Annotated in this window: 48 protein-coding genes, 1 pseudogene and 1 riboswitch; of the genes and pseudogenes, 36 read left to right on the forward strand and 13 right to left on the reverse strand. The window is 29.8% G+C overall.

Features of this window, described 5'->3' with window-relative positions; all coding sequences use genetic code 11:
* Positions 1-394: 394 nt before the first annotated feature.
* The 4 genes from LQK79_RS11595 (at position 395) to LQK79_RS11610 (ending at position 6,144) form a co-directional block, all read left to right on the forward strand.
* Entirely contained in the window at positions 395-1,321 is a 927-nt protein-coding gene (locus LQK79_RS11595; RefSeq protein ID WP_053242115.1) for a carbohydrate ABC transporter permease, read from the forward strand.
* Positions 1,321-2,268, forward strand: a complete 948-nt coding sequence (locus LQK79_RS11600) for a sugar ABC transporter permease (protein ID WP_231016668.1) — start codon at positions 1,321-1,323, stop codon at positions 2,266-2,268. The genes LQK79_RS11595 and LQK79_RS11600 overlap by 1 nt, the downstream gene beginning before the upstream one ends.
* Positions 2,269-2,446: 178 nt before the next feature.
* Positions 2,447-4,180, forward strand: a complete 1,734-nt coding sequence (locus LQK79_RS11605; RefSeq protein ID WP_231016669.1) for a glycoside hydrolase family 13 protein — start codon at positions 2,447-2,449, stop codon at positions 4,178-4,180.
* 11 nt (positions 4,181-4,191) lie between these two features.
* Positions 4,192-6,144: an amylo-alpha-1,6-glucosidase gene (locus tag LQK79_RS11610; protein ID WP_231016670.1), complete on the forward strand. Its 1,953-nt coding sequence runs from the start codon at positions 4,192-4,194 to the stop codon at positions 6,142-6,144.
* A 135-nt stretch (positions 6,145-6,279) separates the two neighbouring features.
* Here LQK79_RS11610 and LQK79_RS11615 read toward each other — a convergent pair whose 3' ends face one another.
* The 4 genes from LQK79_RS11615 to LQK79_RS11630 all read right to left on the reverse strand — a co-directional run bounded on the left by LQK79_RS11615 (position 6,280) and on the right by LQK79_RS11630 (position 13,166).
* Positions 6,280-7,806, reverse strand: coding sequence for an alpha-amylase family glycosyl hydrolase (locus LQK79_RS11615; protein WP_231016671.1), 1,527 nt, complete (start codon positions 7,804-7,806; stop codon positions 6,280-6,282).
* 210 nt (positions 7,807-8,016) lie between these two features.
* Positions 8,017-9,633 (reverse strand): alpha-glucan family phosphorylase, encoded by a 1,617-nt coding sequence (gene glgP / locus LQK79_RS11620; protein WP_231016672.1) that lies wholly within the window; start codon positions 9,631-9,633, stop codon positions 8,017-8,019.
* A gap of 28 nt (positions 9,634-9,661) precedes the next feature.
* Positions 9,662-11,962, reverse strand: coding sequence for a family 65 glycosyl hydrolase domain-containing protein (locus LQK79_RS11625; RefSeq protein ID WP_231016673.1), 2,301 nt, complete (start codon positions 11,960-11,962; stop codon positions 9,662-9,664).
* Between the two features lie 445 nt (positions 11,963-12,407).
* Positions 12,408-13,166, reverse strand: coding sequence for a cell wall hydrolase (locus LQK79_RS11630; protein WP_053242119.1), 759 nt, complete (start codon positions 13,164-13,166; stop codon positions 12,408-12,410).
* 4 nt (positions 13,167-13,170) lie between these two features.
* A riboswitch (cyclic di-AMP (ydaO/yuaA leader) is annotated at positions 13,171-13,368 on the reverse strand.
* Between the two features lie 210 nt (positions 13,369-13,578).
* Between LQK79_RS11630 and LQK79_RS11635 the strand changes: the two genes are divergently transcribed.
* Both LQK79_RS11635 and LQK79_RS11640 read left to right on the forward strand, forming a co-directional pair.
* Positions 13,579-14,745, forward strand: a complete 1,167-nt coding sequence (locus tag LQK79_RS11635) for an alanyl-tRNA editing protein (protein ID WP_231016674.1) — start codon at positions 13,579-13,581, stop codon at positions 14,743-14,745.
* 73 nt (positions 14,746-14,818) lie between these two features.
* Positions 14,819-15,232, forward strand: a complete 414-nt coding sequence (locus LQK79_RS11640) for a secondary thiamine-phosphate synthase enzyme YjbQ (protein WP_053242120.1) — start codon at positions 14,819-14,821, stop codon at positions 15,230-15,232.
* Positions 15,233-15,559: 327 nt separating this feature from the next.
* On the opposite strand, the gene LQK79_RS11645 is transcribed toward LQK79_RS11640, so the two are convergent.
* Positions 15,560-16,333 carry a tRNA threonylcarbamoyladenosine dehydratase gene (locus tag LQK79_RS11645; protein WP_053242121.1) on the reverse strand — a complete coding sequence of 258 codons (774 nt, stop codon included), beginning with the start codon at positions 16,331-16,333 and terminating at the stop codon, positions 15,560-15,562.
* 219 nt (positions 16,334-16,552) lie between these two features.
* Between LQK79_RS11645 and LQK79_RS11650 the strand changes: the two genes are divergently transcribed.
* The 3 genes and pseudogenes from LQK79_RS11650 to LQK79_RS11660 all read left to right on the forward strand — a co-directional run.
* Positions 16,553-16,750: a hypothetical protein gene (locus LQK79_RS11650; RefSeq protein ID WP_053242122.1), complete on the forward strand. Its 198-nt coding sequence runs from the start codon at positions 16,553-16,555 to the stop codon at positions 16,748-16,750.
* 162 nt (positions 16,751-16,912) lie between these two features.
* Positions 16,913-18,202: an MFS transporter gene (locus LQK79_RS11655; RefSeq protein ID WP_231016675.1), complete on the forward strand. Its 1,290-nt coding sequence runs from the start codon at positions 16,913-16,915 to the stop codon at positions 18,200-18,202.
* A 157-nt stretch (positions 18,203-18,359) separates the two neighbouring features.
* A pseudogene (locus LQK79_RS11660) lies at positions 18,360-18,467 on the forward strand (transposase); the annotation flags it as partial.
* A 170-nt stretch (positions 18,468-18,637) separates the two neighbouring features.
* Here LQK79_RS11660 and LQK79_RS11665 read toward each other — a convergent pair.
* Positions 18,638-18,994: a hypothetical protein gene (locus LQK79_RS11665; RefSeq protein WP_053242125.1), complete on the reverse strand. Its 357-nt coding sequence runs from the start codon at positions 18,992-18,994 to the stop codon at positions 18,638-18,640.
* 188 nt (positions 18,995-19,182) lie between these two features.
* A complete protein-coding gene (locus tag LQK79_RS11670; protein ID WP_231016676.1) occupies positions 19,183-19,527 on the reverse strand; it encodes a phenylpyruvate tautomerase MIF-related protein in 345 nt (114 codons plus the stop codon).
* Between the two features lie 171 nt (positions 19,528-19,698).
* On the opposite strand from LQK79_RS11670, the gene LQK79_RS11675 reads away from it, so the two are divergent.
* From LQK79_RS11675 to LQK79_RS11750, 16 genes are all read left to right on the forward strand, one after another.
* The gene (locus LQK79_RS11675; RefSeq protein ID WP_231016677.1) at positions 19,699-20,913 is read left to right on the forward strand and encodes an ATP phosphoribosyltransferase regulatory subunit; all 1,215 of its coding nucleotides are present in this window, start codon (positions 19,699-19,701) and stop codon (positions 20,911-20,913) included.
* A complete protein-coding gene (hisG, locus tag LQK79_RS11680; RefSeq protein WP_231016678.1) occupies positions 20,903-21,535 on the forward strand; it encodes an ATP phosphoribosyltransferase in 633 nt (210 codons plus the stop codon). Before LQK79_RS11675 ends, hisG begins: the two co-directional genes overlap by 11 nt.
* A 16-nt stretch (positions 21,536-21,551) precedes the next feature.
* On the forward strand, positions 21,552-22,847 hold the full coding sequence (gene hisD / locus LQK79_RS11685) for a histidinol dehydrogenase (protein ID WP_053242126.1): 1,296 nt from the start codon (positions 21,552-21,554) through the stop codon (positions 22,845-22,847).
* A gap of 13 nt (positions 22,848-22,860) precedes the next feature.
* Positions 22,861-23,445 (forward strand): imidazoleglycerol-phosphate dehydratase HisB, encoded by a 585-nt coding sequence (hisB, locus tag LQK79_RS11690; RefSeq protein WP_053242127.1) that lies wholly within the window; start codon positions 22,861-22,863, stop codon positions 23,443-23,445.
* 15 nt (positions 23,446-23,460) lie between these two features.
* A complete protein-coding gene (gene hisH, locus LQK79_RS11695) occupies positions 23,461-24,072 on the forward strand; it encodes an imidazole glycerol phosphate synthase subunit HisH (RefSeq protein ID WP_053242128.1) in 612 nt (203 codons plus the stop codon).
* On the forward strand, positions 24,069-24,785 hold the full coding sequence (gene hisA, locus LQK79_RS11700) for a 1-(5-phosphoribosyl)-5-[(5-phosphoribosylamino)methylideneamino]imidazole-4-carboxamide isomerase (RefSeq protein WP_231016679.1): 717 nt from the start codon (positions 24,069-24,071) through the stop codon (positions 24,783-24,785). The genes hisH and hisA overlap by 4 nt, the downstream gene beginning before the upstream one ends.
* 11 nt (positions 24,786-24,796) lie before the next feature.
* Positions 24,797-25,558 (forward strand): imidazole glycerol phosphate synthase subunit HisF, encoded by a 762-nt coding sequence (hisF, locus tag LQK79_RS11705; protein WP_231016680.1) that lies wholly within the window; start codon positions 24,797-24,799, stop codon positions 25,556-25,558.
* Positions 25,559-25,588: 30 nt separating this feature from the next.
* Complete coding sequence (gene hisI / locus LQK79_RS11710) at positions 25,589-25,933, forward strand: phosphoribosyl-AMP cyclohydrolase (protein WP_053242130.1); 345 nt, start codon at positions 25,589-25,591, stop codon at positions 25,931-25,933.
* Complete coding sequence (gene hisE, locus LQK79_RS11715; protein ID WP_053242131.1) at positions 25,930-26,262, forward strand: phosphoribosyl-ATP diphosphatase; 333 nt, start codon at positions 25,930-25,932, stop codon at positions 26,260-26,262. The genes hisI and hisE overlap by 4 nt, the downstream gene beginning before the upstream one ends.
* Before the next feature lie 62 nt (positions 26,263-26,324).
* Positions 26,325-27,230: an AEC family transporter gene (locus LQK79_RS11720; RefSeq protein WP_231016681.1), complete on the forward strand. Its 906-nt coding sequence runs from the start codon at positions 26,325-26,327 to the stop codon at positions 27,228-27,230.
* Positions 27,231-27,441: 211 nt separating this feature from the next.
* Complete coding sequence (tkt, locus tag LQK79_RS11725) at positions 27,442-29,427, forward strand: transketolase (RefSeq protein ID WP_231016682.1); 1,986 nt, start codon at positions 27,442-27,444, stop codon at positions 29,425-29,427.
* A gap of 181 nt (positions 29,428-29,608) precedes the next feature.
* Complete coding sequence (locus tag LQK79_RS11730) at positions 29,609-29,944, forward strand: single-stranded DNA-binding protein (RefSeq protein WP_053242134.1); 336 nt, start codon at positions 29,609-29,611, stop codon at positions 29,942-29,944.
* A 300-nt stretch (positions 29,945-30,244) separates the two neighbouring features.
* Positions 30,245-30,889, forward strand: a complete 645-nt coding sequence (gene trhA / locus LQK79_RS11735) for a PAQR family membrane homeostasis protein TrhA (protein WP_231016683.1) — start codon at positions 30,245-30,247, stop codon at positions 30,887-30,889.
* A 134-nt stretch (positions 30,890-31,023) separates the two neighbouring features.
* The gene (locus LQK79_RS11740; protein ID WP_231016684.1) at positions 31,024-31,872 is read left to right on the forward strand and encodes a DegV family protein; all 849 of its coding nucleotides are present in this window, start codon (positions 31,024-31,026) and stop codon (positions 31,870-31,872) included.
* A gap of 19 nt (positions 31,873-31,891) precedes the next feature.
* On the forward strand, positions 31,892-32,326 hold the full coding sequence (locus LQK79_RS11745) for a PadR family transcriptional regulator (RefSeq protein ID WP_053242136.1): 435 nt from the start codon (positions 31,892-31,894) through the stop codon (positions 32,324-32,326).
* A gap of 50 nt (positions 32,327-32,376) precedes the next feature.
* On the forward strand, positions 32,377-32,928 hold the full coding sequence (locus LQK79_RS11750; RefSeq protein WP_231016685.1) for a manganese efflux pump MntP: 552 nt from the start codon (positions 32,377-32,379) through the stop codon (positions 32,926-32,928).
* 203 nt (positions 32,929-33,131) lie between these two features.
* Here LQK79_RS11750 and LQK79_RS11755 read toward each other — a convergent pair whose 3' ends face one another.
* Complete coding sequence (locus tag LQK79_RS11755; RefSeq protein ID WP_231016686.1) at positions 33,132-35,225, reverse strand: methyl-accepting chemotaxis protein; 2,094 nt, start codon at positions 35,223-35,225, stop codon at positions 33,132-33,134.
* A 251-nt stretch (positions 35,226-35,476) separates the two neighbouring features.
* Here LQK79_RS11755 and LQK79_RS11760 point away from each other — a divergent pair, with 251 nt between their 5' ends.
* Positions 35,477-35,902, forward strand: a complete 426-nt coding sequence (locus tag LQK79_RS11760) for a Fur family transcriptional regulator (protein WP_053242729.1) — start codon at positions 35,477-35,479, stop codon at positions 35,900-35,902.
* Between the two features lie 8 nt (positions 35,903-35,910).
* Here LQK79_RS11760 and LQK79_RS11765 read toward each other — a convergent pair whose 3' ends face one another.
* The gene (locus tag LQK79_RS11765) at positions 35,911-36,261 is read right to left on the reverse strand and encodes a hypothetical protein (RefSeq protein ID WP_053242728.1); all 351 of its coding nucleotides are present in this window, start codon (positions 36,259-36,261) and stop codon (positions 35,911-35,913) included.
* Positions 36,262-36,355: 94 nt separating this feature from the next.
* Between LQK79_RS11765 and LQK79_RS11770 the strand changes: the two genes are divergently transcribed.
* Both LQK79_RS11770 and LQK79_RS11775 read left to right on the forward strand, forming a co-directional pair.
* Entirely contained in the window at positions 36,356-36,754 is a 399-nt protein-coding gene (locus tag LQK79_RS11770) for a DUF6762 family protein (protein WP_053242727.1), read from the forward strand.
* 18 nt (positions 36,755-36,772) lie between these two features.
* A complete protein-coding gene (locus LQK79_RS11775; protein WP_231016687.1) occupies positions 36,773-37,750 on the forward strand; it encodes a rhomboid family intramembrane serine protease in 978 nt (325 codons plus the stop codon).
* A gap of 41 nt (positions 37,751-37,791) precedes the next feature.
* Here LQK79_RS11775 and LQK79_RS11780 read toward each other — a convergent pair whose 3' ends face one another.
* On the reverse strand, positions 37,792-39,528 hold the full coding sequence (locus LQK79_RS11780) for an ATP-dependent metallopeptidase FtsH/Yme1/Tma family protein (RefSeq protein WP_231016688.1): 1,737 nt from the start codon (positions 39,526-39,528) through the stop codon (positions 37,792-37,794).
* Positions 39,529-39,699: 171 nt separating this feature from the next.
* On the opposite strand from LQK79_RS11780, the gene LQK79_RS11785 reads away from it, so the two are divergent.
* The 6 genes from LQK79_RS11785 to LQK79_RS11810 all read left to right on the forward strand — a co-directional run bounded on the left by LQK79_RS11785 (position 39,700) and on the right by LQK79_RS11810 (position 47,321).
* Positions 39,700-40,641 (forward strand): YkvA family protein, encoded by a 942-nt coding sequence (locus LQK79_RS11785; protein WP_231016689.1) that lies wholly within the window; start codon positions 39,700-39,702, stop codon positions 40,639-40,641.
* A gap of 68 nt (positions 40,642-40,709) precedes the next feature.
* Complete coding sequence (locus tag LQK79_RS11790; RefSeq protein ID WP_157055774.1) at positions 40,710-40,880, forward strand: YtxH domain-containing protein; 171 nt, start codon at positions 40,710-40,712, stop codon at positions 40,878-40,880.
* Positions 40,881-41,122: 242 nt separating this feature from the next.
* Complete coding sequence (locus LQK79_RS11795) at positions 41,123-42,427, forward strand: helix-turn-helix domain-containing protein (RefSeq protein ID WP_053242725.1); 1,305 nt, start codon at positions 41,123-41,125, stop codon at positions 42,425-42,427.
* A gap of 22 nt (positions 42,428-42,449) precedes the next feature.
* Positions 42,450-43,706, forward strand: coding sequence for a helix-turn-helix domain-containing protein (locus LQK79_RS11800; RefSeq protein ID WP_053242724.1), 1,257 nt, complete (start codon positions 42,450-42,452; stop codon positions 43,704-43,706).
* Positions 43,707-43,826: 120 nt separating this feature from the next.
* The gene (gene clpB / locus LQK79_RS11805; protein ID WP_231016690.1) at positions 43,827-46,424 is read left to right on the forward strand and encodes an ATP-dependent chaperone ClpB; all 2,598 of its coding nucleotides are present in this window, start codon (positions 43,827-43,829) and stop codon (positions 46,422-46,424) included.
* A 105-nt stretch (positions 46,425-46,529) separates the two neighbouring features.
* The gene (locus LQK79_RS11810) at positions 46,530-47,321 is read left to right on the forward strand and encodes a polysaccharide deacetylase family protein (RefSeq protein WP_407928531.1); all 792 of its coding nucleotides are present in this window, start codon (positions 46,530-46,532) and stop codon (positions 47,319-47,321) included.
* Between the two features lie 121 nt (positions 47,322-47,442).
* Here LQK79_RS11810 and LQK79_RS11815 read toward each other — a convergent pair whose 3' ends face one another.
* The 3 genes from LQK79_RS11815 to LQK79_RS11825 form a co-directional block, all read right to left on the reverse strand.
* Entirely contained in the window at positions 47,443-48,165 is a 723-nt protein-coding gene (locus LQK79_RS11815; RefSeq protein ID WP_231016692.1) for a type 1 glutamine amidotransferase, read from the reverse strand.
* 11 nt (positions 48,166-48,176) lie between these two features.
* Positions 48,177-49,532 (reverse strand): Mur ligase family protein, encoded by a 1,356-nt coding sequence (locus tag LQK79_RS11820; RefSeq protein ID WP_231016693.1) that lies wholly within the window; start codon positions 49,530-49,532, stop codon positions 48,177-48,179.
* Positions 49,533-49,623: 91 nt separating this feature from the next.
* Positions 49,624-50,613 carry a YitT family protein gene (locus tag LQK79_RS11825; RefSeq protein ID WP_331000673.1) on the reverse strand — a complete coding sequence of 330 codons (990 nt, stop codon included), beginning with the start codon at positions 50,611-50,613 and terminating at the stop codon, positions 49,624-49,626.
* A 229-nt stretch (positions 50,614-50,842) separates the two neighbouring features.
* Here LQK79_RS11825 and LQK79_RS11830 point away from each other — a divergent pair, with 229 nt between their 5' ends.
* Positions 50,843-51,751, forward strand: coding sequence for an undecaprenyl-diphosphate phosphatase (locus LQK79_RS11830; RefSeq protein WP_053242722.1), 909 nt, complete (start codon positions 50,843-50,845; stop codon positions 51,749-51,751).
* Between the two features lie 359 nt (positions 51,752-52,110).
* Positions 52,111-52,557, forward strand: a complete 447-nt coding sequence (locus LQK79_RS11835) for a hypothetical protein (RefSeq protein ID WP_053242721.1) — start codon at positions 52,111-52,113, stop codon at positions 52,555-52,557.
* Positions 52,558-53,019 lie beyond the last annotated feature (462 nt).

Below are 53,019 nucleotides of genomic sequence, written 5' to 3' on the forward strand. Positions count from 1 at the left end.
CGTAAGCCCATTATCCTTCTAGAATTAGATATCGGAACTTTTTATAATACGCGGGGTTTGGGCGTAAGCCCATTATCCTTCTAGAATTAGATATCGGAACTTTTTATAATACGCGGGGTTTGGGCGTAAGCCCATTATCTTTCTAGAACATAAAAAGAGCATTTTATCAGCAACACGGAGAAATTAAGAATTATGACTAATTAGAACGTGGAATTTGAATAAAATGTTTAAACATACTTTAAGTAGTGCTAGAAAAATAATGAGATTTATCTCAAGCCTCGCATATGTTCATATACTTCTAGAATAAGATATCATGTACTTCTATAATACAAGAGACTGGACATGCCCATTATTCTTATTTTAGTATAATTTCTTTAAAATGGAGGTTATGAAAATGAAACCTAAAGGTTTAACTCACGATAAAATAAAGCCTTATTTATATGTGGCACCTGCAATTATATCTATGATATTTCTTACTTTTATACCTATTATATATACAATTGTATTATCATTTACAAATAAAAGTTTAAACCATATGGATAACTGGAGCTTTGTTGGAATTTCAAATTATATAAGCGTTCTTACTGGAGATTTAAAACCTATTTTTTTACCAGTATTTGCATGGACACTTATATTTGCAGGAGGTACTTGCTTAATAAGTTATTTTTTGGGATTAATCGCTGCAATTGCATTAAGTAACAAGAACATGAAGGAAAGAGGATTCTATAAAGCAATTTTGGTATTGCCTTGGGCCCTTCCAGGTACTATAGCAGTACTTTCCTGGCAGGGAATTTTAAATCAAGATTATGGTGCAATAAATAAACTTTTAAAAAGTCTTCATATTATAAACACTGGAATACCATGGCTTTCAAATTCTACACTTGCTAAAATATCCATAATAATGGTAAGTGTGTGGTTAACTGTTCCTTATATGATGAATACCTGTCTTGGTGCATTAACAGCAATTCCGGATGTTTACTATGAGGCAGCTGAAATGGATGGTGCTTCAAAGTTTGTAAGATTTATTAAAATAACTTTGCCATCTTTAGCATCATCATCTTTTCCACTTATTATATCTTCATTTGCAATGAATTTTAATAACTTTACAAATATATACATGCTTACTAAAGGTCTTCCAGCAAGACCAGATACGGGATTTGCTGGTACTACAGATATACTTGCCAGTGCATCCTATAAGATGACAATGAATCTTTATAGATATGATTTATCTGCTGCGTTGGCTGTTTTGATATTTATAGTAATAGGTACTATAAGTTTCTTCCAGATGAAATTAAGTGGACAATTTAAGGAGGTTGATTAATGATGAAGAGTAATTCAAGCCAAAGCGAACTTGTTTATAAGAATAATGTAAATGTTCGTGAACAAAACAATGTTAAACAGAGTAAACTTAGCTATAAACATCATTTGACTCCCTCTGAAAAAAGAGATTTGTGGATAAATAGGATTGTAATTTGGGCTTTCATCTTATGTGCCTTATATCCTATATTATTTATAATTGGAGCTTCAATTTCAAAGGGAGATGCATTTTTTAGTGATTCAATTTTTCCAAAGCAAATTACATTTGATAACTACAAGGCACTTTTTGATGGTTCATTAGGTGATGACATGAATTTTGGAAGAAGCATTATTAATAGTTTGAAACTATGTACAGTTGTATGTGTTGCTCAAATGTTTATGACTGCTACTTCTGCATATGCATTTTCTAGAATGAAATTTAAGGGTAGAAAATATGGACTTATGAGTTTACTTATTGTACAAATGTTTCCTATGATAATGACTGTATCAGCAGTATATGTAATGTTGATTACAATAAATGGTATTGACAAAATATGGGTAGTTGCACTGTTTTTAGCAGGTGGTAGTGCCTTTAATATATGGCTTATGAAAGGTTTCATTGACGGCCTACCAAAAGAACTTGATGAAGCTGCTATGGTTGATGGAGCCACACATTGGCAAGTATTTACTAAGATAATACTTCCATTATCAAAACCTATGTTCGCAGTTATACTTCTTTTGGTATTTATAGGTGCTTATAGTGAGTTTGCAATTTCAAGTTCAGGACTTTCGGATTCTGCTAACTGGACAGTTGCAATTACACTACAACATTTTATAGATAATGCATTTAATAAGCATTGGACTCAATTTGCAGCTGCAGCTGTTGTTGGTTCTGTACCTCAAGTAATATTATTTTTGTGTTTGCAAAGATTCCTTGAAAGTGGACTTACAGCAGGAGCTGTTAAAGGCTAATGGTTTAATATTCGGAGTCAAATAATAATGTGACGTAACCAATTCACAATGTATGATGCACAATTGAGGTGAAAAATTAGCATTAATTACGCATTGTAAAATGTGCATTGTGAATTGAATTGTGTTGCATTATTTTTATATCTAATTAATTTTTTACATGCGATAAGGAGGATAACAAATGAATAAGTATGCAATATTTCACGTAGTAGAACCACCATATGTATATGGTGTAGATGATGACAATTTAATAGTAAGAGTTAGAACAGCGAAAAATGATATCAATAAGTGTGAGGTATATTACAAGAGCAGATATGACTGGGAAAAAGAATATGATGTAAAAAAAATGAAGTTAAGCGAAACAACGGAACTTTTTGATTTTTACGAAACTACTATATATCTTCAAGATAAAAGATACAGATACATGTTTAAATTAACTGATAAAACAGGTAATAGTGTATATTTAAATGAAAAAGGACTTTGTTCAGAATTAAAAGATCCAATTGAACAGTGGGGATTCCAATTTCCTTTTTTAAATTCTGCTGATGTTTATAAAGGAGTAAAATGGGCAGAGAATTCAATAGTTTACCAGATAATGCCGGATAGATTCTGCAATGGAGATAAAAGCAATGATCCAAAGAATGTACTTAAATGGGGAGAGAAACCTACAGTAAGTTCAATGTTCGGTGGAGATCTTAAAGGAATTATAGATAAATTAGACTATTTAGAGGATTTAGGAATTAATCTTATTTATCTTACACCTGTATTTTTATCTTCAACAAATCATAAGTATAATACCAAAGATTATTACAAAATTGACGATACTTTTGGAGACGTAGATAAGGCTAAGGAATTAGTGCAAAAATGTCATGAAAGAAATATAAAAATTATTTTTGATGCTGTATTTAACCATTGTGGGCACGACTTCTTTGCGTTTCAGGATGTTATAAAAAATGGAGAAAGATCAAAGTATAAGGATTGGTTTTTTATAAACGAATACCCTGTAAATATTAAAAAGGTAAATTATATTACTTTTGCAAATGAAATTTTTGCTATGCCTAAGCTTAATACTGAAAATGAAGAAGTAAAAAAATACTTACTTGAAGTTGCTGAGTATTGGATTAAAGAAGTTAATATAGATGGCTGGAGACTGGATGTATGTGATGAAGTTGATCACAGCTTTTGGAGAGAATTTAGAAAAACAGTAAAAAAGGCAAATCCAGATGCAATTATTGTTGGAGAAATACAGCATGAAGCATGTTCATGGCTAAAGGGAGAACAACTTGATAGTATAATGAATTATCCTTTTAAGAACTTAAGTGTGGATTTTTTTGCTAAGAGAAAGATAACAGCAGAAGATTTTGATAATCAGCTTGCTTCAAGTAGAGTTATGTATATGAAAAAGATCAATCTGCTTTTGTTTAATTTAATAGGAAGCCATGATACTCCAAGATTCTTATATGAGGCTAATGAAAAAATTGAAAGAATGCTTTTAGCTGTCGTATTTCAGTTTACCTATGTTGGCATGCCTTATATTTATTATGGAGATGAGGTTGGAATTACCGGAGAACAAGATCCTGATTGTAGAAGATGCATGGTTTGGGATGAAGATAAGCAAAACAATGAACTTTTAGACTTGCATAAAAAGCTTATTAAAATTCGTAAGGAAGAGAAAACTCTAGTATATGGAGAATATATGAGTTTGTATAAATATGACAATGTTTTGGCATTTAAGAGAGTATTAGAAGGCGAAGAGATAATTGTAATTCTTAATAATAGTGATGAATTTCATAAGGTGAACTTGAAAATAGGCAATCTAAAATGCCATAATTTAATTTCAAGAGAAGAGATCTCAATAAATGATTGCATTGATGTTAAGCCTAATGAATATTTAATACTCAAGGTTGTAAAATAGGAGATTATAACATGAGATTTGGAAAAAATGAGTTAAAAAATTTTGATACATCTATATCAAAAGAATATCTTATTACAAATGGAATAGGTGGATATTCAAGCAGTACTATATGTGGAGCGAATATAAGAAAATACAGTGCCCTTCTTGTAGCATCAATAAATCCACCAGTAGATAGAAGAGTTTTATTATCAAAGCTTGATGAAACAGTATTTTTAGGTGACAAAAAATATATTATATACTCAAATGAAAAAATTGATGGTACTATAGAAGATGGCTATATAAACCAAGTTAGTTTTGAAAATAAATATTTTCCAGTGCAAAATTTTGTTGTAGATGGTGTTTTTATAAGCAAAAAAATCACTATGAAATATGGTGAAAATACTACAATTATAAATTACTCTATTATAAATAATGATAAACCATTTACAATGAAGGTGGAGGCGCTGGTAAATAACAGAGATCATCATGAAAATACTAAAGCTTATGCGCTTAAGTGTATGCAAAATACGGATGAGCATGGTGTAATCATTTCATTTGATATAAATGATTTAAAACTTAATCTAAAGTCCGATAAAGCAGTTTATGTAAAACATGAAAAATGGTATGAAAATATGTTTTACATAAATGAAAAGGAAAGAGGACTTTTAGATTACGATAATCACTTTATTCCAGGATATTTTGAATTTAAGCTTAAGCCTTATGAAAAGGGAGAGTTTAGTATTATCGCGTCAACAGAGAGCATAGAAGTTGTTGATGGAAAATATTATTTTGAGTTAGAAGAAAAGAGAAAAAAATGCATTTTATCTAAGCTAAAGGTTAGGGATGAACTAAGTGAAACCTTGGCACTAGCAGCAGATCAATTTTTAGTAAAAAGAAAGTCTACAGGTAAAGCTACAATAATAGCAGGATATCCATGGTTTACAGACTGGGGAAGAGATACAATGATAGCTTTTACCGGGCTTACACTTTGCACTGGCAGGTTTAAAGAAGCTAGAGAAATTCTAATGACTTTTGCAATGTATGTAAAGGATGGATTGGTTCCTAATATGTTTCCAGATACCAATGCTGAGCCAATATATAATACAATAGATGCTTCTTTATGGTATTTTAATGCCGTGTATAAGTATATAGAATATACTGGTGACTATGAATTTATAAAAAACAATATCTTTAGTGTTTTAACTAATATAATAGAAGAACACGTAGAAGGTACAAGGTATGGCATAAAAATGGATAAAGAGGATGGTCTCTTAAGTGGTGGAAGCGAAGATACTCAATTAACGTGGATGGATGTTAAAATAAATGATTTTGCAGTGACTCCAAGGTATGGAAAAGCTGTAGAAATAAATGCCCTTTGGTATAATGCAGTTTGTATTTACAAGGAACTTTGCAAAAAATTCAATATTTCATGCGAATTTTACGGTAAACTTCAGAAACAAATAGAATGCAGCTTTATAAAGAAATTTTGGAACCACAAGAAAAACTATTTTTATGATTACATTTGTAAAGACTATAATAATGATCAAATAAGACCTAATGGCATAATTGCTCTTAGTCTTCCATATACAGCTGTGGATGAGGAAAAGGCGAAAAGAGCTGTATCAACTGCTTTAGGAAGGTTATATACTCCGTATGGTTTAAGAAGTCTTGAAGAGGAAGATAAACAGTATATTGGCATATATTCTGGAGATGTTTTAAAGCGAGATACTTCATATCATCAAGGAATTGTATGGGGATGGCTTATGGGACCACTTATTTCTTCCGTAAAAAAATGGTATGAAGATGAGGCACTTTGTATGAAGCTAATAGAACCATTTTATGATCATTTAAGGAATAGATGTATTGGAAGCATTTCAGAAATTTTTGACGGAGATTCTCCATATGAACCTAAGGCGTGTTATGCACAGGCATGGAGTGTTGGAGAAGTGCTTAGGGTTTATCTAGAATGCATTCTTAAAGAATAGATATTCCTATATATAAAAATGAGGCTGTTGTACTAAATATAAATATTGATAAGCAAAATAAGTGAAGGGTTTTAACGAGCAGAGTAAGTTAAAGCCCTTTAATATTAGTTTTTCGCCTTCTTTTTAGGCAGAAAATTAGTTATTGCTTTGCAATTTTTTTAATATAACAATGGTTACTACAAAAATAATTATAATTGATGCCGCTGCAGCTGTGCATAGATATATTAAATTGCTTTTTAAGGTTAGTACAGATGACTGCATTGGCTTTATAGTGAAAGATACTTTTCCTTTAGAAATTTTATAGCTTTTTTCTGAAAGTAAATCTTTTAGAGAATCAAGAAAGTTGTAATCATCCTTAGGTAAATCAAAAGATATTTCTTGAGGTTTATCAGATGTATTAAAAGCAGCTATTACGATATTATTATTGTATTTTCTTAAATAACATATGGTATTATCAGAAGAGGATAAAACTTCAATATTTCCTTTAGTTAAGGCTGGATTGGCTTTTCTTATTGAAGTAAGCTTTTTTACGTATTTAGTAATTGAAGATTTAGAGTTCCAATCCATCATTCTTCTGTTATCTGGGTCATTACCGCCGTCCATTCCAATTTCGGTACCATAGTACATTACTGGAATACCAGTATAGGTCATCATAAAGGTAATAGCACCTTCTAATCTCTCATTTTTTAGGTCTGTAACGTCATTTATAAATCTTGGAACATCATGATTGTCTACAAAAGTTCCCATTAAATTTCTATTCGTATATATATCATCTTGATCTATGGAATTGGCTAAATCAGAGGCTGGTTTAAGACCTTTGAAAACGGAATTTATAGTGTAGTAGGCTGGAAAATTAACAAAACCATCTATTCCTGTTTCCTCATAACTTTGAATATATGCTGAACTGCCATTATTTACTTCCCCTATAAAATAAAAGTTAGGGTAATCCTTTTTTATTGACGATGTAAAGTCCTTCCAAAAACTTTTTGGCACATGTCTTACAGTATCTAGCCTGTAACCATCTATATTGGTTTCTTTAATCCACCACTTTGCCATATTTATTAGATAGTTTTTTACTTCTAGATTGTTTTGGTCTAAATCTGGAAGCCCTGAAAGCCAGCCATTTTCAACATTATCTTGGTTATTAAAATCGCTTATTGGTGTATTTTCATGAAACCAGGAAGCTTTTTTAGGATCTTTTACAAATGGATGATTAACACCTGTGTGGTTTACGACTATATCAAAAATAACCTTTAGACCTTTTTGGTGAGCTTTATTTACCAGTTCTTTTAGCTTTGCCATTGAGCCAAAATGCTCATTTGTCTTATAAAAATCAGTAGCCCAGTATCCATGGTAACCATCGGTATCATTTTTAACTACTGGCGTAATCCAAATAGTAGTAAAACCTAAATTTTTTATGTAGTCTAGTTTGTTTATTATTCCTTGAAAATCCCCACCATGGTATTTTGAAGGATTTGATGTGTCAACTTCGTAGTTATTGCTCTTATCTCCATCGCAAAACCTGTCAGTCATTATAAAATAGATCATATCGTCGCTTGTGATCTTTGTGGACTTGTTTGCAGCATTGACCTTATTATTCAATGAAAAAGATAGAATGGAAGTAATCAAAATTATAAAAACTAGCTTTAGTTTATTACCCATTAATATTCCTCCTTACATAGTTAAAACAAAAGTAACTATTTACGATCAAGAGAAGTAACAGTGTTAAAGGGACAATTTAAATAAAATTAAATAAATCTTAGCCTTTTTAGATTTTAGCTAAGATTTATTTATTAAAAGTACCTTTATTTTTTCTAGAAGGATAATGAGCTATTGCTCAAACCCCGTTTATATTTGTATTTAGAAATACTATTATTTCTCATACATCTTTGAATAGTATTCGTCAAGCATTCTCTTAACAGAAAAATAATCTTTAGTAGATAAAATACTATTTTTCATCATTTCAATCCATTTATTTCTGTCTGAATAAAAAGTAGGAATTACTTTATTAGTTAGCACATCATACAATGCCTTTGAATCATGCTCGTCGATGAACTTTATATCTTCAGATTCAACGCCGTCACCAAATTGCCATCCATTAATACCGTCTTTGCAAGCTTCAGGCCACCAGCCATCTAGAATACTTACATTGAGAACACCATTCATAGCAGCTTTCATACCAGATGTACCACTAGCTTCTAGAGGTCTTCTTGGATTATTAAGCCATATATCAGAACCGTGAGTAAGCATTCTTCCAATTGTCATATCGTAATTTTGTAAGAATACAACTGAATTTGGATATTTCTTTGAGAATTTAACCAAATTTTCAACAATTTCCTTACCTACATCATCAAGTGGATGTGCTTTACCTGAAAATACTATTTGAATTTTTCCTTCTTTAAGCAGTGGATCAACTATATCGCTATTTGTAAATAATAAATCACTTCTCTTGTATGGAGCAGCACGTCTTGAAAAACCTATTAAGAGGGCATCTTTATCAAGTTTAACTCCATTTCTTTCATAGACAAAGTCTATTAGGGCCTCTTTATTTTTCATATGTTCATTCCATAAAGCTTCTTTATCGTCATTTTTAGCAGCAGAAATCATGTTTTCATCTACCCAAGTTGGAAGATGAATAGCATTTGTAATTCCTATTATTTCAGATCTTCCATCAACATCTTTCCACATTTTGTTTGCAGTTTCTTTGTGAAGCTGAGCAACTGCATTTGAAATTTTTGAAAGTCTAAGGGCTCCTACAGTCATGTTAAAAGGAGAACCTCCAAGAGACACTAGCTGTTCAATGGTTAAGCCGTTATTTGCTCCCATATACATTAATCTATCAATGGTATGTGATTCATTTCCCTGAACTATAGGAGTATGAGTTGTAAATACAATTTCATTTTTTGATTTTTCTACAGCAGCATCAAAGGATAAGCCTGAATCCATTTTTTCTTTAATTAACTCAAATCCGGCAAAAAGTGCATGACCTTCATTGAAATGGTACACATCGACATCTATCCCTAAAGCTCTCAAAGCTCTTATACCACCTATACCAAGAACCATTTCTTGAGCTATTCTTTCTTCTCCAAACCAACCATAAAGTTGTCCTGTTATCCAAGTATCTTCATTTTCAGGAAGGTCAGTATCGAGCAGATAAAGAGGAGCTGTACCAAATTTGTCAAGTAGCCATACTTTGCAGACTACATTTCTTTGACGAATTTTAACATTAACCTTTACGCCAGTATCTTTTAGAAAATCATATTTGTAATTTTTATAGGAATCATAGGCTTTATCATCTTTATCTATATATTGGTCACTATAGCCTTGCTTCCATTTTAATCCTATACCTACCATAGGATAATTATAATCTTTTGCGCCTTTAATATAATCTCCAGCTAATATTCCAAGTCCACCTGCATAGGTTCTCATAGAAGTATCTACTGCATATTCCATACAAAAATAAGCTACTTTTGGTAAATTATTATTCATAATAAACTACACAACCTTTCTTAAATAATTATAGATTAATAGTTAGAGTTTCATTTTCATTTAATGTAATATCTTTATCATTTATGATTAAAGAAAATTTTGTCCCTACCTGGTGTTCAATAGTTAAAATTGAGGTAGAAACAGAGACTTTTATAAGACTCTCTCTGAAAACTATTTTAAATGAATATTTATTCCATGCCTTTGGTATAAAAGGCTTTAAACTTAATTTGCCATTTTTAATTCTAAGTCCACCAAAACCATGTACTATAGACATCCATGTACCAGCCATACTTGTGATATGAAGGCCATCATCAGTATCATTATTGTAATTATCAAGATCTAATCTTGCAGTTCTAAGATATAATTCATATGCTTTATCTTCATAACCTATTTCAGCTGCAATGATGGAGTGAATACATGGAGATAAAGATGATTCATGAACAGTTCGTGGTTCATAAAAATCAAAATTATGCTTTTTTACAGAATAATCAAATTCATCATTTAAAAAGTACAATCCTTGTAAAACATCAGCTTGTTTTATAAAGCATGATCTTAAAATTCTGTCCCAAGACCAATGCTGGTTCAATGGTAAATTTTTAGGATCAAGATTTTTTACGAGTATTTGTTCTTTATCAAGATATCCGTCCTGTTGAAGAAATACATCAAGTTCTTTACTATAAGGAAAGTACATTTTGTTTGTTATATCTTTCCACAAATTTATTTCTTCTTCATTTAGGTTAAGTTTCTTTTTTAAATCTTCATACTTATTTGAAAATTTTTCTTTTACAATATTTATTGCTTCCATTGTGTATCTAATATTCCATGAAGCCATAGTGTTGGTGTACCAATTGTTATTAACGTTGTTTTCATATTCATTTGGACCTGTTACGCCAAGTATCATATATTTATCTTTAAATTTATTATAATTAGCTCTCGAAGCCCAGAAGCGGCTTGTCTCAACTAAAACATCTAAGCCATATTCTGAAAGATAAGCCTCATCGCCTGTATATCTTACATAATTATATATTGCAAATGAAATTGCAGCATTCCTGTGAATTTCTTCGAAGGTTATTTCCCATTCATTATGGCATTCTTCACCATTCATTGTTACCATTGGATATAGAGCACCTTTTAATCCTAACTTTGCAGCATTTTCTTTTGCTTTTTCTAGTTGATTATAGCGGTATATTAGTAAGTTCTTTGCTATGTATTCTTCGCGTGTGCTAAGATAAAATGGAATACAATACGCTTCAGTATCCCAATACGTGCTTCCACCATATTTTTCTCCTGTAAATCCTTTTGGTCCTATGTTGAGCCTTGAATCATCGCCTGTGTAGGTTTGATTAAGCTGAAAAATATTAAATCTTATGGCTTGCTGTGCAGAAGGATCACCTTCAATTATTATATCACTGTTATTCCAAATTTTTACCCATTTGCAAGAACTTTCATTTAAAAGCTTTTCAAAGCCTATGTGTTTTGCTTCACTTATAATTGAATAAGCCTTGTCTACAAGTTCTTCTTTTTTGTAATATCTATTAGTTACAACACTGATATACTTAAAAAGTGTAACGGTGCTTTGTCTTTTTGCTTTGACTAATAAATTATTACCTACATATTTTTCGTGGTTCTGCAGCTCAGAAATTAGTTTGACAGGAGTATCATCAATATACACACTATAATTCATAGCTGTCGTAACTACAAAATCTAGCTTTTTCGTTTTTAGAGAAAGGTGAGAAGAAATATTATCTACGCTTCTATCAACTTCATCCCAAAATTTTTCATCATAGTTTGAGTCTTCGTTTTGAACATCTCCATTTAAATATGGATTAAAGATTATCTCACAATCATTATCTAGCGGTGTTATGCTGTAGGATATGGCTGCGAGTTCTGTTTTTACCATACTAAGAAATCTTTTTACTTCAACTTTGTATTTGTAGTTTGAATTATCTTCTACTATAAAGCTCCTTGTTAAATAGCCTTCTTTCATGTTAAGAATACGTTTAAATTCAGAAACCTTTAGTTTTGATAAATCCAAATTTGTTTCATTAAGTTTAACTTTAATTCCAATAAAATCTGTAGCATTTATTACTTTAGCAAAGTATTCAGGATAACCGTTTTTCCACCAGCCGACTCTTGTTTTGTCAGGATAATATATTCCAGCAATATATGTTCCTTTTAGAGAATCGCCGCTAAAATCTTCTTCAAAATTCCCGCGAAGCCCCATTTTACCATTACCTATGCTCATTATGCTTTCATATATTTTATTGTTGCCAAGGTGTAAGCCATCTTCGATTATATTCCACTCATCTACTTTTACGTAATTACCCATTTATTCACCTTCTTTGAAATAGTTATTTAAATTATAATTAATGCAAGCGGTTGCACTTATACTATATCATTATTTTGCAATTACTTCAAGAGAAATATTACTAATAAATTTTATTTTAATGAAAGTATGTATAAAATAAAATTCCAGAGGGCTTTTATCCTCTGGAATTAGCTGTGTTAAACGTTTATTTTTAAGACTATAAATTGTGCAATTATATTTGTAAACTAGAAAAAAACATCTATAGTGAAACTAGCTTAACTACAAACTATATATACACCATAATCCCTTGAAAATTGGTATTTTGGTACATATATAGTTTGAGTTTTACAGTAGTTTCACTAAAGGGTTACCGTACCGAAACTTAAGTTATGCATGTTTCAAAACGCCATGTTCTGGGCATTATGAGACATGTATAACTTAATAGTTGAGTCGATAACCATATATATTAGAATGCAAATATTAAATTCCCTGAGATTAAGGATACTGGTTTTGATCTAAGCCATGTATTTGTTGCAGTATTATCATAGAAGTATAAAGCTCCATTTGTTGGATCAGCGCCTCTAAGAGCTTCTTTTGCGGCATTTAGTGAATCTGTAGTTGCAGACTTGTTTATCATTCCATTTGCAACTGGAGTAAATTGATAGTATCCATATTGAGTATCATAGATAACTTTTGTAATAGTATTTGGGAAGGTGCCACTTTTAACTCTATTGACTATTACTGCTCCTACTGCTTTCATTGCAGTATAGCTTTCACCACCGGCTTCTGCATTTATAAGTCTTGCAAGCAAATCAACTTCGGAACTTGTACATGAGATTACATAAGGTGATACTGAAACTTGTGAACTACTTCTAGCAGGAATAGCTAAGGCTTGTCCAACATAAATGTAATCTGACCATATATTATTTGCCCATCTAAGATTATTTAAGGTTACACCAAATTTATGTGCTATAAGGTATAGAGAATCTCCACTTTTAACTGTATAAACGGTATCCGGAACCTTGATAGTTTGTCCAGGATATATTGTGCTGCTAGCTAAATTATTAGAACCAATTAGGTAATTTGTGTTTGTACTGTAGCTTCTGCTTATGGTGTAAAGAGAATCTCCACTTTTAACACTGTAAGTTGCAGCATGTACATTGCTTGAATTTGCTCCGGCTATGGCTATAAAAGCACCAATAGCTAAAAATTTTAATTTATTCATAAGTATCCTCCTTCTATTTTGCCTCCGAGGTTAGCTTGCGGGTTCGGGTTGAAGGCACCCTACCTTTAGGAACATATAGTTAAATAATAAGAAAACTTTTGAAATTTTCTTATTGACTATTAGTTTATTGTATATTGTTCTAAAGGATTCACCCAAATGTGATCCCCCGTACTTCGTTTAGAAGATTCGGCAAGTATAGTTGACATTCTAACATATACTTTGTGGTAAAACTATGGAGTATTTATGGTAAATAAGTAAATACATTTTTAAAACAACAAAAATATAGATTAATTTCATTTGATTTTATATACTTATTTTCCTATTAATTCAAGTAAAATTTTCTTTTTCTTGCACAGTAGAAATAAATACTCTAAAATGGTATTAATAAAGAAAATGTTTTGGAGATGATTTTATGACTGAAAAAATGTTTTATGATGATCCTTACGTGTGTGAGGGAGAAGGAAGGATATTAGACATAATAGAAAAAAATAATAAGTATGAAGTTGTTTTGGATAAAACACCTTTTTACCCTGAAGGTGGTGGTCAACCTTGTGATTTAGGTACTATAAATGGAATGCCAGTTGAATATGTTCGCGAAAAGGATGATGTAATTTATCATGTTATGAATACAAAACCTGATGGCGAAATAGCAAAATGTAAGGTCGATTTTCTTAGGAGAAGAGATAATATACAACAGCATACAGGAGAACATCTTTTATCTGCAGCATTTTTTAAATTGTATAAGGGAGTTAACTGTGGCTTTCATATGGGCGAAGATTACATAACAATTGATATAGACATGGAAGAAGTAAATGAATCTATGGTTCAAAAGGTTGAAGAAGAAGTAAATAATTATATTTATATGAATGTACCTACAAAAACTTATTTTATGAGCAAGGATGAGGCGAAAAAACTTCCTCTTAGAAAAGCTATAAAAGCAGAGGGTAGGATAAGAATAGTTCAGCTTGGTGATGTTGATTACAGTGCATGTTGTGGAACACATGTTGTTAGAACAGGTGAAGTAGGAATAGTAAAAGTATTAAAAACAGAAAAGTATAAAGGAATGACAAGAGTTTATTTCAAATGTGGAGAAAGAGCGCTTAAACACGTTATGAAGGAACACGACATAATAAGTAAGCTTCAAAAGTTATTTTCGACAGAGGAAGATAAACTAGTAGATAGAGTGAATTCTCAAAATGAAGAGATCATGAACCTTAGAAAAGAAGTTTCTGAGTATAAAAAAAATGAAGCTAAAATAGAATCAGAAAAGCTTTTAAAATCTTCACATTCAAAACTTATATCGGCACATTATGAAGATAGGGATTTTGATTTTATAGAGAGTATATATGATTGTTTAAAGGATGAAGAAGCAGTTGTCATATTGACATCAGGTAAAGACAACAGAATTATTTTTGCACAAAATGCTATTGATAGTGTACAGTGTGGAAAAATATTCAAAGAAAATATAAAAGGATTTAATGGTAGAGGTGGTGGAAGTCCTAAGAGGGCACAAGCAGCTTTTTCAAATAAAGAAGATTTAAGTAGGTTCGTAGAATTCTTAAAGGAAAAGGCAATATAGGAGAAATAGTGCTTTGAAACATTAAAAAGATAAATCATAAATCTAAGGGTTATTGAATATGGAGGTATGTTGTATGAATAATTTATTTGAGTATTCATTAAAAACTTATAAAAATGAAGAGTTTTTAGACATAACTGACTTGGTTAGAAAATCGTTAAAGGAAAGTAAAGTACAAAATGGCACTTTGACTGTATTTTGTCCACATACTACGGCGGGAATTACTATAAATGAAAATACAGATCCAGATGTTGCTAGTGATATAATACAAACTTTGAATAAGGTTTTTCCAATAGATTGGAATTATAAGCATGCAGAAGGAAATTCGCATGCACATATAAAGTCATCACTTATGGGAGCAAGTTGCACAGTAATTGTTGAAGATGGAAAGCTTAAACTTGGAATATGGCAAGGAATATATTTTACAGAGTTTGATGGACCAAGAAATAGAAATGTATACGTGAAAATAGTCCCTGATAATCAAAACTAAAATTCCGTAGGTACGGAGGAATTTTTTCCTTTAACTACCGTGGAAGCGAAGTAATAATGCTGAAGGAACGATTTAAAAAATTCTAATAAATCTTAGTAAAAAAATCATAAAATACTTAGATAATTCAATCTATCTGAACGTTTAGTGAGTATAAACATACGCGGGGTTTGGGCTCTGCCCATTATCATTCTAGAACTCAAAGCAACCACTTTTTTTAAATAACCACTTAGATTTATAGAATTTATTATTGAAAGTGCTTTTATCTTATTCTAGAAAGATAATGGGCTTACGCCCAAACCCCGCATATGTGTATGTGACAAAGCATTGTTATTTCACTTTGTTATCATTGTATCCTATTATGTCTTTTATAACTTCTCCTCCAATTATCATTCCTGCAACAGGAGGAACAAAGGATATACTTGCCGGGATTTGACGCTTTGCAGTGCATTTTCTTGAACCGTTTGTGCATACACAGCCTTCTTTACAAGTTATGACTTCACCTATCTTAGGCTTTTTAGGCATTTCTTCAGAATAAAGCACCTTAAGAGATTCTACACCTCTCTTTTTTAGTTCATGGCGCATTACTTTAGCAAGTGGGCAAATTTTAGTTTTGTATATATCTGAAATTTTAAATTGAGTAGGATCTAATTTATTGCCTGTTCCCATACAGCTTATTATGTTTATATTATGTTCTTTGCACCACAATATAACTGAAATTTTTGATGAAACAGTATCTATAGCATCTATTACATAATCAGTATCTTCAGGTATTATTTCATGTATATTTTCTTCAGTTATAAATGTTTGATATGTATTCACTTCACAATGAGGATTTATGCTTAAAATTCTCTCTTTCATTACTTCAACTTTAGGTTTAGCTATAGTTTTAAAAGTTGCATGAATTTGCCTGTTAAGATTAGTTAAACAAACAGTATCATCATCTACAAGAATTAAAGTACCAATGCCTGATCTCGTAAGGGCTTCAACAGCATAGCTTCCAACTCCACCTATACCTAAAATTACAACCTTGCTTTTGTATAATTTTTCTAGATTATCTTTTCCAATTAATAATTCTGTTCTTGATAATGAATGTTGACGCATTTATTTATAGCTCCTTATATTAAAAATTATAGATATAGAATAACATTAAAAATAAATAACTTCAACCAAAAGTGTATTTGTATATTTTTTATTATTTGTTCTTAAGATAACTGGTTCAGTAGCTAAGTTTGCATTAGTTCTTGCAATTACAGTTATTGCGCAGATAATATTAGATCCAATTTGTCGAGTTTTTGCAGATTGGTTTGATGGAAAAAAATAATGATTTTATTAGATATTTTAAATGGACTTATAGTTCTAGCTATAGGAATTGTTTATAAAATAAATGGCATACTTCCAATGTCTTATATTTATTTTTCAGCTGTAGTATTATCAGTAATTTCTTTATTATATAGTTTTACCGGTTCTGAAGTGTTTCTAGGTATTATAGAAGAAGACAGGCTTTTAAGAGCAAATTGAATTAGCTTTTTTATTTCAGCATTATTTAATATAATTATTGATAAAAAGTAAGGAGTAATAGTATTTTGTAATACAATTCAATTATTTACATATTAATACTTTTATGATAATATATATTATAAAGTAAAAAAATATATATACAATGGAAATTGGGTGTCAATTATGAAAACTAATGTTATGAAAAATAGGGATTTTTTGTTGCTTCTTTCTTGTAAATTTGTTTCCTTAACTGGAGATGAAATACAAAGTTTTGCTCTATCACTGTATGTACTTCAGGTGACTGGTTCAGCTGCTAAATTTGCTTCAGTAATGGCTGTGGCTGTAATTCCAAGATTGATAATTGGACCCATATGTGGAGTTTTTGCAGACTGGTTTAATCGAAAGAAAATAATGATTATACTTGACGTAATTAATGGAATTGTGGTTAGTTCTTTGGTATTAATTTATAAAATTAATGGTTATCTAGGAATGATATATATATATACAGCAGTAATAATATTAGCTGTATTAAAAATGTTTTATAATTCAGCGGCATCTGCAGTGGTGCCAACAATTGTAGGAAAAGAAAGTCTTTTAAGAGCTAATTCTGTAAATTCTACTGTTTCTTTTATTCCAGAAATTATTGGACCTCTTATTTCTGGAATAGTAGTTGGTTTTTTTGGAATCGTATATATAATTCTATTTAATTCCATAAGTTTCTTTTTGTCAGCAGTGATAGAGGTATTTATTGAAATACCTAAAAATGATAGAAAAGATAGAAAATTTAACTTTTATCAATTCAGAAAGGATTTTATCGATGGTATTAGATATATTAAAGAAAGGGCAATACTTATGAAAATAACAATTTGCTGCTTTGCTATGAATTTAGCACTTAATCCTGTTCTTTACATTGGAATAAGATATATAGGAAAAAATGTGTTTAAAATATCAGATGCATCCATTGGGTCTATACAAGCTGTATTTACGGCTGGAGCCGTTATAGGTTCAATTATTCCTGGATTAATTAAAAGAAAGATAGAACCAAGTAAATCTTTTGCTGTTTCGACTAATTTAGGTGGAATATTAGTAATATTTGTAAGCTTCATTTTGGTATTGTATTATAATGGTGTAATTACAAACTTAATGTTTATGATAACTGCAATTACAATTCTTATTACTGTTATGGTAATATTTATAATAATGTCAAATGTGTTTTCCGCAACTGTTTTCCAAGCTGAAGCACCAAATGAGATGCTTGGAAGAATTGGAGCGGTAGTCTCAACGGCATGCGATGCAGCAATTCCAATAGGTCAGGTTGTTATAGGAATTTTATATGATTATACAAAATCATATGTACCAATGTTTTTGTGTGGAGTTATTATGTTGTCGTCGGGTTTATATTTTGTAATTAGCCAGAAATTTGATCATGCCAAGATGTGTAAAATGCAAAATAACAATAGTAATGCTATATAGCATCACTATTATTATTTTATGATTTTTCTTTTAACAGGTTGAGAGTGCGATAGCACCTCAACTAAAAGCCACCCGCTATGCAGGTTAGATTAAACGCTTAAGCAAAAAGAGATGTTATATGGCTCAAAGTTTAGCACATACTAAGTGGATGCGCAAGTATCACATACATTTATTAGTATTAATATCACCTAAAGAAAGTATATCGTCATTTATGGGATATTTAAAAGATAAAAGTGTAATCATGATATTTGATGGACATTTAAATTTTGATTGATTTTTAAAAAGGGAATGGGAGTAAATACCCAAACCCCAGATTATGGATAGAGCTAATATTTAGTTTAGATATCACATGGGCTGCCGCCCAAACCCCAGATTATGGATAGAGCTAATATTTAGTTTAGATATCACATGGGCTGCCGCCCAAACCCCAGAGGATTACTTCCATTCGAGTTGGCGGCGTTGGAGTTCTCGGTTGGCTTGTTTTTCCTTAATGTTTTTTAGGTCATCTTTGCTCATATGATCCTTGTTGTGTTCGATATATCCTCTTGTGGACCTGTAGGCCTCTTCTAATTGTTCCTTTTGCTCATGAGGGCTTGTGGTGTCTCCCATTATTTTAACTTCAAGAGTGTTAATTTCATCTTCTCTTCTTTTTTGTTTTTCTTCAGCAGTTTTTATAGATTCTGGTGATGAATACTTAGCACCTTGTTCAAAATGTCTTTCTGTTCTAGTATGTTTTTCTACTACATTTTCAAGTTGTTTAAGTCTATTTTTGGTTTCACATTTATCATCCATTTCTATTCCTCCTTTAGTGGGAAACGCTGAGTACTTTAATATGGTTTATTTATGTTCATTGAAGTACTCGCAAAATTAAATTTTATATATCTTTTATAGTTTGTACATAAATAGAAAATATATTAGAGAAATATAAGTGTTAAATGGATAATATTTTTATTGGAAATATTTACTTTAAATTAAATAATTTAAAAAAGTGATCCATTCCATCCCCAGGTATCAATCTCCTCAATAGTTACATATATTGAATCCTTAGGTATCCCAAGTTCCTTTTCAAATAAAGAGCAAATTTGTGATGTTAAATTATTTTTACAAGCTTTTTCAGCATTTCCAAATATTTTAACCTCAACAAAAGCAGCTTTTTCTTTTTTCTCACCTTTAAAATATAAAGTGTAATTATCTTCAAAGCCAACCATGAGCCAGCTTTCACTTTTGCCTGGAAGAATACTAATTAAATTTCCAAGTTCCTTTTTTACAGTTTCTTTTTTAGAATCATCCATTTTTACAGTTACTTTTGAATTTATAAATGGCATAACAAAAACCTCCTAATAATTAATTATTTTAAATTACATATACTAAAATTATATACCACATTATTGTGTATATTTGCAATTTTTATTTGACATCAGCATATAATGTTGGTACAATATATTTAACACATTAGCGTGGTAAAGCAATAAAGTAAATTACAGGATGTGATAGGAATGATAAATTTAAGAAAATATATACCTGAGGGTACAAGGGATATTTTATTTAATGAGTGTACAAACAAAAAAAATATAGAAGACATACTAAGAAGTGTTTATATAGAAATGGGTTATAGAGAAGTAAATTCTCCAATCTTTGAATTTTATGATGTATATAACCTTAAAAATCAGCCTATAAAACAAGAAAAAATGTATAAGCTTTTTGATAATATGGGAAGAATGATGGTATTGAGACCAGATATGACTACACCTATAGCGAGAATTGCAGCTACAAAAATAAAAAATAAAAAATATCCTATGAAGCTTTGCTATACTGGAAATGTGTACAGAATGAATGAAGTTCTAAACGGTAAAATAAGTGAAGTAACTCAATCGGGTATAGAAGTAATTGGAAGTAACAATCTAAGAGCAGATGTTGAAGTTTTAATTGCTGCAATAAAGGCACTTATAAAAGCCGGACTTAAAGGATTTAAAATAGAAATAGGGCAAGCAGAATTTTTTAAAAGTATAGTTGAAGATATAGATATTGAAGAAGAGTATATAGAACAGCTTAGAACTTTAATTGAAAACAAAAATTTTAGCGAAGTTGAAAACTTCATATTTGATAATAAAGAAAAATTAAAAGATAAAGGCAATATACTTTCCAAGCTTCCAGAACTTTTTGGAGGCAAAGAAGTAATAGAAAAAGCTAAAAAACTTATAAACAACGAAAAAGCTTTAGATACATTAAAAATAATTTCAAAGGTATATGAAGTTGTTGAAAACGCAGGCTACGGGGAGTATCTTTCAATAGATCTTGGAATGGTACAGCATATAAATTATTATACTGGATTAATATATAGGGGATATGCTAAAGGTATAGGAGATACGCTTTTAAGTGGTGGGAGATATGATAATTTAATAAATCAGTTTGGATGTGATATTCCAGCTACAGGACTTGCTATAAATGTTGATAATTTAATGGAAGCTTTAGAGAATAGTAATAAAAATTGTGCTGATGACTTTGTAAAATTCATGGTTTTTGGAGTGAAAATTGAAAAGGCATATTTAGAAGCTGATGAGCTTAATAAAAAGGGCATAAAAGCAGAAGTTAGCCTTTTTGATACTCTTCATGAAACCATAGAATATTGTATGAAAAATAAAATTAGCAAAGTAAAAAATATAGATAATGGAGAAACAATTGATGTGAGGAGTATTAACAATGAAAAATAATGCACCTATTAGAATTGCACTTACAAAGGGAAGAATAGAAACCAAAGCAATACAAATATTTGAAAAGGCAGGCATTGACTGCAGCGAGCTTAAGGATAAGGGAAGAAGACTAATCTTCCATGATGTGAAAAATAATATAGACTTTGTACTTGTAAAGGCAGCAGATGTTTTAACTTATGTTGAACATGGAGCTGCTGATGTAGGTATAGTTGGAAAAGATACCCTTATGGAAATGAATAAAGATTGTTATGAGGTCTTAGATTTAAAAACAGGTAAGTGTAAATTTTCATTAGCATCACTTCCTGATTTTAAGTTAAATGAAGGCTGTAATAGAAAAAAAATAGCGACTAAATATCCTAATGTTACTAGAAATTATTTTAGGGAAAAGGGAATGGATGTTGAAATAATAAAAATTGAAGGCTCTGTTGAACTTGCACCAATACTTGGACTCGCAGATGCTATAGTAGATATAGTTGAAACAGGGAATACTCTAAAGGAAAATGGGCTAGTGGTATTTGAAGATATATGTAATATAAGCACAAGAATGATAGTAAATAGAGCAAGTATGAAACTTAGAAAAGATGAAATAGGCACAATAATAAGCAGGGTGAAAAACATTTAGAAGGGAAAGAATATGAATGGATGATATTATAAATATTATATATAATGGCAGCGAGGAAGGAAAAAGATATTTTGAGTCTCTAAAAGAGAGACAAGGAAAAGCAGATGAAAGTGTAATGAAGATAGTGGAGGATATCCTTCAAGAGGTAAGGAAAAATGGGGATAGGGCTTTAACTTACTATACTAGAAAATTTGATTGTCCTAATATAAATGAAATAAAAGTTTCAAAAGAGGAAATAAAAGAAGCCTATGATAAAGTAGATAAGGATTTTATTGATGCACTTAAAACTGCAAAAGAAAATATATGGGATTTTCACGAAAAGCAAAAGGAAAATTCTATGATAGTACCTTCAAAAGATGGAATAATGATGGGACGTATTGTCAGAGGACTTGAGAAGGTAGGAATATACGTACCAGGTGGAACAGCAGCTTACCCATCTTCTGTGCTTATGAATGCCATTCCAGCTAAGGTTGCAGGGGTAGAAAAGATAATAATGACGACGCCTCCTATGAAGGATGGTTTTATTAATCCTAATATTTTGGTTGCAGCAGATATTTCTGGAGTAGATGAAATTTATAAGGTTGGAGGAGCTCAAGCAGTTGGTGCCTTAGCTTTTGGAACAGAAACTATTGATAAAGTTGATAAAATAGTTGGACCTGGAAATATTTTTGTGGCTATGGCGAAGAAAAGCGTGTTTGGATTTGTTGATATAGATATGATTGCAGGACCAAGTGAAATACTTGTAATATCAGATGAAAAGGGTGACCCTGAGTATATAGCAGCAGATTTAATGTCACAAGCAGAACATGATAAGCTTGCTTCTGCTATTCTTGTTACTACTTCAAAAGAACTAGCTGCAAAAGTTGCATGGGAATTAAAAAAGCAGGTAGAAAAACTTGAAAGAAAAGAAATAATATTAGAATCACTTAAAAATTATGGGGCTATAATAATTACATCTAATATAAAGGAAGCTATTGGAATTGGAAATACTATAGCACCTGAGCACCTTGAACTTATGCTGGAAAATCCTTTTGTATACTTAGGAGATGTAAAAAATGCAGGCTCGGTATTTTTAGGATATTATGCTCCAGAACCACTTGGAGACTACATGGCGGGTCCTAATCACGTATTGCCTACAAGTGGTACTGCAAGATTTTTCTCACCTCTTTCCGTAGATGACTTTGTAAAAAAATCAAGTTATCTTTATTACTCAGAAGAAGCGCTAAGAGGAGTAAAGGATAAGGTTGTAAAACTTGCAGAGACAGAAGGATTAACTGCTCATGCAAATTCTATAAAAGTAAGATTTAAGTAGAGGTGAAGGTATTGTGAGAACAGCAAATATACAAAGAAAAACAGGTGAAACGGACATAAGTGTTGAAGTGGACTTAGATGGTGAGGGTAAATATGAAATTGATACAGGTATAGGTTTTTTTGATCATATGCTTTCACTTATGGCAAAACATGGACTAATAAATTTAAAGGTTAAAGCTAAAGGCGATACTTATGTTGATTCCCATCATACGGTTGAAGATGTGGGAATAGTAATTGGCGAGTGCATTAAAAAAGCTCTTTCAGATAAAGCTTCTATTAATAGATATGGAACTGCCTTTGTACCTATGGATGAAGCTCTTGCACAGGTTTCAATGGATATAAGTGGAAGACCATTTCTTGTTTTTGATGCAGATTTTACAACAGATAAGCTTGGAACTTTTGATACTGAAATGGTGGAAGAGTTTTTTAGAGCAGTAGCTTTTAATTCAGGTATAACACTTCATGTAAGGGTTCTTTATGGGAAAAATAATCACCACATGATTGAAGGCATTTTTAAGGCTTTTGGAAGAGCACTTAGCGAGGCAGTTTCAAAGAATGAAAGAATAAAAGGAGTAATGTCTACTAAAGGAATGTTATAGAGAGGTGATTATGATATGAAAAGAATAGCTATTATTGATTATGGAATGGGAAATTTAAGAAGTGTACAAAAAGCTTTCGAATTTATAGGGGTTAAACCTTTAATAACTTCTAAAATACAGGAGATAGAGAGCAGCGATGCAATAATACTTCCAGGTGTAGGAGCCTTTCCTGATGCTATGGAAAATTTAAGTAGATTAAATCTTGATAAGATAATTGTAAATGAAGCTAAAAAAGGAAAGCCACTTATGGGAATTTGTCTTGGAATGCAGTTATTATTTAATGAAAGCGAAGAAGTGAGGCTTACAGAGGGACTTGGACTTATAGATGGAAGAGTAAAAAAATTTGAAGTGGATTTAAAAATACCTCAAATAGGTTGGAATAATATTAATATTTCAAAGCCTTGTACTGTATTAAAAGATACAAAAGAAGGTGAATATGTGTATTTTGTACATTCATATTATGCAGAGTTAAAAAATGAAGAAAATTTGAATGCGTATTGCAATTATGGAGTTAAAGTACCCGCTGTTGTAAGTAGAGGAAATATATTTGGACTTCAATTTCACCCAGAAAAGAGTGGAGAAGTTGGGATAAAAATGCTTAAAAACTTTTGGGAGCTGATAAAATGATAATTTTACCTGCAATTGATATAAGAGATGGAAAATGTGTAAGACTCTATAAAGGAATATTTGAAAAATCTGAAATAGTAGCTGAAAGCCCTGTAGAAACAGCTAAGTCTTTTGAAGAAGATGGAGCAGAATATATACATGTTGTTGATCTTGATGGAGCACTTAAGGGTGAGGTTATAAATATAGAGACTATAAAAAACATAGTTGAAAGTGTAAATATACCAATAGAACTGGGTGGTGGAATAAGAAATATAGAAACTGTTGATAAACTTATTGAAATAGGGGTTAAAAGGGTTATTCTTGGAACAGCAGCACTTAATGATAAAGTATTTGTAAAAGAGGCTGTTAGAAAGTATGATGATAAAATAGCAGTAGGAATAGATGCCAAAGATGGGTTTGTTGCAGTCAATGGATGGCTTGATGTTAGTAAATCAAATTATATAGATTTTGCTAAATTTATGGAATACATAGGAGTAAAAAATATAATACTTACAGATATAAGCAAGGATGGAACTCTAGAAGGACCAAATTTTAATATGTTAAGAGAACTTAGAAAAAATGTAAAGTGCAATATTACAGCATCAGGTGGAATAAAGTCTATAGATGATATTTTAAAGTTAAATGATATGAACCTTTATGGAACGATAGTTGGAAAGGCAATATACAGTGGAAACGTTGATTTGAAGGAAGCGATAAAAAAGAGCAGAGAGTAGGAGGGATTAAAGTGCTTACAAAACGAATAGTACCATGTCTTGATGTAGATATGGGAAAAGTGGTTAAAGGAATTAATTTTGTAAATTTAAAAGAAGTTGGAGACCCTGTCGCTATAGCTGATTTTTACAACAAAGAAGGGGCAGATGAGATAGTTTTTTTAGATATAAGTGCCACTAATGAAGGCAGAAAAACTATGATAGATGTTGTGAGGAAAACAGCGGAGAGAGTTTTTATTCCTCTTACGGTTGGAGGTGGAATAAGAAGCCTTGAGGATTTTAAAAATATTTTAAGAGCTGGAGCGGATAAAATATCTGTAAATTCAGCAGCTATAAGAAGACCAGAGCTTATAACAGAGGCAGCAGAAAAGTTTGGAAGTCAGTGTGTTGTGGTTGCTATAGATGGGAAAAAAAGATCCGACAATTCAGGTTGGAATGTATTTATAAATGGAGGAAGAATAGATACAGGGCTTGATGCGGTTGAATGGGCATTAAAATGCGAAAAACTTGGAGCAGGAGAAATACTTTTAACAAGTATGGATGCCGATGGTACAAGAAATGGGTATGATGTTGAGTTTACAGATACTATATGCAAAAGTGTAAGAATACCTGTAATAGCATCTGGAGGTTGTGGTAAACTTGAAGATTTTAAGGAGATATTTGAGAAAAGCTCTGCAGATGCAGCTCTTGCAGCTTCACTTTTTCATTATAGAGAACTTACTATAAAAGAGGTTAAAGAGTATTTAAAAGGAAGCGGAGTAGAAGTTAGAATTTAAAACAAAACCTAAAATAAAGGAGGATATAATTTGAAAGCTAAGGAGGTAATTGATATAGTAAATTTTTCAAAAGGACTTGTGCCAGCAGTTGTTCAAGATTTTCAAACCGGAGAAGTGCTTATGCTTGCATATATGGATAAAAAAGCTTTTGAAAAAACCATAGAAACGGGAACTTCATGGTTTTGGAGTAGATCAAGAAAATCATACTGGAATAAAGGAGAAACTTCTGGACATTTTCAATATGTTAAAGAAATAAGCGTTGATTGTGATGGGGACACCATTTTGTTAAAGGTAAAGCAAGTTGGTGCAGCGTGTCATACTGGAAATAGAAGCTGTTTTTATAGAAAACTTGAGTGTAAGGAGAGGGAAAAATGATTGATAAAAAAGTTTTAAATGAATTATATGCTGTTATAAAAGATAGAAAAGAAAATCCAATGGAAGGATCATACACAAATTATCTTTTTAATAAAGGTATAGATAAAATACTTAAAAAAGTAGGAGAAGAAAGTACAGAAGTTATAATAGCTGCTAAAAATGAAAACAAAGATGAATTTGTAGGAGAAGTTTGTGATGTAATATATCACCTTATGGTACTTCTTGTGGAGAAAAATATTAAGCTTGAAGATATATCAGAAGAATTAAACAAAAGAAGCAAAAAGATTGGGAATAAGAAAGCGGAAAGAAAACCTGTTGAAAAAATATAGGCTGTTGTTGTAAAATTATAAATGTGATTGTTTTTATTTAAACTTAAAGAGGAGGCATAATTTTGAACAACAGCATTTTTAATCAAGTTGAAATTTTAATTTTGATGATGGTAGTTGGAGTGATTTTAAGAAAATTAAATGCTATAACTGATCAGGTTAATAAGGGATTATCATATATACTTGTAAATGTGACAATGCCCTTTTTAATTATTAATTCATTTAATTTTAGTTTCTCAAAAAGTATGTTTCAAAAGGGTATTATGATTTTTCTATACTCATTATCTATACATATTTTTCTTATAATTTTAAGTAAGGTTACTTATTTTAAATTTCCACAGGATAAAAAGAAAGTTATGAAATTTGCAACCATATTTTCAAATTGTGGCTTCATAGGATATCCTATAGTTGCAGGCTTGTATGGCAAGGTGGGAGTTTTTTACACATCGATATATACAATACCCTTCAATATTTTTTTGTGGTCTTATGGTACACTTCTTTTTACTGATAAGAATGATGAAAATATATTTAAGAAGGTTTTTTTAACGCCTCCAATGATTGCTATGTTTATTGGACTTATAATGTTTTTCTTTTCCTTGAAACTTCCAAGCCCAGTTATTAAAACAGCAGAAAGCATTGGGAATATGACTACACCTCTTTCTATGTTTGTAATAGGGGCAATGCTTGCAGACGTAAAATTTAAAGAAATTTTCTCCGGTATTAGTGTTTATTACGTCAACCTCATAAAGCTTATTATTGCACCTGTAATTGTATTTTTATTTTTAAATGTATTAGGAGTTCAAAAAACTGTTTTAGATATATGTGTAATTTTAACGGCTATGCCATCTGGTACTATTGTAGGAGTTTTTGCAGAAAATTATGGTGGAGACAAAAAAATTGCATCAAAATGTGCCTTTTTAAGCACAATATTATCTGTATTTACGATACCAATTATATTTATGTTGCTATAATTTTAGCTAAAACATAGTTAATTTATAGATAAATTTAAAAAAGTTTGTTATAATTTTAGTTGATTTAAGGATAATTAAAGATAAACCACCTTGAAACTTGAAATTTATTTGTAACAAAATGCCGTCTTCTGGGCATTTTGGTGCACATAAATTTCAATAGTTGAAGCGGTTTATCTATATCTCTAATAAAAGTTGAAAGGTGAGAGCAAATATGAATATTGATGAATTAACAGTAAATACCGTAAGAGTTTTATCGGCAGAGGCTATTCAAAAAGCAAATTCTGGTCATCCAGGAACTCCTCTTGGAGCAGCACCAGCAGCATATGCTTTATGGTCAAAAAAATTAAAACATAATCCTTTTAATCCTAAATGGATAGATAGGGATAGATTTGTTTTGTCAGCAGGTCATGCATCTATGTTACTCTATTCACTTTTACATTTATTTGGATATGAGGTTTCAATAGACGATATAAAGAATTTTAGACAATGGGAGAGCTTAACTCCAGGACATCCAGAGTACGGAGTTACACCAGGAGTTGAAATAAGTACAGGACCACTTGGTCAGGGAGTTGCTAATGGAGTTGGTATGGCAATTGCAGAAGCTTATTTAGCAGAGAAATTTAATAAACCTGACATAAATATTGTTGATCATTATACTTACGTGCTTGCAGGAGATGGATGCATGATGGAAGGAATTTCTTCTGAAGCAGCATCATTAGCAGGTACTCTTGGCCTTTCAAAACTAGTAGTCATATACGATTGCAATAACATATCTATAGAAGGAAATACTGAAATAGCATTTAGAGAAAATGTTGGTGCTAGATTTAAAGCTTATGATTGGAATGTAATAGAAGTTGAAGATGGAACAAATATGAAAGCTATAGTAAATGCTATAGATAAAGCTAAAAGTCAAAATGAGAGACCATCTCTTATAATATCAAAAACTGTAATTGGTTTTGGAGCTTCAAAGCAAGGAACAGCAGGAGTTCATGGTTCACCACTTGGAGAAGAAGGAATTAAAGAATTAAAGAAAAACTTAGGATGGAATTATGCAGAAGATTTTTATGTTCCAGAAGAAGTAAAAGAACACATGCTTAAGGTAAAAAATGAACTTAAAGAAAATGAAAATAAATGGAATGAACTTAGAAAAAATTACGCTGAAAGCTACCCAGAATTATCAAAGGAATTTGACGAATGGATGAGTGGAAAGGTAACATTTGATTTAGATAAATTAGAAGAATTGTGGAATGTAGAAAAACCTACGGCAACAAGAGATGCATCAGGAAATGTAATAAATGCGCTTACAAAGATTATTCCTAATCTTATTGGTGGATCAGCAGATTTAGCGCCTTCTAATAAGACTTATATGAAGGATAGAGGTGACTTCTCAAAAGAAAATAGAGGAGGAGCAAACCTTCATTTTGGAGTTAGAGAGCATGCTATGGCTGCTATTGGAAATGGAATTGCTGCACATGGTGGATTAAAAGTATTTGTTTCAACTTTCTTCGTATTTAGTGATTATATGAAGGGTGCTATGAGGATGTCAGCACTTATGCATCTTCCTGTAGTTTATGTACTTACGCATGACAGTATAGGGGTCGGTGAAGATGGTCCAACTCATGAACCAATTGAACATTTAGCTGGACTTAGAAGTATACCAGATTTAACTGTTTTAAGACCATCAGATGCGATAGAAACAGCAGCAGCTTGGAAATATGCACTTACTGAAAGCGATGGACCAACAGCATTGGTGCTTACAAGACAAAAGCTGCCTTTATACAAAGAAACGCCAAAGGATTTAAAAAGAGGAGCTTATATACTTAAGGATTCAAAGAAAGATAAACCAGATATGCTTCTTATGGCATCAGGTTCTGAAGTTGAATTAATATATAAGGCAAAGGATGAACTATTAAAAGATGGTATAGATGCAAGAGTTATAAGTGTACCTTCCTTTGAATTATTCGATGCACAGGATGAAGAATATAAAGAAAAGGTTATGCCTAAAGAAGTTAGAGCAAGATTTGCTGTAGAGGCTGCGGCTTCTTTTGGATGGCATAAATATGTAGGACTTGATGGTAAGGTGCTTGCTATAGATCATTTTGGAGCTTCTGCACCTGCTGGAATTTTATTTAAAAAATTTGGTTTTACAGTGGAAAATGTTATAAAAATGTGCAAGGAAATTGTAAAGAATAAATAGCTAAGAAATATAAAAAGCGGTGTGCGTTTATGCATACTGCTTTTGTTTTTCACATTTTTAAAATGCATTTTAGATTTATAAAATTTTTTTAATGTGACAAAACATTATTACTTGATATTGTTTATATATTACATAGTTGGATATAATATCATATAAATAAATTAATAAGGAGAGCAATATCATGAATAAAATACTTTTAATAGGTAGAATGACTAGAGAACCTGAAATCAAACATATTGAAGAAATAGATAAAACTAGGTGTAATTTTACTATAGCAGTAAATAGAAGAGTAAAAAATAGCGAAGGAATATTTGAAGCAGATTTTATACCAGTAGTTGTATGGGGAAAAATAGCAGAAAATGTAGGTAAGTATATGCAAAAGGGAAGTCTTATAAGTGTAATTGGAAGACTTCAAATTAGAAGTTATACTGATAAGGATAACAATAAAAGGTTTGCAGCAGAAGTTGTGGGAGAAGAAGTTCAATTTTTAGAACGCAAAAAAGAGGCAATTTCATAATAGTTTACAGTAAATATCTTTTATGAGTTAAATGAAATATATAATGCAAGGTTGTAAAAAGTTTATAAGAAAGTTTTGAAAAACTATAAATAAAAGAATAAAGTGTTATAATTTAACGCATGATATTTAAAACAGGCGGTGTATTGGATGCATAAAAAGCGGTTTTTATTAATAATTATAACACTTTTATTATTTATAGTTGCTGTAACTGGAATAGTTTACAGGGGGAAAATAAAAAGAATTATATATTGTGCATGTGAATTTTAAAGAGTAATATATATTTTAAGAGAGGTGAGTAATTTGGAAGATAATAAAAGCTTTTATAGTAAAGGGGAGGAAATTGCAAATGCAATAACGCATGGAATTGGAACGTTACTTGCTATAGCAGCTCTTGTTTTGCTGATTGTTTTTGCAGCTAAGTATGGAGACGCATGGTATGTAGTTAGTTATACAATATATGGCGTATGCCTTGTGCTTTTGTATTTATTTTCTACTCTATACCATAGTATTTGTGCTAAGGGTGCTAAAAAGGTATTTAGAATATTTGATCACGCTTCAATATATATACTAATAGCGGGAACATATACTCCTTTTGCGCTTACTGCGCTTAGAAAACATGGTGGATGGGTTATTTTTGGAGTTGTATGGGGAGCTACTTTAATTGGTATAGTAACAAAGGTGTTCTTTTGCGGAAAATTTGAAAAAATGTCTACGCTTCTTTATGTGGTAATGGGCTGGATGATAGTATTTTATATAAAAACGTTGATCTCAGTTATACCATTAAATGGGGTAATATTGCTTGTTGCTGGTGGAATAATATATACATTAGGAGCTGTATTGTTTCTATTTGATAAGATACCATATAATCATGCAATATGGCATCTATTTGTTATAAGCGGTAGCGCATGCCATTTCTTTTGTATATTACTTTACTTGATTAGGTAATCGGCAAATAACATTATCAATACTGATATGTATCACTATTGATAATCATATCAGTAGTGATATAATTAGTTAGGAGCATTTTACGTTAAAGTTCTAAATACATATTATTGGTTAAAATCAGGAGGAATTATAAAATGGAAAAAATAGCTTTGATAACAGATACTACTTCAGATTTATCAGAGGAGATAATTAATAAATATGGAATTAATGTTTTATCTTTTAGAATTATTTATAGTGATAGAGAATATAAAGATAAGGTAGATATAACATCAGAAGAGGTTTATAAAAATTTCAAGTTTGAAATACCAACATCATCAATGCCGGCACTTCAGGATATGGAGGAATTGTATAATAAACTTGAAAGGGAAGGCTATACTCATGCTATAGCAATTACTCTTTCAACTGGATTATCAGGAATATTTAATGGACTTAAGTTAACAGCAGAAAATCACAAAAACATTAAGTCATATATATATGATTCAAAGTCTGTAACAATAGGGGAAGGTGTTCTAGCCCTAGAATGCGCTAAGTTAATACAAAGTGGAAAAAGCTTTGATGAAATTGTTAAAGAAATTCCTTTTATAAAAAAAAGAATACACATGTTTTTCGTTGTTAGTACATTGGAGTATTTGAAAAAGGGAGGTAGAATAGGAAAATTGTCAGGAACAATAGGACAATTTTTAAATATAAAACCAATAATAGCAGTAAATGAAGAAGGAACCTATTATCCATATGATAAAGTTAGAGGAAGAAAACAATCTATTAATAGATTACTTGAAATAGCAAAAGATATAACAAGTAAATGTAAATGCAGTGTTTATATTGCCCATGGAGATGCAGAGCTGGAAGCTCGTGACTTATTTGAAAAAGCTAAAGTGCTTCCTAATGTGGTATCTGCACATTTTTGTGGTTGTGTTACTCCTGTTATAGGTGTTCATAGTGGACCGGGGGCTTTAGGCCTTGTAGTATTAGAACAAAATTAGAAACTGGTGAATCGTTAATATGGATATAAAAGAAGAAGAAAAGCGTTTATATGAAGAGTATAAGCGAAAATTGGCGGAGCTTAAAAAAGTTGAAAAAGAAGGCAAAGCGGTTGGGCAAGTATTTACAAAAGGGCTGTTACCACTTTATGTACTTTATATATTAAGCTTGGGTGCTACTAATGGTAATGATATAGCACATAAAATAGGTCAGAAAACTAATGGACTTTGGATTCCAAGTACTGGTGGAATATATCCTATATTAAAAAAAATGGAAAAAAATCAATTGATAATCGGTAGATGGAATGAAGGAAATAAGAAAATACAAAAGGTTTATACAATTACAAATGAAGGTTTGATGGAGCTTGAAAATAAAAAATTGCTTTTAAAGGATAAAATGAAGGAAGCACTAGAGGTCTTTAGGATTGTTTATAAGGATTTATATGATGAAGAGTGATATTATCTAGGTATAAAATGGTTTATAGTACTTAAATTAGGAGGATTTTAATGAGTATATATTTACTGTTTATAATAGCAGTAGCTCTTTCACTAGATGCATTTGGTGTAGCATTAAGTATTGGATTTAATGAGGCTGTAAAGAAAAAAAATAAAATATTTTTTGCACTTTCTTTTGGTACTTTCCAGGCTTTATTAACCTTTATAGGGGCATATGCTGGCTTTGTATTTAATACGTATATAATAACTATTCCTCAAATTATAGGAGGCACTGTAATATCTATTGTAGGAGTGCTTATGATAAAGGATGGGTTTGAAAAAAAAACCGAAAATATTCTCTTGAGTTTTAAGATGTATATTATTTTAGGTATATCTGTTAGTATAGATGCTGCAGTAGTGGGATTTACAATATTTAATAATATTAATAGCAATTATATAGTTATAACCCAATCAATATTTATAGGAATTATGACCTTTGTTTTATCTAATCTAGCTTTTTTTGTTGCAAAATTCTTAAGAAAGATAGAGCTTATAAAGAGATATGCTGATTACATAGGGGGAGTAATTTTAGTATTGTTTGGCATAAAGATGATGTTTTTTTAAAAAAATTGCGAAGTAACAGTATCTTGGAATATTAAATAAAATTAATAAATCTAAGAGTCTAAATCCTAAAATTCTAAGAACTTTCAATAACTCGCCTTTGGCTCAGACAGATTGAAAGTTCTAAGCCTTTTACGATTTAGGCTCTAAGATCTATAAAATTTTATTTAAACTATTCCTTCAATACCGTTACTTCGCAATTTTTTTTAGAACTTAAAAGTATTTATTAGCTTTTTTAACTCTTCGGATTGTGTACTTAATTTATTAGCTAAGTTAAATACTTCTTCATTTACCTTTGTTTGCTCCATTACTGAAGCTGAAACTTCTTCAGTAGTAGAGGTGTTTTCTTCAGAAACACTTGCTATGCTGGAAATATTATTATTTAATGTTGTTTTTTCTTTATCAATCAAGTTCATGGCATCTATTGAGATTTTCATAGATGATCCTATTTCAGAGATGGATTTTTCAATTTGAGAGAAGATTGAAATTGTTTCTTTAACCTGCTCTACTTCATCTGAGAAACTGTCTTGAGCTTTAGTTGATAAATCAAGGGAAGATGTTATTGAATTGTTAATTTTACTCAATATAACACCTATGTCGTTTGAAGCATTTTGAGATTGAGATGCTAGCTTTCTTATTTCATCTGCAACAACAGCAAAGCCTAAGCCAGCTTTCCCAGCACGTGCAGCTTCTATTGATGCATTTAAAGCAAGTAAGTTAGTTTGCTCAGAGATTTCATTAATTTTACTTAATATTACAGTTATATTTTTAGTGTTGGAAGCAAGATCATTCATTTTAGTTACAACTTGTTCCATGGCTTTTGAATTAACGTTAGATGCATTATTTAAATTAGCTATTATAGAGTTACTCTTAGATAACAATTTTATTGATTTATCCGTTGCAGAATCTACGGATGTAAGCAAAGTAACGCTTTTACTTATTTCACTATTGAAGTTGTCTGATATTTGTAAACATTTTAAAGTATCTTCTGTTTGCAGTGAAGAACCACTTGCAATTTCTTGTACAGCAGCGGTTATTTCATTTGAAGATTCTCTAAGGTTATTAGAAATATCAAGTATATGCGATGAAGATTTATTTGTTTCTGAGCTTAGTGTTGAGGTACGCAAAAGTACATTCTTTAAATTGACTATCATTTTATTAAAGTTTTCAGAAAGATTGTTTAATTCTGATACAGTATATTTTTTATTGCAGTCAACATGGAAATTTCCATTGGATAAATCTTTAGTAATACCTATCATATCTTTAATTGGCATAGAAATTTGATAGGTTGTAATTATAGAAATAATTAAGGAAACTATTATACAAAGCACAGTTATTATTATTGTGAACATACCTATACTATTTGCAGTTGCTGATAATTCTGATTTAGGAACTAGTCCTATTATTTTCCAACCTGTGCTGGTTGAGGTGGAATATACACCGTACATATTTTTATATGTAAAGCTTCCAGTAGATGAATTTTTTATTTTAGGGAAATAAGCATCTTTTAATTTTGTCCCAACAAGATTTTCATTTTTGTTAGAGATTATGTAACCATCATTATCAACTATACATATATAACCATCCTTACCTATTTTTGATTGTGATAATTTAGAATTTAAAGCTTCCATATCAACATCAATACATAAAACTCCTGCCATTTTAAAAGTAGATGGATCTTTTACTGATCTAACTAAACTTAGAGTAAGCTTATTTTTACTGTCGGAACCTAAATATCCTACTTTTCTTGGAGATGTCCAAAAAGACTTACCATCTAAATCCAATGCTTTTTTATACCAGTTTGAAGCTCGATCGGCGTTTAAAGCATCTTCATCTATAGTATCTGAAAGTGATGATACAGATAACCCATTATCATTTATTATGGCGGCACTTTTTATTAAATCTATTGAATCTGATACAGGAGTAATATAAGTGCTTTTTAATTTAGATCTTGTAGAATATAAATCAAAATCATCTTTTTTACTATCATCTGCAAGTGTTGAAGTAAAATTAGAATTTTGAAGTAGTTGCATAGAGTTGCTGTTTATAGTTGAATTTATTAATTCAGCATAGTTTTTTGTCTGATTTAATATTTGAAGTGTTGAGTTTTTAAAATCATCAGTAACTTTCCATTTTGATATTAAATATGTTATTATTCCACACAAGAGTAATGAAACTACTATAAGTGAAGAGAAAGAAAATACTAATTTTTTTAATAATCCATCCTTAATTTTTAAATCTGCAATTAAATCCTTAGATATAGTTTTATGTAATCTAGTTTTAGAATGTTTTTTAACCATTTATACCCCTCCCTTATATATATAGTACAATATTGTGAAAACGATTTAAAGAATATTGGATATTTTTATACAATAGTATAAACAATTTGTATATATTAACTAAAAATTCTACATATTTTTAAGGAAAATTAGTAAAAAGATTAAATTAGAATTTACTAATCAATTTAGAAGTTAAAAGTTTACTAATAAAATAATATTTATGATATAATTAAGAAAGTATTATAAATTATATTAAGGTGATGTAATAAACAATGGAATGGAAAAGTTATTTGCAGAATAAGAATATAAAAGTTACTAAAAGCAGAATTAAAATTTTGGATATTTTAAATAAGACGGATAATGCTCTAAATGTGCAAGAAATATACGATTATTGTAAAAATTGTGGACTTAATATAGATTTGTCTACTGTATACAGAAGCATAGATTTATTCGAACAAAATAATATATTAGATAAAGTTGACCTTGGAGATGGAAAATATAGATATAAGATAAAAGGTCATAATCATAAACATATTTTAAGATGCTGTGTTTGTCATAAGGAAATCGAAATAGACTGCCCTATGACTCAAATTGAAGAATTAATAAAAAATGAAACTGGGTTTGTTTTAGTAGATCATGAATTAAAGTTAAAAGCTATGTGCAAAGAGTGTATAAATAAATGCAATAATAAAAAGTAAATAGAGTTTTATTGTGTATTAAAATCAGTATCTTGATATGGAATTTCTTTTATACTTTTCATTTTCCATGTACCTGACTTGTTTTTAATGAGTGTCAATTCATAGCTAACAACTCTATGTGGTGGACTTTTTTTTATTCCTGTAATTACAAGAGTCGATTCATGTCCATCAGAAAATTTTAAATAATAAGAATCTATTTTATATAGTTTATTCTTATTAAAAATTCCAGTTGTTGTATAGTACTCAGATGCATATGTTATGTCACTACACTTGTGTATTAATATTGTGTGATGTATATATAATATTAATAATAGTAAAACTATTGCAATTAAAATATACTTAAATTTAGCTTTATGCATTTTAACACGACCTTATGGAAAAATTTACAAAATAATTATATAATTTATAAGGCTGATTTGCAATAGTAATATATTGGAAAGGACGGTTTTTTATTTGGATTTTTCATCTTTAGTTTTAATGGAAAAAGATAGGGAAGGCAAAGTTTTTATAAGAGAATTAGGAAGTTATGTTGTAAGTGAGGGAGCTGAACACATAAAAAAGCTCTATTACAATGGAGAAAAAGTAGTTGCTTTTTTTGATACTAAGGTTGATGTTGAGGATTGGGAATACAGTGCAATTTATAATCTTATAGATGAAAGTGTTTTTTCTTCTAAAGGGTTTGTTATTAATTCTGTAGATGAAGAATATAATCCTACATGGCGTGTAGAGTTTGATTATATAGATGACCATGAGGCTATGAGAAGAAAAATAAATCTTTTATGTGCATTAATAAATGATGAAATGAAGAGGGTATTTAGTGTCATTAAGGATAAAAAAGAAGATTATATCTAGATTTTTTAAGGAGAATAAATGGATAAGTTTCAAAAGTATTTGATTGAAAGATTGTGCAGCAGCTGTGGTGGTCTTTTGGTAGAATTTAAGAATAATGCATACGGTGCAAGTTTTTGGGCTGTATCATTTGAAAATAATGGTTCAAGATACTATATAATTTTTTCTGATATTGACAATTTTGATAGAATGACAGATTTGTCTTGTGAATATGGAAGTTTAAAGGATATTGGAAATGAATTTGTAATAAGAGTTATTTTTATACGTGGAAAAATACAGGATATGCAGCAATATACTGAAGGAAATATTATTTTATTAGATAAAAGCATCAGAAAAGTTGTCTATTCTAATGATATTATCTCAAATACAAGTACGCTACTGCAGCAATTCATGGATGAGATAAAAGATACAAATGAGCAAGGAAAGTATTGGGTTACATGGAGTATTATTTTGGTAAATTTAGCTATGTACGTTGTTTCCTCTATACTTTCACGAAACCCATTTACAATGGATGTTAATGTTTTAAACACACTTGGAGCAAAGAATAATGAGCTAATTATGTCTGGTCAATATTATAGGCTTATAACCTGCATGTTTCTTCATGGAAGTTTGATACATATAGCATCAAATATGTATTCATTATATTGTGTTGGATATATGGTTGAAAAGATTTATGGTAGAATTAAATATACTTTTATATATTTTTTATCAGGAATAATTTCTTCATATGTGAGTTTCTTATTTAGTGATGCTATATCTATTGGTGCATCTGGTGCTATTTTTGGGGTACTTGGAGCTGTTTTGGTATTCTCCTTTAGATTTAAAAACAAAATTGGAAAAGAACTTTTTGTAAATATAATGGGTGTAATAGTATTAAATATTTTTATAGGAATGAGCATGACTAATATAGATAATTTTGCTCACATGGGTGGACTTATAAGTGGAATTATTATCTCAGCTATTTTAGGCTTAAAAAGAAATAAAAGTGAAAGACTTTAACGATGCTTTGCACGTTAAAGTCTTTCACTTAATTAAGGGTTTTATAATAATTTTTGTATATCATTTTCGTACATGGTTTCATTTTCAAGCAGTGCGTTTGTAAAGTTCTCGAGTAAGTCTTTATTTTCAAGCAGCAGTTTTTTTGTTTTATCATATAAATTTTCCACTGTTGTTTTACATTCCTCAATAACTGAGTTTGAAACAGAATAGTTAATTTCGTATAACTCATCAATATTTAAAAGACCTAAACTTGTTCCCATACCATATTTTGTAATCATATTTGTAATCATATTTGTGCTTTGTTTTAAATCGTTATAGGCACCTGTGGTTATATTATTATTTCCAAATATAATCTCTTCGGCAGCACGTCCACCCAGCAAAACCATAATTCTTTTTATTATATAATCCTTATTTTGGTACATTTTATCTTCAGGAATACTTAAAGTATATCCACCGGCCCCTTTAGTACTTGGTATTATAGTTACCTTTGATATTTTTTCTTGTGGAAGAAGCTTTAAAGAGACAATAGAATGTCCAACCTCGTGATAGGCTGTTATTTTTCTATCAGTATCACTTATATAATCTCTGCTAATTTTTTCATGACCAGCTATAACTATTGAAAAAGCTTTTTCAAAGTGAATATTTTCAATATAATCACTATTTTCTTTACAAGCAAGAATAGCAGCTTCGTTTACTAGGTTTTCAAGTTTTGCTCCTGAAAAATAGGCTGTTTTTTTTGCAAGATCATCTAAATTTATATTATTTACAGGCTTATTTTTCATATGAAGCCTCAATATTTTCTTTCTAGCCGATATATCTGGAAGAGATACTTCTATATGTCTATCAAATCTTCCAGGTCTTAAAAGAGCTGAATCAAGTATATCAAGTCTATTTGTTGCTGCAATAACAACAATACCTTGTTTTTCATTAAAACCTGACATTTCCGTTAAAAGAGCATTTAAAGTTTGATCTCTTTCTTCTGAACCACCAGATTTTCCACCATCTCTTTTTTTACCTATCGCATCTATTTCATCTATAAAAATAACAGCACGTCCATGAAGTCTTGCTTTTTTAAATAATTGTCTTATTCTACTAGCTCCAACACCAACATAAATCTGTACGAAATCTGAACCGGACATAGCGTAGAAAGGTACATTAGCTTCGCCGGCTACGGCTTTTGCAAGAAGTGTTTTACCAGTTCCAGGTTCACCATATAATATTATTCCCTTTGGCATTCTTGCACCGTATGAATAGTATTTTTCAGGATTTTTTAAAAAATCAATAACATCCTTCACATTTTCCTTTGCTTCTTCATTACCAGCTACACTTTCAAAATTAACATCAACGTTTTTTACTTCATCAGTATCAAGAGCATCTACTGCAAATATTTTTTTTGAGGTTAACTTAGAGGATTTCAAAACAATAGCTATAAGTGTTAATACTGATAGAACTAAAGCAGTAGTTGGTATAATATCAACAGCGGATATAGGTGCTTGCTCTGAAACTTCAATTCCTGAATTTAATAAGACTTCCTTAAATGCAGCATTTCTTGGATTATCGGTGATGTAGCTTGTTCCATTTTTTAGTTTAACGGTTATATTTGGCGAATTTGTTAAATAAACTTTTGAAACTTTTTTACTTATCATATCATTTTGAAATTTGTAATAGTTTACATAATTATTATCTTTATAATAAACATTAGATATTACCATAAGAAAAATAGAAATTATAGAAACAAATAAAGGTATTAATATATATTTGTTTTTAAAAAACTTCATAAATACACCTCCGTACAAGTTTGGTTTACATAATACATTATATACTCACATAGAGGTATATGTCTATTGGAAAATGTAGTTAAAAAATCGTTGTAATATGCACTTTACTAATTTGCCTTATAAACTTATACTTTTATTAGGGTAATCGAAATTTTTATTAGGGGGGAAGTTATGAAGGTATCAAGCATCATAGCAAAGATAAGTGAAAATGATATTTTAGAAATAATTGATGAATATGTTGATGTTAAAGGATTGAATATACAAAAGATATATATTAAAGATATTTTAATTGTGCATGGTACGTATACTAAGGGTATAAAAGTTCCATTTAGGGTTGAATTTGGGTTTGGCTCAGTAAGAAACAATACTATTATGGCTAAAATATTAAAAATACAGGTTTCTAAACTTGGTCTGAGTGTTGATATATTGACTTATTTTATCAATAAAGTGCTTAAAAGCTTAAAAGATATAGGGATTGATTTTAAAAGGGATAATATATATATAGATATTGACATCTTATCTAAAATAATACCATTTGTGTATTTTAAAATTAATTACATAAAAGCTTATAGTGGATATTTAGAGATAGAAGCTGAAAATATAATATACGTTAAGGAAAAAAAGGTTGAAAATATATGCAAGGAAAATAGTGATGATAAAATAAAAAAAATAGTTGATGGATATACAAAGTTAAGAAAAAATATATGTGATAAAGTTCCTAAGAAATACGAAAAATTTGTTGAATATTTTATGATTTTACCAGATTTAATAGTTCTTCTTGGACGGTTGATGAAGGATAATAGAGTTGAAATTAAAACGAAGATAATAATAGGGGGCACAATTGCATATTTGGCATCACCTATTGAAATAATAGCTGATGTTATACCTGTTATAGGGCAAATAGATGATATTAGTTTAACATTTTTTGCTTTAGATAGAATTGTAAATGAAGTTCCAGAAAAGGTTATAATTGAAAATTGGCAGGGAAGCGAGGATATAATTTGTAAAATTAAAGATGGAACTAAATTTATATTTAATAATATTGGGACAAGCAATACTGTTAAGATCTTAAAATATATAGCTTCTATGAAACGTAAAAGTAATAAAAAATAATGTTTAATAAAAAAAAAAATGCACATTATATAATTAGATTAAAATTTATATATAAGGAGTGTGTTGTTATGAGATTTTTAAGAGGTATTACAGCAGGGGCAGTAATTGGAGCAGTGGCAGGAATGCTAATAATGCCACAATTAAGTTGGAATACGAGAAGGAAATTTGGTAGATCAGGTAGAATGATAAGAAATACAGCAGAGGACTTAATGGGCTCTATGAGAAGTTGGAGCAAGTAAGTAGAATTTAAGTATTTAATATAATAATTTAATATAGTTATTTTAATATGTAAATAAAATTCAAGATAGCTAAATATTATCTTGAATTTTATTAAAATAATAATTAATTTTTAATTCTTATTAAAAAAAATATGCTATAATTGAGTAAAAGTAGAAAAAAATAAACTTTATATAAATAAGTTGGACTTAAATGTAAAATGTTTGGATAACTTTTAAATATATATTGCAAAGGAAGATATATTATGGAGATATTATCATTAGGAGAAAAAATAAAGACTAGAAGAAAACAACTCGGCATGACTCTTAAGGATTTAGCAGGTGATAGAATAACACCAGGTCAAATAAGCCTTGTAGAATCTGGTAAATCAAATCCAAGTATGGATTTACTTGAATATCTTGCAAGTACTCTTAGTACTTCAGTAGAATACTTGATGGAAACAGAGGAGACACAGGCAGAAAAAATTTGCACTTACTATGAAAATACTGCAGAGGCTTATATACTGAATGATGAATATGAGAAAGCTGAAGGATATCTTGAAAAGGCTATGTATTATGCAGAAAACTATAAAATTGAGTATAGAAAAGCTGAAATTTTGTATTTGCATGGTTGCATTAATATGAATAAAAAAGAATTAGGATTGGCACAACAATATTTCCTTTCATCAAATGTTATATTTATAAAGTTAAACTGTCATGAACAAATTGTGAATACATTTATAAAACTTGGGAAAATTGCCCTTTGCTTGAAAGCATACAATTCTTCTTGTAGTTATTTTGAGCAGGCAGAACAAGTATTTAATAGCAATAATATAAGTAATGATTTTTTAATAGGGGAAATTTATTATTCTATGGCTATGATATATTTTAGAATGGATTATATAGATAAATCTATTAATTATTGTATGCTTGCAAAAGAAAAATTCAATCAACTTGAAAATAAAAAAGAATATGCTAAAACTTTAATTCTTTTATCTAAACAATATTCTGAAAAAGGTGATCTTGATAATGCAATAATGTATTCAAAAAAATCTTTGAAAGTATTTAAAGAAAATGATCAAAATATATTTATAGGAGAGATTGAAAATAATTTGGGAAAATTATTTGCCGAATTTGAAAATATGGAAGAGTCTTTTGAACACCTTAAAAGGGCTAAAGAAATTAGAAGTAAAATTAAAGGACATGCTTTAATAGAGACTTTGAGCAATATTTGTGAGAATTATATAAAACTTAAAGATACGCAGAATTCACAAAAAGTCCTTGATGAAATAGGAGAAGCTGTAGATAGTAGTAATCCATCAGATATGCTTAAATATTACATGCTCATATATAGGGTTAATCTTATGAATAAAAATTATAGTGAAGCCGAAAATATACTATCTATCGCGTTAAATTATGCGGAAAATATGGAACTAGATAAAGAGGCAGCTGAAATTTCTTTGATTATGGGAAAACACTATATAGATAATTGTAATGATGTAGAAGCTGCTAAATACTTAAATAAAGGTATGGAAAAATTAATTAAAATAGGCATATTAAAAGACTTATAATTAGATAGGTGAGTGAAGTTACATGGAAATATTGTCTGTTGGAGAAAAAATAAAGAGGGCAAGAATATACAAAAGGTTGACTTTAAAAGATATATGTAATGAAAAAATATCTGTATCTAAAATGAGTTGTATAGAGAATGGTAAAATAGATCCAGATGATTATATACTTGAATTTTTATCAAAGAAACTTGACGTAAGTATTGATTATCTTAAATATGACACTAAAAAGCAGTTTATGGATAACTTAAAAAAGTTTGGAGACATTGAAAAAGCTAAAAAAGAAGAATATTTAAAATACAATATGTATTATGCTAATCAATACAAATATCATGATATAGCTTTTGAATTCTTACATATTTTGTTTAACTATTATCTTGATAATAATAAAATAGATTCAACTAGAGAATTATCATCGGAGTATTATGACATATGCAGGAAAACTAAAGCGAATAATGCTAAACTTATATATTATATGGATATGGGAAGATATTTATTTTGTAGTGAAGAGTATTCACAGTCTGCTAATTATTATAGAATAATAAATAATTATATAGAACAAAATAAAATTAAAGAAAATGATATAAAAATAAAATCAATTTATTATGAAGCTCAAGCGTATATAATGCTTGGTAGTTATAATAAAGCTTATAAAATTGCAAAAAAACTTATTGATTATGTTGATGAAGCAAAAAGTGATTTAGAAAGGGCGAAAATATATAATATTAATTTATTTTTATCTGTAAAAATGGATGATATAAATTTCTTCAAATTTAAAAGAGATGGAGAAAAATATTTTGAAATTAATTCTAAAGTTAAAGCTCAATTTATGTACAACCATGGCATAAAATTGCTTAAAGAAGATAAGATCGATGAGGCTAAAGAGCTTATAACTAATGCAATGAGGTTATTTCCTAATAACGGAAATATAAAATATTCTTATTTTATTACTGATCTTATAAATAACTTAATAAATTCAAAAGATGTAACAAAGTATGAAAGTTTATGTGATGAAATTTTAAATTATTCTATTGATATAAATAACTATTTAATAATAGAAAATGCATATTATTTAAAAGCTAAGATATTTGATAAGATTGGAAATAAGATTTCCTTTGAGATGTGTATGAGCCTTTCATTAGATTTTTTGCTTAAGTTAAATAATAACGAGAGACTGTATAATAGATATTTAGAAATGGGAAAACTGTATGCAGACATTAATAATATAAAAGAATCAATTAAATACTTTAATCTTGCAATTAAGTTAAGTAAAAAAATATAACTAAAAAATTATTATTATGAAAACTACCTTATATATTTCAAAGTTGTTTTTTTTAGAGAACTAAGAAATTTGTATAAGGTTAAAAGTTTTAGTAGATAAATTTATAAGGAGAGTGGAAGTATGAATGTTGAGAAATTAACAGTTAAAGTTCAAGAGGCTATAAATGAGGCACAGGTAATTGCTATAAAATTTAATCACCAACAAATAGATACAATCCACCTTTTTATGGCTATCATATCTCAAGATGATGGACTTATACCAAATATATTTGAGAAGATGGGTATTAATTCAAAAGCAGTTAAAGATGATACTGAAAGAGAACTTAATAAAATGCCAAAGATACTTGGAGAAGGGGCTAGAAATTCTTCTTTATATGTAACTAGGAAGTTTGAAGAGGTTTTTGTAAGTGCAGAAAAGATAGCAGATGACTTTAAAGATTCTTATGTAAGTACAGAGCATATTATACTTGCGCTTATGGAAACTGATGATTCAGTGGTAGGAAAAGTATTAAAGAGAAATAATATAGAAAAAAAAGAATTTTTAAGTGCACTTGCAAGTGTGAGGGGAAATCAAAGAGTAGATTCAAAAGAACCTGAGGTTACTTATGATGCACTTAAGAAATATGGAAGAAATCTCGTTGAAGAAGCTAAAAAGCATAAACTTGATCCTGTTATAGGTAGAGATGAAGAAATAAGAAGGGTAATAAGGATTATATCGAGAAGAACAAAAAATAATCCAGTTCTAATAGGTGAACCTGGTGTTGGTAAAACTGCAATTGTAGAAGGTCTTGCTGAAAGAATTGTAAGAGGAGATGTGCCGGAAGGCCTTAAAAATAAAATTGTGTTTTCTCTCGACATGGGTTCATTAATAGCAGGAGCAAAATACAGGGGAGAGTTTGAAGAAAGATTAAAGGCTGTTCTTAAAGAAGTTCAAAAAAGTGAAGGAAAAATAATACTCTTTATAGATGAAATTCATACAATAGTTGGTGCAGGAAAGACAGAAGGGGCTATGGATGCAGGAAATCTTATAAAACCTATGCTTGCAAGAGGTGAACTTCACTGTATAGGTGCCACTACTTTTGATGAATATAGAAAATATATAGAAAAAGATAAGGCACTTGAAAGAAGATTTCAAACAGTAATAGTTGATGAACCTACGGTGGAAGATGCAATATCCATATTAAGAGGGCTTAAGGAGAGATTTGAAATTCACCATGGTGTTAGAATACATGACAGTGCAATAATTGCAGCTGCAAAACTCTCAGATAGATATATAACGGAAAGATTTTTGCCAGATAAAGCTATAGATCTTATTGATGAAGCAGGTTCAATGATAAGGATGGAAATAGATAGTATGCCTACTGAACTTGATATGCTTAAGCGGAAGATATTTCAGATGGAAATAGAAAAGGAAGCACTTACTAAAGAAAATGATATAGCTTCTAAGGAAAGGCTTAAGATTCTAGAAAAAGATCTTAGTGATTTTAAGGAAAAGGATAAAGCAATGACTGCAAAATACGAAAAGGAAAAAAGCCAAATTGAGGAAGTAAAAGAACTTAAGACAAAACTCGATGATGTAAAAGGGCAAATTGAAAAGGCTGAAAGAGATTATGACCTTAATAGAGCAGCTGAACTTAAGTATGGTGAACTTCCTAAGCTTCAGAAGCTGGTAGAAGAAAAAGAAAGTATTATAAAAGATAAAAATGAAAATGCTATGCTTAAAGAAGAAGTAACTGAAAACGAAATTTCTGAAATAGTATCAAAGTGGACAGGAATTCCAGTTTCAAGGCTTGTAGAAGGAGAAAGGAAAAAGCTTGTAAGATTAGAAAGTGAACTTAAAAAGAGGGTAATAGGACAGGATGAAGCTGTTACAGCGGTATCAAATGCAGTAATAAGAGCTAGAGCAGGTTTAAAGGATATAAAAAGACCGATTGGATCATTCATATTTCTTGGACCTACAGGTGTTGGAAAAACTGAACTTGCTAAAACACTTGCGAGAACTCTTTTTGATAGTGAAGAAAATATAATAAGAATAGATATGTCTGAATACATGGAGAAATACTCTGTATCAAGGCTTATAGGAGCGCCTCCAGGGTATGTAGGTTATGAAGAAGGTGGCCAGCTTACTGAAGCTGTTAGAAGAAAGCCATATAGTGTAGTTTTATTTGATGAAATAGAAAAAGCCCATGATGATGTTTTTAATATATTTTTACAAATCCTTGATGATGGAAGACTTACAGATAACAAGGGAAAAACTATTGACTTTAAAAATTGTATAATTATAATGACATCTAATATAGGAAGTAGCAATCTTCTTTTAAATAAAAATAGTTCATTTGTAGATAGAGAAATAAAAGATAAAGTAATGAATGAGCTTAAGTTAAGATTTAAACCAGAATTCTTAAATAGACTTGATGATATAATTATGTTTAAGCCACTTACTAATAATGAAATAGGAAAAATTATAGATATTTTTCTTGTTGATATTTTAAAAAGATTAAAAGAGAAAAATATGAGTTTAACAGTAACAGAAAAGGCAAAAGAACTTATGGAACAGGAAGCATATGATCCTTTGTATGGAGCAAGGCCGTTAAAAAGATATATAGAAAATACTATTGAAACTGAAATAGCAAAAAAGATAATAAGTGGAGAATTTTATGATGGGATGAATATATGTGTTGATGCATCGAATGGTAATATAAATATAAATAGCATATGAATTGAGCTTATATACAGTTTATGTAGAAGGTAGTTTTAATTACCTTCTATTTTTTTTGTAAAAAAGCATAAGATACAAATAGTTAATTAAATACTACTAAAGAGGGTGTATTTATTGAATAAAGGAAAAGTTAGTGGCTTTATATGCGTTATATTAATTGTTTTGAATATTATGTGTTACAACGTATATGCTGAAGTTTTGGTAGAACCACAAAATAATGTTAATAGGTGTAAGCAAAAGGTTGCATTTTTAACTTTTGATGATGGACCTTGTGTAAATAACACTGAAAAGATAGTCAATGTTTTAAAAGAAAATAACATAAAGGCTAGTTTTTTTATTGTTGGTCAAAAAGCGGAAGAAAATCCAAAGGCAATGAAAGCACTTGTAGATAGCGGCATGTGTTTAATGCCTCACACTTATTCACATGATTATAAGATATATAAGTCATCAAACGATTATTTTGCTGATCTTAATAAATGTATGGAAACCATACAAAAGTTTACTGGAAGTAGAAAATTTAATTATATTAGAATACCTGGTGGTTCAGATAATTTAGTTTGTAATAGAAATGTTTTAAGCAATATAAGAACGAACCTCATAAAACATGGTGTATATTATGTAGATTGGAATATTTGCTCTGGAGATGCAGAAGCTCATTATGTTCCTAAAAGTAAAATAATAAATAATGTAAAAACGCAATGCAGTGATCAAAATATAATAGTAATACTTATGCATGATGCCTATTATAAAAAGACAACAGTTGAGTCCCTTCCTGAGATAATAAAATATATAAAAGATAAAGGATATACTTTTAAAACTTTTGATGATATAAATGAGAGCGAAAAAAATGAACTTATCAGAACAAGGGTTATAGATAAAAAGCAAAAAATGGATTAGGAATATGCCACAATAAAGATAAATACTGCAAAACAAAATAAGTGAAGGTTTTGACGATGCTTTGCACGTCAAAACTCTTCACCATTAGCTTTTTTGCATTCTTTTTAGGGAAAAAAATTAGTTATTTTTTCCCTCTTTTTATTATGAATTCTTTAGCTTTTTCTTCAAGAGTGTCATCTAAAGGTTCAAGATTTATACTTCCATATTTTCTTTCAAGTGCTGTTTGTATAAGCCTATCTGCAAGTTCTGGATTCTTAGAAAGAAGAGAACCATGGAAATAAGTACAGTAAGTGTTTTTATAAATACAGCCTTCGTAACCATCAGAACCGTTATTTCCATATCCTACAATTACTTTTCCAAATGGCTTTAAATCATTTATATAGGTTCTGCCAGAGTGATTCTCAAAACCAACATATATTTCCTTAAAATCTTCATTTTCTATTACAGTATTTCCTATAAATCTAGTTGAGCCACCATCAGTTTGTATATTAAGTATTCCAACACCATCAAGTTTTTCACCATCAGGAGTAGTATAATATTTTCCTAGAAGTTGGTATCCTCCACAAATTGCCAAAAACACTTTTCCACTATTTATGTACTCGCTTATAGCAAACTTTTTAGTTTGAATAAGATTGTCTGAAACTATTGATTGCTCATAATCTTGTCCGCCTCCAAAAAATGTTATATCATAGTTATTGCCTTCAAATTTATCTTTGAGGGATACGTTAAAAATATTTACTTTTATATTTCTCTTTTCAGCTCTGTATTTTAAAATTCGTATGTTTCCTATATCACCATATACATTTAATAAATCGGGATACAGATGGCATATGTTGAGTTCCAATATTATCACCTCTACCAAAGTTTTTTAATAAAGCCTTTTGAATAAAGAAATTTTCTAAAGTCTATCATAGCAGTATAAGTTGCAAGAACATATATTATGTCGCCATTGCAGTTTTTTAGTTCGTTAAGTAATTCATCAAAGGTTTGAGACATGGTAAAGCTTTTTTCGTCAAGACCAGCAGTTTTTAATCTTACCCCCATATCATAAAGTCTTATACCAGAAATCATAATTTTATCTAAATTTAAAGATTTCAAACTTTCAAAATTTACATCCCAAATCCAGGATACATCACGTCCATCAGCATAGTTGTCATTTAAAAATACAGTTAAGTCTATTTTTCTTTTATCTAGGGCTATAGTTTTTATAGCCTCATCATATCCAGCGGGATTTTTTACGAGAATTATTTTAACATCCTTACCGTTTATGTTTATAGATTCCTGTCTTCCAAAACTACTTTTTGAACTTTTTAAAGCGTTAAATATTATTGAATTATCTACTTTAAGCGTTTTAGCGACAGAATATGCACAAAGACCGTTATATATATTATAAGCACCAGGTTGATTAAGATAAAAGTCATTACCATTTATGGATATTAAAGAACCAGATGGGTCCAAATCTTTAATTTTATCAATATAGTAATCTAATTCTGGTCTTTTGTAACCACAGTTTTCGCAATAAAATTTACCTAGGTGATTGTAAGTTATAAATTCATATTTATATGGATGCTTACACTTTTTGCAGAACTTTGCATCGGCATTTATACCTATTGTATTGTCAGAATTTATAGCACAATCAAAACCATAATAAACTTTAGGGTTAGGAACATCTAAATCTCCAAGTAAGGATTCATCCCCATTTAAAACTAGGGTTGTATTAGGAACTTTTTTAACACCTTCCATTATCTTAGAAAGAGTTGTATAAACTTCACCATATCTATCAAGTTGATCTCTAAATAAATTAGTTATTACAATTATTTTAGGCTCTACATATTCTGTAAGAAATTTAAGATTTGCTTCATCTATTTCTATTACAGCATATTTTTCTAAATTATTTTTAAAACTGAAATGTTCAACAAAACAGGATGTTATTCCAGGTTTTAAATTAGCACCAGTATTATTTGTTATAACATTTTTGCCAGCGTCATTTAATATACTGTAAATTAAATTAGTAGTGGTGGTTTTACCATTTGTTCCTGTAATAAAAATTATATTATACCCTTTAGTTATTGTAGAGAGAATATTTTTGTCTAATTTTAAGGCTACTCTACCAGGAAAATTAGTTCCACCCTTAAAAAGAACTTTTGATAATTTAATAATAATTTTAGAGATAATAATACTGAAAAAGCTTTTAACGTTAATTTTAAACACCTCCAATGAATAATATTATAATACATATTTTCAATATTTACATCTAATATGAAATAAATAATATGAAATAAAAAAGTGCAAGAATATAATCTTACACTGAAAATGTACTTTGTTTATAATTGCCAAGTATATCATTAACAGGCGAAACTGTGATGAAGGCCGTTGGTTCTATTTCTTTAAGTAAGAGCCTTAAGGCTGAAAGTTGATACTTCTGTATAACCACATATAAAACTTTTTTATTTAAATGAGAGTAGCCGCCAACTGCATCAAGTTTTGTTACTCCTCTATTTAACTTAATATTTATAGATGAAGTGATCTCTTCTGATTTATTGCAAATTATAAAACATTGTCTTGAAGAAGAAAAACCTTCTTGAATAGTATCTATAGTTTTTGAACGTATAAAACTCATTATAAGGGCATAAAGAACAGATTGAGGCCCTAAAACAATTCCAACAAATATATATACTATAATATCTTGATACAGCATTATTTTTGAAAGAGGAATAGATCTAGTCCTGTTTTTTATCATTTTTGCACATATATCAAGGCCTCCAGTTGAACCGCCTCCCATAAAAATCATTGACATGCCTATTCCAGAAACGACTCCACAGAATATTGCAGAAGTTAGTTTGTCTGAAGTTGGTATAAAATGATAGTTTGAAAAGTGTAAATTCATATAATCTATTAACATTGAGGAAATGATTACTATAAATGCACTTTTTATTGCAAAATTTTTTCCAAGCAATCTAAACCCAAATAAAAAAAGAGGTACGTTTAGTATTATTGTTGTAATACCTATTTTAAAATTAAAAAGATGGTTTAAAGATAAGCATATACCTAAAATACCACCAGTACCTATTTTTGAAGGTGTTAGAAGTATACTTGCATATATAGAAAATAGAATACACCCACAGGTTAAAAATAAATATTTTTTTAGAATAGTGGTAAAAAGTTCATCTTTATAAAGTTGTGATAATTTATGAATGGTAATCATCCCCCATAATATTAGATAATAATGTTTTATATTCACATAAATTTTAATTTGAAAGAAAAAATTCATATTACTATGGTATAGTAGCATAGTAATGGCAATACTTGCAAATATAAATTTATATTTCTTAACAAATTTATATAATGTTATCAATATAAATGAGCAAAATTTTATATTATGCGCGGAAGATTAGTTTACTGCAATATAAATTAGTTACTATTTTATTAATTTTTAAATAAAATATTGAATGAGTACTATTACATAGTATAATTAATTTGTTATGTATAAAATAATGATCGTAAAGGGGGAGTAATGAATAATGTACATAAATTTGATTTTTATATTTAAAACTATACTTGAAGGTATAATTGAAGGTATAACTGAATTTCTGCCAATATCTTCAACAGGTCATATGATAATACTTGGAAGTATTATAGGATTTAAAGGGGGAGCTAATCCAGCAAAATTATATACTAAAGGTTATATAGATATGTTTACAGTTATAATTCAACTTGGTGCTATACTTGCAATTGTTGTTTTGTATTGGGATAAGATAATATCAACCCTTAAACCTTCTAATATATTTCCAAGTTTGGAAAAAGCCAATGGTGATAGTAGAAGCTATTTTTCAAGAATGTATGACATGCCAGGATTTAATTTCTGGTTTAAGATTGTAATTGCATGTATTCCGGCTGGAATTCTTGGTGTATTGTTTAATGAAAAAATTGAAGGATTGCTCTTTAAGCCTGCACCTGTAGCTTTGGCACTTATATTTGGTGCAGTATGGATGATATATGCTGAGAAGAAATATAGAAAAAATTTAAAAGTTAAGAGAGTAGATGATATAACACTTAGACAAGCACTTATCATAGGATGTTTTCAGTGTCTTGCAGTGTTATGGCCTGGAATGTCAAGGTCGGCTTCAACTATAATTGGAGCATGGATAATTGGAGTTTCTACTGTAGCTGGCGCTGAGTTCTCATTTTTCTTAGCCATACCAATTATGGTAGGAGCATCTGCGGTTTCGCTTATTAAAAGTAAAATTATTTTATCAAGCATGCAGATCATAGGGCTAGGCGTTGGATTTATAGTTGCATTTATAGTTGCATTATATGTAGTAGAAGGATTTATAGGTTTCTTAAAGAAAAAACCTATGAGAGTTTTTGCTATATATAGGCTGTTTCTTGGAATAGCAGTTCTAATATTAGGATTTGCAAAACTAATATAGGAGGTTGTGAAAAAAGGTATTCTATAGGTTTTGCTACACCGCGCATAAAGCATTATTAGCGGTCCGTAAAAAAGAATACCTATATTTTCACGTGCTCCTATAGATGAACAACAAGAACATAAGAATTCAAAATTTTAAGTTTTATATATAAGAGTCTAGAAGAGTTTATGTATCTTCTAGATTTTTTTATTGCAGATAAGTAATTTTAAAATTCAACTAATTTATTGAAGTATATTTTATATAAAAAATGAGAATATTATATATTTGAAAGGCTATGTTTTAAAGAAGTATAAAAATAAACACTTACTTAAAATAAAGCTATTTAAAAAGATAGAAAATGTCAATCGAGGTGTTTAAAGATGAAGGCTGAAGAAATAATTGAAAGTGCAGTTAAGGAAGGAAAATGGATACAAAATGATATAGGCGGAAATAGAATTCAATGTTTTAAATTAGTAAAAGATGAGAATAAACTCATGGTAATTATTATATCCGATAAATTACAATGTCCTATATCCTCTACAGTTGAAAAGATAATGGTAATGGATAAAGGTATAGTATTGTTTTATGATGGACAGTATTATGAGAGAGTAGAGGAAAAAGAATATAACTTGTATAAAAAATATATAACTGAAGATGAGTGGACTATTATACTTAATAGTCATCCAGTTGAAAATTTAATTAAAAAAGATTTAGTAAGTGATAGAAGTGGAATTTACGTTGATGTTCATGAGAGTATAGAGGATTATATAAGTAGGAAATACAATAAAAAGGACACAGATGAATTAAATTATATCTATAACAGTTAATAATTATAACATAAACATTTCCTAGAGTATCAATATAAAAAAAAGTAAGAAAAAACGAGAAAAATGGAATATTATTCACATAAGTTAGTTTAATTAGTAAAAACAAATAAGTAAATCAGAAAAAACGTGATATCATATTAAATGTCATCGCGAGATGATGGTGATTAATGAGTTGTGAAAAAACATTTAAAAAGATGTTGACAGAGCAAGTTAAACATGATATTATAAGTAAGCTGTCTGATGGCAGTATATTGAACTTTGAAAATTAAACAGAGAAGAGATAATGAACCAGCAATTCTTTTGAATAGAAGAAATTCTATTTAATATATAAAGCGATGAGCTTAGGAATACAGCAAGTCATTGTATATAAGTAATGATGAGAAAGTTTTGGGAAAGACGAGGAAATAAAATAGGTTAATAACTATTTATTAGCGTGTTTTGTTGACGAAGTATTGCACAAAA

Source organism: Clostridium guangxiense, from assembly GCF_021043395.1.
Taxonomy (GTDB): domain Bacteria; phylum Bacillota; class Clostridia; order Clostridiales; family Clostridiaceae; genus Clostridium_S; species Clostridium_S guangxiense.

What these genes read in the sequence shown, in the direction of transcription:
- LQK79_RS11775 (WP_231016687.1), top strand. Translation starts at nt 36,773, where the DNA reads ATGGATAAGTTTCAAAAGTATTTGATTGAAAGATTGTGCAGCAGCTGT.
- LQK79_RS11670 (WP_231016676.1), bottom strand. Translation starts at nt 19,527, where the DNA reads ATGCCATTTATAAATTCAAAAGTAACTGTAAAAATGGATGATTCTAAA.
- LQK79_RS11635 (WP_231016674.1), top strand. Translation starts at nt 13,579, where the DNA reads ATGACTGAAAAAATGTTTTATGATGATCCTTACGTGTGTGAGGGAGAA.
- LQK79_RS11645 (WP_053242121.1), bottom strand. Translation starts at nt 16,333, where the DNA reads ATGCGTCAACATTCATTATCAAGAACAGAATTATTAATTGGAAAAGAT.
- LQK79_RS11610 (WP_231016670.1), top strand. Translation starts at nt 4,192, where the DNA reads ATGAGATTTGGAAAAAATGAGTTAAAAAATTTTGATACATCTATATCA.
- LQK79_RS11745 (WP_053242136.1), top strand. Translation starts at nt 31,892, where the DNA reads ATGGATATAAAAGAAGAAGAAAAGCGTTTATATGAAGAGTATAAGCGA.
- LQK79_RS11605 (WP_231016669.1), top strand. Translation starts at nt 2,447, where the DNA reads ATGAATAAGTATGCAATATTTCACGTAGTAGAACCACCATATGTATAT.
- hisE (WP_053242131.1), top strand. Translation starts at nt 25,930, where the DNA reads ATGATTGATAAAAAAGTTTTAAATGAATTATATGCTGTTATAAAAGAT.
- LQK79_RS11795 (WP_053242725.1), top strand. Translation starts at nt 41,123, where the DNA reads ATGGAGATATTATCATTAGGAGAAAAAATAAAGACTAGAAGAAAACAA.
- LQK79_RS11750 (WP_231016685.1), top strand. Translation starts at nt 32,377, where the DNA reads ATGAGTATATATTTACTGTTTATAATAGCAGTAGCTCTTTCACTAGAT.
- LQK79_RS11595 (WP_053242115.1), top strand. Translation starts at nt 395, where the DNA reads ATGAAACCTAAAGGTTTAACTCACGATAAAATAAAGCCTTATTTATAT.
- LQK79_RS11780 (WP_231016688.1), bottom strand. Translation starts at nt 39,528, where the DNA reads ATGAAGTTTTTTAAAAACAAATATATATTAATACCTTTATTTGTTTCT.
- LQK79_RS11665 (WP_053242125.1), bottom strand. Translation starts at nt 18,994, where the DNA reads ATGGATGATAAATGTGAAACCAAAAATAGACTTAAACAACTTGAAAAT.
- LQK79_RS11790 (WP_157055774.1), top strand. Translation starts at nt 40,710, where the DNA reads ATGAGATTTTTAAGAGGTATTACAGCAGGGGCAGTAATTGGAGCAGTG.
- LQK79_RS11835 (WP_053242721.1), top strand. Translation starts at nt 52,111, where the DNA reads ATGAAGGCTGAAGAAATAATTGAAAGTGCAGTTAAGGAAGGAAAATGG.
- LQK79_RS11630 (WP_053242119.1), bottom strand. Translation starts at nt 13,166, where the DNA reads ATGAATAAATTAAAATTTTTAGCTATTGGTGCTTTTATAGCCATAGCC.
- LQK79_RS11765 (WP_053242728.1), bottom strand. Translation starts at nt 36,261, where the DNA reads ATGCATAAAGCTAAATTTAAGTATATTTTAATTGCAATAGTTTTACTA.
- LQK79_RS11760 (WP_053242729.1), top strand. Translation starts at nt 35,477, where the DNA reads ATGGAATGGAAAAGTTATTTGCAGAATAAGAATATAAAAGTTACTAAA.
- LQK79_RS11615 (WP_231016671.1), bottom strand. Translation starts at nt 7,806, where the DNA reads ATGGGTAATAAACTAAAGCTAGTTTTTATAATTTTGATTACTTCCATT.
- hisG (WP_231016678.1), top strand. Translation starts at nt 20,903, where the DNA reads ATGAAAAATAATGCACCTATTAGAATTGCACTTACAAAGGGAAGAATA.
- LQK79_RS11650 (WP_053242122.1), top strand. Translation starts at nt 16,553, where the DNA reads ATGATTTTATTAGATATTTTAAATGGACTTATAGTTCTAGCTATAGGA.
- LQK79_RS11755 (WP_231016686.1), bottom strand. Translation starts at nt 35,225, where the DNA reads ATGGTTAAAAAACATTCTAAAACTAGATTACATAAAACTATATCTAAG.
- hisA (WP_231016679.1), top strand. Translation starts at nt 24,069, where the DNA reads ATGATAATTTTACCTGCAATTGATATAAGAGATGGAAAATGTGTAAGA.
- clpB (WP_231016690.1), top strand. Translation starts at nt 43,827, where the DNA reads ATGAATGTTGAGAAATTAACAGTTAAAGTTCAAGAGGCTATAAATGAG.
- glgP (WP_231016672.1), bottom strand. Translation starts at nt 9,633, where the DNA reads ATGAATAATAATTTACCAAAAGTAGCTTATTTTTGTATGGAATATGCA.
- LQK79_RS11800 (WP_053242724.1), top strand. Translation starts at nt 42,450, where the DNA reads ATGGAAATATTGTCTGTTGGAGAAAAAATAAAGAGGGCAAGAATATAC.
- LQK79_RS11785 (WP_231016689.1), top strand. Translation starts at nt 39,700, where the DNA reads ATGAAGGTATCAAGCATCATAGCAAAGATAAGTGAAAATGATATTTTA.
- LQK79_RS11625 (WP_231016673.1), bottom strand. Translation starts at nt 11,962, where the DNA reads ATGGGTAATTACGTAAAAGTAGATGAGTGGAATATAATCGAAGATGGC.
- LQK79_RS11830 (WP_053242722.1), top strand. Translation starts at nt 50,843, where the DNA reads ATGTACATAAATTTGATTTTTATATTTAAAACTATACTTGAAGGTATA.
- tkt (WP_231016682.1), top strand. Translation starts at nt 27,442, where the DNA reads ATGAATATTGATGAATTAACAGTAAATACCGTAAGAGTTTTATCGGCA.
- LQK79_RS11655 (WP_231016675.1), top strand. Translation starts at nt 16,913, where the DNA reads ATGAAAACTAATGTTATGAAAAATAGGGATTTTTTGTTGCTTCTTTCT.
- hisD (WP_053242126.1), top strand. Translation starts at nt 21,552, where the DNA reads ATGGATGATATTATAAATATTATATATAATGGCAGCGAGGAAGGAAAA.
- LQK79_RS11825 (WP_331000673.1), bottom strand. Translation starts at nt 50,613, where the DNA reads ATGCTACTATACCATAGTAATATGAATTTTTTCTTTCAAATTAAAATT.
- LQK79_RS11640 (WP_053242120.1), top strand. Translation starts at nt 14,819, where the DNA reads ATGAATAATTTATTTGAGTATTCATTAAAAACTTATAAAAATGAAGAG.
- hisH (WP_053242128.1), top strand. Translation starts at nt 23,461, where the DNA reads ATGAAAAGAATAGCTATTATTGATTATGGAATGGGAAATTTAAGAAGT.
- LQK79_RS11730 (WP_053242134.1), top strand. Translation starts at nt 29,609, where the DNA reads ATGAATAAAATACTTTTAATAGGTAGAATGACTAGAGAACCTGAAATC.
- LQK79_RS11740 (WP_231016684.1), top strand. Translation starts at nt 31,024, where the DNA reads ATGGAAAAAATAGCTTTGATAACAGATACTACTTCAGATTTATCAGAG.
- LQK79_RS11600 (WP_231016668.1), top strand. Translation starts at nt 1,321, where the DNA reads ATGATGAAGAGTAATTCAAGCCAAAGCGAACTTGTTTATAAGAATAAT.
- LQK79_RS11675 (WP_231016677.1), top strand. Translation starts at nt 19,699, where the DNA reads ATGATAAATTTAAGAAAATATATACCTGAGGGTACAAGGGATATTTTA.